At 71.6% G+C, this 57671-nt stretch carries 46 protein-coding genes (2 of these 46 cut by a window edge); 26 read left to right on the top strand and 20 right to left on the bottom strand.

Annotated elements, in window-relative coordinates; translation table 11 throughout:
* The 5 genes in view from J2S55_RS03520 to J2S55_RS03500 are tightly spaced (at most 3 nt apart) and all read left to right on the top strand, a layout consistent with a single transcriptional unit that may run on beyond the window.
* A protein-coding gene (locus J2S55_RS03520) for a hypothetical protein (protein WP_306857224.1) crosses the window boundary here: on the top strand, positions 1 to 919 show its 3' portion. Its footprint begins 107 nt before the window's first position; the window shows 919 of its 1026 coding nt (coding positions 108–1026); its start codon lies off the left edge, out of view; it ends in the stop codon at positions 917 to 919.
* On the top strand, positions 916 to 1992 hold the full coding sequence (locus J2S55_RS03515) for a class I SAM-dependent methyltransferase (protein ID WP_306857222.1): 1077 nt from the start codon (positions 916 to 918) through the stop codon (positions 1990 to 1992). The genes J2S55_RS03520 and J2S55_RS03515 overlap by 4 nt, the downstream gene beginning before the upstream one ends.
* Positions 1989 to 3320 (top strand): endonuclease/exonuclease/phosphatase family protein, encoded by a 1332-nt coding sequence (locus tag J2S55_RS03510; RefSeq protein ID WP_306857220.1) that lies wholly within the window; start codon positions 1989 to 1991, stop codon positions 3318 to 3320. Before J2S55_RS03515 ends, J2S55_RS03510 begins: the two co-directional genes overlap by 4 nt.
* A 3-nt stretch (positions 3321 to 3323) precedes the next feature.
* Complete coding sequence (locus J2S55_RS03505) at positions 3324 to 4355, top strand: glycosyltransferase family 2 protein (protein ID WP_306857218.1); 1032 nt, start codon at positions 3324 to 3326, stop codon at positions 4353 to 4355.
* Positions 4352 to 5488, top strand: coding sequence for an endonuclease/exonuclease/phosphatase family protein (locus tag J2S55_RS03500; protein ID WP_306857217.1), 1137 nt, complete (start codon positions 4352 to 4354; stop codon positions 5486 to 5488). The genes J2S55_RS03505 and J2S55_RS03500 overlap by 4 nt, the downstream gene beginning before the upstream one ends.
* A gap of 89 nt (positions 5489 to 5577) precedes the next feature.
* On the opposite strand, the gene efeB is transcribed toward J2S55_RS03500, so the two are convergent.
* The 3 genes from efeB to dnaG form a co-directional block, all read right to left on the bottom strand.
* Positions 5578 to 6786, bottom strand: coding sequence for an iron uptake transporter deferrochelatase/peroxidase subunit (gene efeB / locus J2S55_RS03495; protein WP_306857216.1), 1209 nt, complete (start codon positions 6784 to 6786; stop codon positions 5578 to 5580).
* Between the two features lie 318 nt (positions 6787 to 7104).
* On the bottom strand, positions 7105 to 8208 hold the full coding sequence (gene rpoD / locus J2S55_RS03490) for an RNA polymerase sigma factor RpoD (protein WP_306857215.1): 1104 nt from the start codon (positions 8206 to 8208) through the stop codon (positions 7105 to 7107).
* Between the two features lie 185 nt (positions 8209 to 8393).
* The gene (gene dnaG / locus J2S55_RS03485; protein ID WP_306857213.1) at positions 8394 to 10247 is read right to left on the bottom strand and encodes a DNA primase; all 1854 of its coding nucleotides are present in this window, start codon (positions 10245 to 10247) and stop codon (positions 8394 to 8396) included.
* Between the two features lie 160 nt (positions 10248 to 10407).
* On the opposite strand from dnaG, the gene J2S55_RS03480 reads away from it, so the two are divergent.
* Positions 10408 to 11256 carry a M23 family metallopeptidase gene (locus J2S55_RS03480; RefSeq protein ID WP_306857212.1) on the top strand — a complete coding sequence of 283 codons (849 nt, stop codon included), beginning with the start codon at positions 10408 to 10410 and terminating at the stop codon, positions 11254 to 11256.
* Here J2S55_RS03480 and J2S55_RS03475 read toward each other — a convergent pair.
* The 5 genes from J2S55_RS03475 to J2S55_RS03455 all read right to left on the bottom strand — a co-directional run bounded on the left by J2S55_RS03475 (position 11253) and on the right by J2S55_RS03455 (position 18133).
* Positions 11253 to 12485, bottom strand: a complete 1233-nt coding sequence (locus J2S55_RS03475; protein ID WP_306857211.1) for a deoxyguanosinetriphosphate triphosphohydrolase — start codon at positions 12483 to 12485, stop codon at positions 11253 to 11255. The two genes, J2S55_RS03480 and J2S55_RS03475, sit on opposite strands and share 4 nt — an antisense overlap.
* Positions 12486 to 12766: 281 nt before the next feature.
* On the bottom strand, positions 12767 to 15412 hold the full coding sequence (gene ppdK, locus J2S55_RS03470) for a pyruvate, phosphate dikinase (RefSeq protein WP_306857210.1): 2646 nt from the start codon (positions 15410 to 15412) through the stop codon (positions 12767 to 12769).
* 342 nt (positions 15413 to 15754) lie between these two features.
* Positions 15755 to 17140, bottom strand: coding sequence for a glycine--tRNA ligase (locus tag J2S55_RS03465; protein ID WP_306857209.1), 1386 nt, complete (start codon positions 17138 to 17140; stop codon positions 15755 to 15757).
* Between the two features lie 121 nt (positions 17141 to 17261).
* On the bottom strand, positions 17262 to 17540 hold the full coding sequence (locus tag J2S55_RS03460) for an antibiotic biosynthesis monooxygenase family protein (protein ID WP_306857208.1): 279 nt from the start codon (positions 17538 to 17540) through the stop codon (positions 17262 to 17264).
* 86 nt (positions 17541 to 17626) lie between these two features.
* Positions 17627 to 18133, bottom strand: coding sequence for a DinB family protein (locus J2S55_RS03455; protein WP_306857207.1), 507 nt, complete (start codon positions 18131 to 18133; stop codon positions 17627 to 17629).
* A 240-nt stretch (positions 18134 to 18373) separates the two neighbouring features.
* On the opposite strand from J2S55_RS03455, the gene J2S55_RS03450 reads away from it, so the two are divergent.
* The 6 genes from J2S55_RS03450 (at position 18374) to J2S55_RS03425 (ending at position 22774) form a co-directional block, all read left to right on the top strand.
* Complete coding sequence (locus J2S55_RS03450; RefSeq protein ID WP_306857205.1) at positions 18374 to 18766, top strand: DUF6703 family protein; 393 nt, start codon at positions 18374 to 18376, stop codon at positions 18764 to 18766.
* A gap of 94 nt (positions 18767 to 18860) precedes the next feature.
* Positions 18861 to 19838: a metal ABC transporter substrate-binding protein gene (locus J2S55_RS03445; protein ID WP_306857204.1), complete on the top strand. Its 978-nt coding sequence runs from the start codon at positions 18861 to 18863 to the stop codon at positions 19836 to 19838.
* Positions 19839 to 19874: 36 nt separating this feature from the next.
* Positions 19875 to 20627, top strand: coding sequence for a metal ABC transporter ATP-binding protein (locus J2S55_RS03440; protein ID WP_306857203.1), 753 nt, complete (start codon positions 19875 to 19877; stop codon positions 20625 to 20627).
* Entirely contained in the window at positions 20624 to 21457 is an 834-nt protein-coding gene (locus J2S55_RS03435; RefSeq protein WP_306857202.1) for a metal ABC transporter permease, read from the top strand. Before J2S55_RS03440 ends, J2S55_RS03435 begins: the two co-directional genes overlap by 4 nt.
* Positions 21454 to 21861 carry a Fur family transcriptional regulator gene (locus J2S55_RS03430; protein ID WP_306857200.1) on the top strand — a complete coding sequence of 136 codons (408 nt, stop codon included), beginning with the start codon at positions 21454 to 21456 and terminating at the stop codon, positions 21859 to 21861. The genes J2S55_RS03435 and J2S55_RS03430 overlap by 4 nt, the downstream gene beginning before the upstream one ends.
* Before the next feature lie 364 nt (positions 21862 to 22225).
* Entirely contained in the window at positions 22226 to 22774 is a 549-nt protein-coding gene (locus tag J2S55_RS03425; RefSeq protein WP_306857198.1) for a CGNR zinc finger domain-containing protein, read from the top strand.
* A 192-nt stretch (positions 22775 to 22966) separates the two neighbouring features.
* On the opposite strand, the gene J2S55_RS03420 is transcribed toward J2S55_RS03425, so the two are convergent.
* Genes J2S55_RS03420 through recO form a run of 3 tightly spaced genes read right to left on the bottom strand, consistent with a single transcriptional unit; the run spans position 22967 to position 25289 of the window.
* A complete protein-coding gene (locus J2S55_RS03420; RefSeq protein WP_306857197.1) occupies positions 22967 to 23731 on the bottom strand; it encodes a crotonase/enoyl-CoA hydratase family protein in 765 nt (254 codons plus the stop codon).
* 44 nt (positions 23732 to 23775) lie between these two features.
* Complete coding sequence (locus J2S55_RS03415) at positions 23776 to 24555, bottom strand: isoprenyl transferase (RefSeq protein WP_306857195.1); 780 nt, start codon at positions 24553 to 24555, stop codon at positions 23776 to 23778.
* A complete protein-coding gene (gene recO, locus J2S55_RS03410; protein WP_306857194.1) occupies positions 24552 to 25289 on the bottom strand; it encodes a DNA repair protein RecO in 738 nt (245 codons plus the stop codon). Before recO ends, J2S55_RS03415 begins: the two co-directional genes overlap by 4 nt.
* Positions 25290 to 25451: 162 nt before the next feature.
* Here recO and J2S55_RS03405 point away from each other — a divergent pair, with 162 nt between their 5' ends.
* The 5 genes from J2S55_RS03405 to rocD all read left to right on the top strand — a co-directional run bounded on the left by J2S55_RS03405 (position 25452) and on the right by rocD (position 30547).
* Complete coding sequence (locus tag J2S55_RS03405) at positions 25452 to 27029, top strand: CDP-alcohol phosphatidyltransferase family protein (protein ID WP_306857193.1); 1578 nt, start codon at positions 25452 to 25454, stop codon at positions 27027 to 27029.
* On the top strand, positions 27026 to 27733 hold the full coding sequence (locus tag J2S55_RS03400) for a DUF5941 domain-containing protein (RefSeq protein ID WP_306857192.1): 708 nt from the start codon (positions 27026 to 27028) through the stop codon (positions 27731 to 27733). The genes J2S55_RS03405 and J2S55_RS03400 overlap by 4 nt, the downstream gene beginning before the upstream one ends.
* A 181-nt stretch (positions 27734 to 27914) precedes the next feature.
* On the top strand, positions 27915 to 28388 hold the full coding sequence (locus tag J2S55_RS03395) for an Lrp/AsnC family transcriptional regulator (protein ID WP_306857191.1): 474 nt from the start codon (positions 27915 to 27917) through the stop codon (positions 28386 to 28388).
* A 109-nt stretch (positions 28389 to 28497) separates the two neighbouring features.
* The gene (gene ddaH, locus J2S55_RS03390) at positions 28498 to 29292 is read left to right on the top strand and encodes a dimethylargininase (protein WP_306857190.1); all 795 of its coding nucleotides are present in this window, start codon (positions 28498 to 28500) and stop codon (positions 29290 to 29292) included.
* 43 nt (positions 29293 to 29335) lie between these two features.
* Entirely contained in the window at positions 29336 to 30547 is a 1212-nt protein-coding gene (rocD, locus tag J2S55_RS03385) for an ornithine--oxo-acid transaminase (RefSeq protein ID WP_306857189.1), read from the top strand.
* A gap of 74 nt (positions 30548 to 30621) precedes the next feature.
* On the opposite strand, the gene J2S55_RS03380 is transcribed toward rocD, so the two are convergent.
* Positions 30622 to 32184 (bottom strand): alkaline phosphatase D family protein, encoded by a 1563-nt coding sequence (locus tag J2S55_RS03380; RefSeq protein ID WP_306857188.1) that lies wholly within the window; start codon positions 32182 to 32184, stop codon positions 30622 to 30624.
* Between the two features lie 256 nt (positions 32185 to 32440).
* Between J2S55_RS03380 and J2S55_RS03375 the strand changes: the two genes are divergently transcribed.
* Positions 32441 to 33727 (top strand): Glu/Leu/Phe/Val family dehydrogenase, encoded by a 1287-nt coding sequence (locus tag J2S55_RS03375; protein ID WP_306857187.1) that lies wholly within the window; start codon positions 32441 to 32443, stop codon positions 33725 to 33727.
* A 224-nt stretch (positions 33728 to 33951) separates the two neighbouring features.
* On the opposite strand, the gene J2S55_RS03370 is transcribed toward J2S55_RS03375, so the two are convergent.
* Positions 33952 to 34425: a MarR family winged helix-turn-helix transcriptional regulator gene (locus J2S55_RS03370; RefSeq protein ID WP_306857186.1), complete on the bottom strand. Its 474-nt coding sequence runs from the start codon at positions 34423 to 34425 to the stop codon at positions 33952 to 33954.
* 77 nt (positions 34426 to 34502) lie between these two features.
* On the opposite strand from J2S55_RS03370, the gene J2S55_RS03365 reads away from it, so the two are divergent.
* The 4 genes from J2S55_RS03365 to J2S55_RS03350 all read left to right on the top strand — a co-directional run bounded on the left by J2S55_RS03365 (position 34503) and on the right by J2S55_RS03350 (position 41207).
* Complete coding sequence (locus tag J2S55_RS03365; RefSeq protein WP_306857185.1) at positions 34503 to 35591, top strand: substrate-binding domain-containing protein; 1089 nt, start codon at positions 34503 to 34505, stop codon at positions 35589 to 35591.
* Between the two features lie 78 nt (positions 35592 to 35669).
* Positions 35670 to 37067 carry an APC family permease gene (locus J2S55_RS03360; RefSeq protein WP_306857184.1) on the top strand — a complete coding sequence of 466 codons (1398 nt, stop codon included), beginning with the start codon at positions 35670 to 35672 and terminating at the stop codon, positions 37065 to 37067.
* 158 nt (positions 37068 to 37225) lie between these two features.
* Complete coding sequence (locus J2S55_RS03355) at positions 37226 to 38236, top strand: acetamidase/formamidase family protein (RefSeq protein ID WP_306857183.1); 1011 nt, start codon at positions 37226 to 37228, stop codon at positions 38234 to 38236.
* Positions 38237 to 38498: 262 nt separating this feature from the next.
* Entirely contained in the window at positions 38499 to 41207 is a 2709-nt protein-coding gene (locus J2S55_RS03350; RefSeq protein WP_306857182.1) for an ATP-binding protein, read from the top strand.
* 19 nt (positions 41208 to 41226) lie between these two features.
* On the opposite strand, the gene J2S55_RS03345 is transcribed toward J2S55_RS03350, so the two are convergent.
* The 7 genes from J2S55_RS03345 to J2S55_RS03315 form a co-directional block, all read right to left on the bottom strand.
* Positions 41227 to 42162: an acyl-ACP desaturase gene (locus J2S55_RS03345; RefSeq protein WP_306857181.1), complete on the bottom strand. Its 936-nt coding sequence runs from the start codon at positions 42160 to 42162 to the stop codon at positions 41227 to 41229.
* Positions 42163 to 42239: 77 nt separating this feature from the next.
* Positions 42240 to 42494, bottom strand: coding sequence for an acyl carrier protein (locus tag J2S55_RS03340; RefSeq protein ID WP_306857180.1), 255 nt, complete (start codon positions 42492 to 42494; stop codon positions 42240 to 42242).
* A gap of 102 nt (positions 42495 to 42596) precedes the next feature.
* A complete protein-coding gene (fabF, locus tag J2S55_RS03335) occupies positions 42597 to 43847 on the bottom strand; it encodes a beta-ketoacyl-ACP synthase II (protein WP_306857179.1) in 1251 nt (416 codons plus the stop codon).
* The gene (locus tag J2S55_RS03330) at positions 43844 to 45538 is read right to left on the bottom strand and encodes a thiamine pyrophosphate-binding protein (protein ID WP_306857178.1); all 1695 of its coding nucleotides are present in this window, start codon (positions 45536 to 45538) and stop codon (positions 43844 to 43846) included. Before J2S55_RS03330 ends, fabF begins: the two co-directional genes overlap by 4 nt.
* A complete protein-coding gene (locus tag J2S55_RS03325) occupies positions 45535 to 48225 on the bottom strand; it encodes an aldehyde dehydrogenase family protein (protein ID WP_306857177.1) in 2691 nt (896 codons plus the stop codon). The genes J2S55_RS03330 and J2S55_RS03325 overlap by 4 nt, the downstream gene beginning before the upstream one ends.
* 78 nt (positions 48226 to 48303) lie before the next feature.
* Positions 48304 to 52815, bottom strand: a complete 4512-nt coding sequence (locus J2S55_RS03320) for an aminotransferase class I/II-fold pyridoxal phosphate-dependent enzyme (RefSeq protein ID WP_306857176.1) — start codon at positions 52813 to 52815, stop codon at positions 48304 to 48306.
* Between the two features lie 145 nt (positions 52816 to 52960).
* Positions 52961 to 54166 carry an MFS transporter gene (locus J2S55_RS03315; protein ID WP_306857175.1) on the bottom strand — a complete coding sequence of 402 codons (1206 nt, stop codon included), beginning with the start codon at positions 54164 to 54166 and terminating at the stop codon, positions 52961 to 52963.
* A 152-nt stretch (positions 54167 to 54318) separates the two neighbouring features.
* Between J2S55_RS03315 and J2S55_RS03310 the strand changes: the two genes are divergently transcribed.
* The 4 genes in view from J2S55_RS03310 to J2S55_RS03295 are tightly spaced (at most 14 nt apart) and all read left to right on the top strand, a layout consistent with a single transcriptional unit that may run on beyond the window.
* Positions 54319 to 56109, top strand: a complete 1791-nt coding sequence (locus J2S55_RS03310; protein ID WP_306857174.1) for an NAD(P)/FAD-dependent oxidoreductase — start codon at positions 54319 to 54321, stop codon at positions 56107 to 56109.
* Between the two features lie 14 nt (positions 56110 to 56123).
* Entirely contained in the window at positions 56124 to 56891 is a 768-nt protein-coding gene (gene fabI, locus J2S55_RS03305; RefSeq protein ID WP_306857173.1) for an enoyl-ACP reductase FabI, read from the top strand.
* A complete protein-coding gene (locus tag J2S55_RS03300; protein WP_306857172.1) occupies positions 56884 to 57633 on the top strand; it encodes a hypothetical protein in 750 nt (249 codons plus the stop codon). Before fabI ends, J2S55_RS03300 begins: the two co-directional genes overlap by 8 nt.
* Positions 57630 to 57671: the 5' end (the start) of an acyl-CoA carboxylase subunit beta gene (locus J2S55_RS03295; protein WP_306857171.1), read on the top strand. 1386 nt of this gene lie beyond the right edge of the window; 42 of the gene's 1428 nt are visible here — the first part of the coding sequence; it begins with the start codon at positions 57630 to 57632; its stop codon lies beyond the right edge, outside the window. Before J2S55_RS03300 ends, J2S55_RS03295 begins: the two co-directional genes overlap by 4 nt.

The following is a 57671-nucleotide window of genomic DNA, read 5'->3' as shown; positions in this document are numbered from 1 at the left end:
CTACCAGCTGTGGCGGGTCCGCCATGGCCTGGGCGCGAGCCTGCGGCTGGTGGGCTGGGGGAACGCCCTGCTCGCCGCGGCGCTGGCGGCCGTCGGCGGGGTGCCCGGCTTCATCGGCTGGCGCATGCTGCTGGCCGGGCTGGGCACCCGCCTGCCCTGGCCGGTGGCGGTCCGGGTGTTCTTCCTCGCCGGGCTCACCCGCTACCTGCCGGGCGGCGTCTGGCCCGCGGTGGCGCACGCCGCGCAGGCCAGGCCGCTCGGCGAGCCCCCGGCCAGGCTGGCCGGGGCATTCGTGGCCAGCCAGGGACTGGCGGTGGTCGCCGGGCTCGCGGTCGGGCTGGTCGCCCTGCCCTGGCTGGTGGCGGCCGACGCGCTGTGGTGGGCGCTGCTGCCGGCGCTGGCCGCCGCGCTCGTGCCGGCGGCCCTGCCCCGGCTGCTGGAGAGGCTGCTCGGCGTGGCCCAGCGCGTGCTGCGCCGCGGCGACGTCCCGCCGGTCCTGCCCGGACGGCGCGTCCTGCTCACGGTGACCGGGCTGATGGCGGCCGGCTGGCTGATCAGCGGCCTGCACGTCACGGTGCTCGCGGTGGCGCTCGGCGCGCCCCTGTCCGGGGCCCTGACCGTGGGGGTCGGCGGCTTCGCGCTGTCCACCGTGGCCGGGGTCCTCACCCTGGTGATGCCCTCCGGGCTGGGCCCGCGCGAGGCCGTCCTCGGGCTCACCGTCGCCACCCTGCTGACCGGCAGCGGCCTGGTCACGCTGGTGGCGCTGAGCCGGGTGCTGATCACCGTGGCCGACCTGGCGTCGACCGCCGCCGTCCTGGGCTGGCTCGCCCGGACCGGCCGGCGCGGTCACCGCCCCACCCCGCCCGCCGGGGACCAGCACACACGACTCACCCGACAGCAAGGAGCCTCCCCATCATGACATCGACCTCGCACAGCGGCCCGCCGCCGGCCTCCCCGGGCCGCGAGCAGCTCCGCCACCTCGTCCGCCAGCTCCCCGCCGGGCGGGTGAGCGGACCCCTGCTGCGGGCGCTGGCCGCGCTGCCCCTCGCCGACCGGCCCTTCGCGTGGCTGGAGCGGCACCCGGCGGTGCACGGCACGGTCCTGTCCGCCTTCGGCCTGCGCCGGCCGATCTTCATCGACCACCCCGCCCGGCCGGAGCCGCGCTTCGGGTACGGCAGGCCGGACCACCCGCAGATCGCGGCGCTGCTCGAACGGGGCCGGGCCCGCTACGCCGAGCGGCTCACCCGCTTCCTCGCCCTGGAACAGCGCCTGGCCGCCATCCCGGTGCGGGAGCACCCGGGCGGCACCACGCCGTACTGGGACAACGGCTGGCTGCCGCCGCTGGACGCGCTCGCGCTGTACGGCTTCCTCACCGAGGCCGCGCCGCGGCGGTACGTCGAGATCGGCTCGGGCAACTCCACGAAGTTCGTCCGCCGCGCGATCGACGACCACGGCCTGCGCACCCACGTCACCTCGATCGACCCGGCACCACGCGCCACCGTCGACGCGCTGTGCGACACGGTGGTCCGCAGCCCGCTGGAGCGCGTGGACCCGGGGCTGTTCGCCGACCTGGAGGCCGGTGACATCGTCTTCCTCGACGGGTCGCACCGGGTCTTCATGGGATCGGACGTGACCGTCTTCTTCTTCGAGATCCTGCCGCTGCTGCGGCCGGGCGTCCTGGTGCAGCTGCACGACATCCTGCTGCCCAGCGACTACCCGCCCGAGTGGCGCTGGCGGCACTACTCCGAGCAGTATCTGCTCGCGGCCTTCCTCCTGGCCGACCCGGCCCGGTTCGACACCGAGCTGCCGAACGCGTTCATCGACGGTGACGCGCGGCTGCGCGGGCTGGTGGAGCCGCTCTGGCACCGCCTGGGGCTCACCGAGTCCTACCGCCCGGCGTCGTTCTGGCTGCGCATCCGCGACCGGGCGCCCGGCACGGCGGAGGCGGCGGAAACAGCGGGGACGGCGGGGACGGCGGGGACGGCGGCATGACCGTGGCGGGGCGCTGGGCGGTGCGGGTGGCGCTTGGGGTGTCGGCGGTGTGGCTGCTGTCCGCCCTGGCCAACTGGCTGACCGGCAGGTTCTGGTGGTGGGGGGGCGCGCTGCCGCTCCTGATGTTCTGCCTCGGGCCGCTGCTGGTGCTCGGGGCGGTGGCGATGCTCCTGCTCGCCCGCACGCGGCTGTCCCGCCTCGAACGGGTGCTGGTCAGCCTGGCGGCGGCGCAGGTGGCGCTCATCGCGCTGCGCCGGCTGCTCACCGGCCGCACCTGGGTGTGGGTCGTCCCCGATCTCATTGTGCCGCCCCTGCTGTTCGCGCTGCTGCCGGCGGCGCTGCTCGCGGCCCTCGCGGTGCTCCGGCTGTGCCGCGTCCGGACCGCCCGGACCGTCCGCGCGTGGACGGCCCTGCTCGCCGCGGCCGCCCTCGTCCTCGGCCTGGACCAGGCGGGGCTGAACCCGCGCGCCCCCTGGGCGTGGGCCGGGGACGGGCCCGCCCCGCCCGGCGCGCTCCACGTCGTCTCCTGGGACACCTACTGCTGGAACACCACCGACGACCCCGGCCGCTTCTTCGCCTACCTGAAAGGGTTCGACGCCGACGTCTACCTGCTCCAGGAGCACTCGGGGTGCGGCCCCGGGGCCCCGCTGCCCCTGCGGGACGGGGAGCGGCTGCGGAGCGAGTTCCCCGGCCACCACATCGCGACCGCCGGCGGCCTGCTGACGATCTCACGCCTCCCCGTGGCGGGCCAGGCGGCGCTGGGGGCGGACCCGAACCCGCTCGCGCCCTCCTGGACGGACGCGGCCCTCCGCACCGACCTGCGGGTCGGCGGACGCCTGGTCTCGGTGTACAACGTGCACTTCTACGACATGCTCTACCTCAGCTCCAGCCCGCTGAGCCGGGAGTTCTACCGGTCCATAGCGGCGCTGGACACCGCGCGGACGGCCCAGTTCGACGCGCTGGCCGCCGATCTCGGCCGTAACCGCAACCCCGTGCTGGTCTCCGGCAACCTCAACACGCTGCCCGGCACGGGACACGCGCGGCGGCTGGCGGGCCTGGCCGACGCGGCGCGCGCCGGCCGGTCACCGTACCCGGCGACGCTCACCTTCGCGGGGCTGCGGCTGTGGCGGATGGACTGGACCCTCACCTCGCCCGGCCTGCGCGTGCACCGCTACGAGCTGCGCTCCCCCGAGGGGATGTCCACCCACCATCTGCAGGACGTGGTCGTCTCACCGGCCGCCGGGGAGAGCGCCCGCGGCGCCGGGCCGTCCGCGCGCCGCGCCCCGGACCGTCATCCGAACCCGGACCAGAATCCGAAAGCGGGGTAACCCATGGGACCGGACCGTCCACTGGTCACCGTCATCGTGCCCAACTACAACCACGCGCGGTTCCTGCCGCTGTGCCTGGCGGCCCTGCGGGAGCAGACCCACTCCCCCCTGGAGATCATGGTGGTGGACGACTGCAGCACCGACGGATCGGTGTCGATCGCGGAGTCCATGGGGGTGCCCGTCGTCCGGACCCCGGCCAACGGCGGCTCCGCGGTGGCCCGCAACACCGGGGCCGCCCGGGCGGCCGGCGAGATCCTGTTCTTCGTCGACTCCGACGTGGCGCTGGCCCCCGACGCGGTGGCCACCGCGGTGGCGCTCCTGGAGGCCGACCCCGGCCTCGGCGCCGTCTGCGGCATCGAGGACCCCGAACCGCTGATCCGCTCCACCCGGACCGAGGACTACCGCGCCCTGCAGCACCACTACTGGTCGATCGGCTCGGAGGGCGAGGTCTCCTTCCTGTGGTCGGCGATGTTCGCGATCCGCGCGGACGTCTTCGCCGAGACGGGGCCGTTCAACCCGCTGCTGCGCCACACCGAGGAGGTCGACTACGGCCGGCGGCTCAGCCTGCGCCGGACCGTCGTGATCACCTCGGCCGTGCGCGGCCGGATGGGCCACGACCGCGAGCTGGGGGCGCTGCTGCGCAAACTCTTCCACCGCGGCCGGTTGCGCGTGCCCCTGTACGCCCGGCGGCGCAGGTTCGCGCGGGGCTACGAGACCGCCTCCCGGGCCTGGGCCTCCCTGGCGGCGGCGTTCGCGGCCCTCACCCTGCCGCTGCCCCTGCTCCTGGGCCCCGCTGCCGCCGCCGTACCGGTGCTCTGGCTGGCCGTCTCACTGGCCTGTGACGCGGGCATGTACCGGTATGTGTTCGCCCGGCGCTGCCCGCTCTTCGGCCTGTTCTTCGTCGGCGTGCACTTCCTGGTGAACCTCGTCATCATCGGTGGCGTGGCCGCCGGGGCGGCGCAGTGGCTGGTGTCCCGGCGCTTCCGCGGGGTCTACGACGTCCCGGCCCCGGCCGTGCTGCGGAGCGGAGGATGAAGGGCGTGTACGGCGGAGCGGAGACGGCGGACATGACAGGCGCCGCGGCGCGGCGGCCGCCCGCGCCGGCCGGCCGTACGCCCCGGCGGCGGGCCCGGGCGCTCGCCTGGGCCGCCGCCGCGTGGCTGGCGTTCGTCGTCCTGCACCACCTGCTGTCGGGCCGGTTCTGGCTGTGGCTGGTACCGGACCTCGTGCCGCCGCTGGTCTATCTCGCCGCGCCGCTCCTGCTGCTGGCCGCCGTGCCGCTGACCGGCCGGGCCGGCCGGACCCGGCGGTGGTGCGCGGTCCTGGCGGCCGCCTCCCTCCTCCTCGGCGCGGGCCAGAGTGGGCTCAACCCCGGCGCGCTGACCGGCGGCACCGCGGCCGCCGCCCCGGCCGGCGCGCTCCGCGTACTGTCGTGGAACACCGAATACTGGGACCAGGACGACGACCCGGACCGCTTCTACGCCTTCCTCAGGACCCGCGACGCCGACGTCTACGCGCTCCAGGAGTATCTGCACTGGTCCGGCGGCGCCCCGCGCCAGGTCGACGACCTGGCACGGCTGCGCCGGGAGTTCCCCGGATACCACCTCGCGGTGAACGGCGAGCTGGTCACACTGTCCCGCCTGCCCATCGTCTCGGCCCGGGCGCTGGGGCCGGCCGGGGTCCTCGGCCCCGGCTCCCCGTGGCGGGCGGCGTTCGACCTGGCCAAGGTCCTACGGACCGACCTGCGGGTCGGCGCCTCCGTGCTGTCGGTCTACAACGTGCACGTCCCCACCCAGTACATGCTGGACGACAGCCCGCTGACCTCGCGGTTCTACACCGGGTTACGGGACCGCGACGCCGCCCGCCAGGCACAGTTCGACGGCCTGGAGGCCGACGTCGGCGCCAACCGCGGCGCGCTCGTCGTCACCGGCGACTTCAACACCACCTACGCCATGGGCGACCTGGGGTGGCTGTCCGGCCGGCTCTCCAACGCCAACCGCGCCTCCCCCGACCTGCTGCCCGCCTCCTGGCCGGCCGGCGGGCCGGCCCTGTGGCAGCTCGACTGGACCTTCACCTCGGCGGCCACCGTCCACGACTACGGCCTCCTGGATCCCCATGGCCTGTCCGACCACCGCGCGCAGGACGTGCTGGTGTCCGTCGGCGGCTGAGGGCCCATCCGGCCGGACCGGCTCCGGGACCTCAGGGGCCGTCCGGCCGCGGGCGGCCCCTGAGGACAGGCCGGCGGCCGGACCTCAGGTCAGGTGAGGAGTCCCGCGCCCCAGTAGGAGCCCGGCTGCACCCCGCCCGGGCAGGCGAACACGCCGGACCCGACGTGCTGGATGTATTCGTTGAGCGTGTCCTTGGCCGCCAGGGCGCGCTGGATCGGGATGAACCCCTTCTCGGGGTCACGCTGGTAGGCCAGGAAGAACAGGCCCGCGTCCAGCCGTCCCAGGCCGTCGCTGCCGTCGGTGAAGGAGTAGCCCCGGCGCAGGATCGTCACCCCGCCCAGGGAGTCCGGGTGGGCCAGCCGCACGTGGGAGTCGACCGGCATCTTGGCCAGGACCACGGGGTCGTGCTCGCGTGTGCCCCCGTACGGGGCGCCCTCCCGCTTGGTCCGGCCGAAGATGTCCTCCTGCTCCTTCAGCGAGGTCCGGTCCCAGGTCTCGATGTGCATCCGGATCCGCCGGGCCACGAGGTAGGAGCCGCCGCGCATCCACTCGGGCCCCTCCTCGCCCACCCAGACGTGCTCGTCCAGCCGCTTGCCGTCGGTCCCGGCGATGTTGGCGGTGCCGTCCTTGAAGCCCATCAGGTTGCGCGGGGTCTGCGCGTCCGGCGTGGTCGAGGACGTCTTGCCGAAGCCGAGCTGGGACCACCGGACCGACGCCGTGCCGAAGCCGATGCGCACCAGGTTCCGTACGGCGTGCACCGCGACCTGGGGGTCGTCGGCGCACGCCTGCACGCAGAGGTCGCCGCCGCTGCGGGCCGGGTCGAGCTTGTCCCCCGGGAAGTGCGGCAGCTCCTTGAGCCGGTCCGGCCTGGGCAGCTTCAGCTTGTCGAAGAATGTGGGGCCGAAACCCACCGTCAGCGTGAGCCGCGAGGCGGGCAGGCCGATGGCCTCGCCGGTGTCGTCCGGCGGGGCGAGCTCCGCGCCCGTCGCCCCGCCGCCGACCTCCTGCGCCGCGGTCATCCGGGCCGCCGCGGCGGTCCACGCCTTCAGCATCGCCACCACCGCCTCGCGGGAGTCGGTGCTCAGGTCGAAGGCGGCGAAGTGCAGCCGGTCCTGGACCGGGGTGGCGATCCCGGCCTGGTGCGGACCGTGGAACGGGATCGAGGCACCGGGCGAGTCGGCCCGGACCGGCTCCGGCTGCGCCTGTCGTACGAAGCCTGCGCCCGCGACGGCGGCGGCCCCGGCGCCCACGGCGAGGCCCGCGCCGGTCAGGAGCCTGCGTCGGCTGAGATCGGGCATCTCTTCCCCTTCTCGTGAAAGATCGACCGGCCGCGACCACGGCCGGACCGGACAGCGGTCCGACGGCGGTGCCGGCCGGGGCGAGGAGGCCATGGGCGGTGGCGGAACGGCGGACGGGAGGCATCGAGGCGCCTGATGGTCGGTCAGGCGTCCCTAACTTAGCTTCCCCTTACCTCAATCCGCCAACCGGGTGACCCTCAGGCGGATGTGACAAGCGCCACCGTCGGCCTGCGGGCGCGGGCGCGGGCACCGGCCCCGGCGCCGGGAACGGCGAAGGCCCCCGGGACGCGCACCAGGGGGCCTTCGCCGTACGGACTCTCAGTCGAGATAGTCGCGGAGCATCTGAGCTCTGGTCGGATGGCGGAGTTTGGCCAGGGTCTTGGACTCGATCTGCCGGATCCGCTCCCGCGTCACGCCGAACTCCCGGCCGACCTCCTCCAGCGTCCGGGGGTGTCCGTCGGCCAGGCCGAAGCGCAGCTGGATGATGCGCTGCTCACGGTCGGACAGCGTGGCGAGGATGTCGTCGAGCTGGTCCTGCAGCATGATGAAGGCCGCGGCCTCCATCGGCACGACCGCGTCGGCGTCTTCGATGAAGTCACCGAGGTCGGAGTCCTCCTCGCCGATCGGCGACTGCAGCGAGACGGGCTCCTGCGCGATGCGCTGGATCTCGATCACCCGGTCGATCGGGAGATCCATCTCCAGCGCGATCTCCTCGGGCGCCGGCTCGCGGCCCAGATCCTGGTGGAGCTGGCGCTGCACCCGGACCAACTTGTTGATCGTCTCGACCATGTGCACCGGAATGCGAATGGTGCGCGCCTGGTCGGCGATGGCCCGTGTGATCGCCTGGCGAATCCACCATGTGGCATACGTGGAGAACTTGTATCCCTTGGTGTAGTCGAATTTCTCGACCGCCCGGATGAGCCCGAGGTTGCCCTCCTGGATCAGATCCAGGAACAGCATCCCGCGGCCCACATATCTTTTGGCGATGGAGACGACGAGCCGCAGATTGGCCTCGATCAGCCGCTGCTTGGCCCGCGTGCCCTGCCAGACCAGCTCCTTGAACTCCGGGAAGGCCAGCCGCGAGACGATGTTCGCCAGCTTGTCCTCGGCGAACAGCCCCGCCTCGATGGACTTGGCGAGCTCCACCTCCTCCTCGGCCGTCAGCAGTGGCACCCGCCCGATCTCCCGCAGGTAGATGCGGACCAGATCGCTGGTCGGCGCCCGTTTACCGACGTCCTCCTCATCCGAGCGGGTGGTCTCCTCATCGCCCTGGGGCTCGAGAACCTCCACTCCGTGTTCGGCGAGCATGCGGACGACGCGTTCGAGCGCGTCGGACGGCAGCTCGGATTTGTCGAGAGCGGCGGCCACGTCGTCGACCGTGACGCTTCCGCGCTCCCTCCCTTTCGCAACGAGGTCGGCCACCTGGTCTACCGATGGCGGCCCACTTGGCAGCACCGATGCACCCACGGGACACAGTCTGCTGTATTGGGTCCCCAAAATGGCAGACCTATTTTTGGCACCGAAGGTAAGGCCCGGATCATTATCGAACCGAGACCTTATTAGGGTTTGGTCGAATCAGCGCATGGAAATTAAAGCCAATTACGCGATCAGCTTCCGGCGGCGCGTTCCTTCAGCACGCGCCGCTGCTGCTCCAGCGCGACCAGCTCGCCGTAGAGGCGGTTGTAGTCCTGCTGTTGCTCAACCGGGTTGGTCCGCTCCATCCGTGACTTGAGCTGGTCGAGCGCATGTGTGACGGTGATGAGCTCAAGTGCCACCAGCATCCCTGCGGCGTATCGTTCCTCGCTCGTCAGGTCCACCCGGACCTCCTCGACCGCGAACCGGGTCACCAGCCCCCGCAGCGCGTCGTCGGCGCTCTCCAGCAACCGGTCCACCCACTCCCGACCGCCAGCGCCGGCGGCCGCCACGCCTCCCACTCCGATGATGAGCCGGTGGAGGGCGAGATGCTCGGGAAGGCTGAACGCCTCCGCGCCGATCACGTCGAACCCGGGGCCGAGCAGCGCCGGGCGCTGCACTGCCAGTTTGAGGACCTCGGCCTCGGTCCGGACCCTGGGGTCGGTCAGGTCGGCGATCTTCCTCGGCGCCGCCTTCTGGCGCGGCCCTGGCTGGGCCGCTCTCGTGGAGACCTCCACGATCCGGTCGAGCACGAAGCCCTCGTTGTTGAAGCCGAGCCAGCGGTCCAGGCTCACCGCATAGAGCTTACGCAGCGCGTGGTCCTTGATCCGGGACACGATGGGCGCCGCTGCGTCGAGCGCGGCCAGCCGCCCCTCGTTGGTGGTGGCGTCGTAACGGGAGATCACGCTGCGGATGGCGAACGCGAACAGCGGCTCCCGGCTGGCGATCAGGTCGCGCACGGCGGCCTCGCCCTGCCGCACGCGCAGGTCGCACGGGTCGAGCCCGTCGGCCTGCACGGCCACGAAGGTCTGGGTGACGAACTTCTGCTCGTCGGCGAAGGCCCGCAGCGCCGCCTTCTGCCCGGCGGAGTCTCCGTCGAAGGTGAAGATCACCTCGCCCTGGGAACCGGTGTGGTCCAGCAGCAGCCGGCGCAGCACCTTGATGTGCTCCTCGCCGAACGCGGTGCCGCAGGTGGCCACCGCCGTCGGCACGCCCGACAGGTGACAGGCCATCACGTCGGTGTAGCCCTCGACGATCACCGCCTGGGACCGCTTGGAGATCTCCCGCTTGGCCAGGTCGACGCCGTAGAGGACCTCGCTCTTCTTGTAGAGCGGGCTTTCGGGGGTGTTGAGGTATTTCGGGCCGTCCTCGGCGTCGTTCAGCTTCCGCGCGCCGAAACCGATCACGTCGCCGGTGATGTCGCGGATGGGCCAGACCAGCCGCCCCCGGAAGCGGTCTATCGGACCCCGCCGCCCCTCCTTGGCGAGGCCTCCCTTGATCAGCTCCGCGCTGGTGAACCCCCGGGCCATCAGGTGGCGGGAGAGCGCCTCCCACTCGGCGGGGGCGTAGCCCACCCCGAAGTGCTCGGCGTCGACCCGCTCGAAGCCCCGCTCCGACAGGAATCTGCGCCCGACCGCGGCCTCCGGCGCGGTCAGCTTCGAGGCGTAGAACTCCGCCGCCGCCCGGTGCGCCTCGATCAGCCGGCTCCGCTCGCCCTGCTCGCGGCCGGGGACGTAGCCGCCCTGCTCATAGCGGAGCTGGATGCCGGCCCGGTTCGCCAGCCGCTCCACGGCCTCGCCGAACGACAGGTGCTCCAGCCGCCGGACGAAGGTGATGACGTCGCCGCCCTCGGCGCAGCCGAAGCAGTACCAGTATCCCCGGGTGGGGGTGACGTTGAAGGACGGACTCTTCTCGTCGTGGAAGGGGCACAGCCCCTTCAGGTTTCCGCCGCCCGCGTTGCGGAGCTGGATGTGCTCACCCACGATGTCGGCGATCGGTGAGCGCTCCCGCACGAGCGCGATGTCCTCGTCACTGATCCGGCCTGCCACGCCGTGAGTCTAGTGGGGCCCTCCGACAGGTCCGAGCCGGACGACGGGGACGACTTTCTCGAACGGGTCGTGACCAATCGGAAGGTCGGTTACAAAGGTAAAGGCTGATTCTCGATAAGTTACGCGGGTGGAGATCATGCGATCGGGGCATATAGCACGGTTGGCCGCGGTAACCAGCGCGGCGCTCGTCACCGGGGCCTGCGCCTCACCGGGCGGCGTGGCGGGCATCAGCACCCTTCCTCCGGCTCCCGTGGCCGAGGCGGTCGCCGCGGCGCCGGGCGCGGTGACCGCGACGATTCCGGCGCCCACGGCGACGCCCACCCCCAAGGTGCCGGTGAGGGTGACGGTCGACCGGCCCAAGGCCGACGACCCGGTGCAGGTGCCGCCGCCCAAGGTGTCCGACCACACCTACGTCTTCCCCGTCAGGGGCTGCCGGGTGACCTACGAGAGCAGGCTGCTGGTCCTGCCCAAGACCACGATCTGGGCGGCCAAGGGGTGCTCGTTCGTCTCGCCGGTGAACGGCGTGGTCCACGAGGTCAACATCAAGAACCGCTGGACGCCCTCCACCGACCGGGGGACCGACCGCGAGGGCCGGTTCGTCACCGTCATCGGGGACGACGGCGTGCGCTACCTCGGCGGGCACCTCGACAGGGTCACCCCGGGGATCCGGCCGGGGACGCGGGTCAGCGCGGGCCAGGTCCTGGGCCAGGTCGGTAACTCGGGCAACGCCCGCTCCACCGCCAGCAACCTCTACTTCGCCATCTCCTGGAAGACCGAGCCCGCGCTCTGGTGGGTACGGCGCGGCATGGTCAAGCCGTGGAACTACCTGGACGCCTGGCTGAACGGCAACCGCACGCTCTCACCCAAGGACGAGATGCAGGCCGTGATGGCCCAGACCGGGGCGGCGCCCAAGTGCGCCACCCTGTGCAAGTCCAAGCCGGCGGCCAAGCCCAAGGCCACCGAGAAGCCCCCGCAGCCGGACGACGAGAACATCACCATCGGGGGTTAGCGGCCGGACAGGCGCCGCTGCCAGGTGACCGCGGAGGTGTCGGTGAGCGAGGCGATCTGGTCGACGACCACGCGGAGCCGCCCGGCGTCGCCGCCGGCCCTGGTGAAGGAGGGCCGGAGCGCGGGCTCCAGCGTGCCGGGCGCGCCCAGCATGATCAGGTGGGCCAGGTCGTGGATGAGCTCGCGCTGCCTGGCCTGGTTGGCGTTGTGCGCGTCCCTGGTCATCACGTAGTGGGCGGTGAGCCCCTTCAGCAGGGCGCACTCCAGGCGGGTGGCCCTGGGCACGATCAGGTCGGCGCCGTGGCGGCCGGCGGCCGGGCCGTACGCCTCCCGGGTGGCGATCTGCGCCGAGCGGCACAGGCGGCCGATGAGCGAGCTGGTGAGGCCCTTGATCGCGGCGAGGGCGGCGAGTGAGCCGTCGAAGTGGCGGGGCCAGAGCGGCTGGGCGACCAGCCGGCTGAAGATGTCCTCCAGCTCACCGGTGTCGGCGTCCGGGGCGTACCAGTCGCGGGTGGTCGCGCAGACCTCGCGGCGCTCGCCGGCCTCGCGCAGCGCCTCCGGCGCGACGGCGCCCGAGTGGAGGGCGTCCTCCAGGTCGTGCACCGAGTAGGCGACGTCGTCGGCCCAGTCCATGATCTGGGCCTCGAAGCTGACCCGCCCTTCGGGCGCGCCCTCCCTGATCCACTCGAAGACGGCCAGGTCGTCGCCGTAGGCGCAGTATTTCGGGCTCGTCTCGCGGGTCCAGGGATATTTGACGGCGGCGTCCAGGGAGGCGCGGGTGAGGTTGAGCCCGGCGCTGCGGCCGTCCTCGGTGACGACCTTGGCCTCCAGCCGGGTCAGCAGGCGCAGGCTCTGGGCGTTGCCCTCGAACCCGCCGCATCCGGCGGCCAGCTCGTTGAGCGCGGTCTCCCCGTTGTGCCCGAACGGCGGGTGCCCGAGGTCGTGGGCCAGGCAGGCGGTCTCCATCAGGTCGGGGTCGCGGCCGAGCGACTGGCCCATCTCCCGGCCGATCTGCGCGCACTCCAGCGAGTGGGTCAGCCGGGTGCGCGGGATGTGCTGCCCGCTGCCGAGGGTCTCCCCAGGCCCGACCACCTGGGTCTTGGCGGCCAGCCGCCGCAGCCCCGCGCTGTGCAGCACCCGCGCCCGGTCTCGCTCGAACGGGCCTCTCTCCGGGTTGCCGGGAGGTTCCGGCACCCATCTTGCCTGGTCGTGCTCGTCGTAACCGTGCATAAGTGCAGTGATTTTATCCAGGAAAGGAGCGGTCCATGCCGAACGGCAAGAAAACACCTGATGACCCTGACCTGCGGGCATCGGACCGTGCCAGGCGGGCCCGCCGGACCGCGGACGGCCTTCATCGGCGTCCGGCCCCCTGCGGAACCGGCCGCGCGGGCCGGCGGGGTGGACACCGGCCCACCCCGCCGCCCTGAACGGTCCCGGCCGCCGCCCCGCGCTCCGGGCGCCCCGCCCGGCGGCACCGGAGCGCGGGGCGCCCGATGACCGGGCGGGCGCTCCTAGCGGGTGCCGGAGTCCGTGGGGGCGGCCAGGGCCGCGCGTCCGGCCTCCAGCCGGGCGACCGGGATGCGGAACGGCGAGCAGGAGACGTAGTCCAGGCCCACCTCGTGGCAGAAGTGGACCGACTCTGGGTCGCCCCCGTGCTCACCGCAGATGCCCAGCTTGAGGTCGGGACGGGTGGCCCGGCCCTCCTCTGCGGCGATCCGCACGAGCCGGCCGACGCCGTCGCGGTCCAGGGACTCGAACGGGGAGACGCCGAAGACGCCCAGCTCCAGATACTTGGAGAAGAACGCGGCCTCGACGTCGTCCCGGGAGAAGCCCCAGGTCATCTGGGTCAGGTCGTTGGTGCCGAAGGAGAAGAACTCCGCGGCCTCGGCGATCTGCCCGGCGGTCAGCGCCGCGCGGGGCACCTCGATCATCGTGCCGACCAGCGCCTCGACGCCGACCTCGGCGAGGATCGCCCGCGCCTCGTCCTTGACGGTCTCCAGCTCCTGGACGGCGGCGACGAGCGGGATCATGATCTCCGCGCGGGCTCCCGGGACGGCCTTGGCCGCCTCGGCGATCGCCCGGACCTGCATCGCGAACAGGCCGGGGATGACCAGGCCGAGCCGTACGCCGCGCAGGCCGAGCATCGGGTTCTGCTCGTGCAGGCGCTTGACCGCGGCGAGCAGGCGGCGGTCCTTGTCGTCGGCCCCCTCGCCGGCGAGGGCGACCTTGACCGCCAGTTCGGTGTAGTCGGGCAGGAACTCGTGCAGCGGCGGGTCGATCAGGCGGATCGTGACGGGCAGGCCCTCCATCGCCTGGAAGATCTCGGTGAAGTCCGCCTTCTGCAGCGGCTCCAGCGCGGCCAGCGCCCGCTCCCGCTCCTCGCCGGAGGTGGCCAGGACCAGGTCCTCGACGAGCTGGCGGCGGTCGCCGAGGAACATGTGCTCGGTACGGCACAGTCCGATCCCCTGGGCGCCGAACCGGCGGGCGCGGGCGGCGTCCTCGGCGTTGTCGGCGTTGGCCCGCACCTCCAGCCGCCGGGCACCGTCGGCGTGGCTCATGATGCGGTGCACGGCCTGGACGAGCTCGTCGCCGGTGTCGCCGGTGCCCTCGAAGTACTCCACGACCGAGGAGGCGACCACGGGCACCTCGCCGAGGTAGACGGCGCCGCTGGAGCCGTCGATGGAGATCACGTCCCCCTCGGAGACCACGACGCCGCCGGGGGCGGTGAACCTGCGCTCCTTGGTGGAGACCTCCAGCTCCTCCGCGCCGCAGACGCAGGTCTTGCCCATGCCGCGGGCGACCACGGCCGCGTGCGAGGTCTTGCCGCCGCGGCTCGTCAGGACGCCCTGGGCGGCGATCATCCCGGACAGGTCGTCGGGGTTGGTCTCGTGGCGGACGAGGATGACGGCCTCGCCCTGGGCGGCGAGCTCGACGGCCCGCTCGGAGGAGAAGACCGCCTTGCCGACGGCCGCGCCCGGGGAGGCGTTCATGCCCGTTGTGATCTTCGTGGTCTCCGCGTCCTTGGCGAAGCGCGGGAACATCAGCTGGGCGAGCTGGGCCCCGGTGACCCGGGTCACGGCCTCGTCGAGGTCGATCAGCCCCTGGTCGGCGAGCTGTACGGCGATGCGGAAGGCGGCACCGGCGGTCCGCTTGCCCACCCGGGTCTGGAGCATCCAGAGCTTGCCGCGCTCGACCGTGAACTCGATGTCGCACAGGTCGCGGTAGTGGTTCTCCAGCTTCTCCATGATCTGCATGAGCTCGTCGTAGACGGACTTGTCGATGCCCTCCAGCTCCTGCAGCGACATGGTGTTGCGGATGCCGGCCACCACGTCCTCCCCCTGGGCGTTCTGCAGGTAGTCGCCGTAGACGCCCTGGTGCCCGCTGCCGGGGTCGCGGGTGAAGGCCACTCCGGTGCCGGAGTCCATGCCGCAGTTGCCGAAGACCATCGAGCAGACGTTGACCGCCGTGCCGAGATCGGCCGGGATGCGCTCCTGGCGGCGGTAGAGGACGGCGCGCGGGGCGTTCCAGGAGTCGAAGACCGCCTTGACGGCCATGCGCATCTGCTGGTGCGGGTCGGCGGGGAAGTCCCGTCCGGTCTGGGTGCGGATGATGTCCTTGTAGGTCTCGACGAGCCGCTGGAAGTCGGCCGCCTCCAGGTCCAGGTCGTCGCGGCCGTCCTTGATCTCCTCAAGGGCGTCGTCGAACAGCGCGGCGTCGATGTTCTGGACGGTCTTGCCGAACATCTGGATGAGACGCCGGTAGGAGTCCCAGGCGAAGCGCTCGTTGCCGCCGGACTGCTTGGCCAGGCCGTGCACGGACTGGTCGTTGAGCCCGATGTTGAGGACGGTCTCCATCATGCCGGGCATGGAGAACTTCGCCCCGGAGCGTACGCTCACCAGCAGGGGGTCGTCGGCCTGGCCCAGGCGGCGGCCCATCCGCTCCTCCAGCGCGGCCAGGTGCCGGGAGACCTCCTCCTCCAGGCCCGCGGGGAGCTCGCCGTCCGCCAGGAACCGGCGGCACGCGTCGGTGGTGATGGTGAAGCCGGGGGGCACCGGCAGCCCGAGATTGGTCATCTCAGCCAGGTTGGCACCCTTACCGCCGAGCAGATCCTTGAGATCTTTGTTGCCCTCGGTGAAGTCGTAAACGTACTTGGGCACGGTTGCTCCTTCTGCGACTTCAAATGACGTGTGGTTCCGCCTCACTTCGGACTCTACCGACGAATAAGATGATGAAACGTCACCCAAGGTGTTGAGGTGTATTCACGCACGTCAGACCCCATCAAGCGGTCTAATCCAATTCAAATCGGAGTCAAATCAACATCGATATCGGCCGCCCGGAGAATTGGTATAAACCAATTGGTGTAAACCAATTGTCTCAACATTCAAACACGTTCACCGCCGGTTCAGGCCCTGGGGTACGGGGCCGGGCCCGCCCGGGAAAAGCGACGGCCGGCGGCCCCGTCGGGGCCGCCGGCCGTCACCGGTCGGAAGGAGCGGTCCTCAGTCGTTGAGGTGCTGGCGGAGGTAGGACTCGACCTTGTCGAGGGCCACGCGCTCCTGGGCCATCGAGTCGCGCTCGCGGATGGTCACCGCATGGTCGTCGAGGGTGTCGAAGTCGACGGTGATGCAGAACGGCGTTCCGATCTCGTCCTGGCGGCGGTAGCGGCGGCCGATCGCGCCCGCGTCGTCGAACTCGACGTTCCACCGGCGGCGGAGCTGGGCGGCCAGGTCCTTGGCCTTCGGCGACAGGTCGGCGTTGCGCGACAGCGGGAGCACCGCGACCTTGACCGGCGCGAGCCGGTGGTCGAGGCGCATGACCGTGCGCTTCTCCATGACGCCCTTGGCGTTGGGCGCCTCGTCCTCGGTGTAGGCGTCGATCAGGAAGGTGAGCGTGGCGCGGTCGACACCGGCCGCCGGCTCGATCACGTACGGGACGTAGCGCTCGCCGGTGTCCTGCTCGAAGAAGCTGAGGTCGGTGCCGGAGGCCTTGCCGTGCGCGGTCAGGTCGAAGTCGGTCCGGTTGGCGATGCCCTCAAGCTCGCCCCACTCGCTGCCGGTGAAGTTGAAGCGGTATTCGATGTCGACGGTCCGCTTGGAGTAGTGGGACAGCTTCTCCTGCGGGTGCTCGTAGATGCGGAGGTTGTCCGGGTTGATGCCCAGATCGGTGTACCAGCCGAAGCGCTCGTCGATCCAGTATTGGTGCCACTCCTCGTCGGTGCCCGGCTTGACGAAGAACTCCATCTCCATCTGCTCGAACTCGCGGGTGCGGAAGATGAAGTTGCCCGGGGTGATCTCGTTGCGGAACGACTTGCCGATCTGGCCGATGCCGAACGGGATCTTCTTGCGGGCGGACTGCTGCACGTTGAGGTAGTTGATGAAGATGCCCTGCGCGGTCTCCGGCCGCAGGTAGGCCAGGCCGGACTCGTCCTCGACCGCGCCGAGGTAGGTCTTCAGCAGGCCGCTGAACTGCTTGGGCGCGGTGAAGGCGCCCTTGTTGCCGCAGTTGGGGCAGGTGATGTCGGCCAGGCCGTGCTCCGGGGCCTTGCCGTGCTTCTCCTCGTAGGCCTCTTCGAGGTGGTCGGCCCGGTAGCGTTTGTGGCACGCCTGGCACTCGGTCAGCGGGTCGGTGAAGGTCTCCACATGGCCACTGGCCTGCCAGACCTCACGGGCCAGGATCACCGAGGAGTCGAGGCCGACGACGTCGTCACGGCCCTGCACCACGCTCTTCCACCACTGCCGCTTCACGTTGCTCTTGAGCTCCACGCCCAGCGGCCCGTAGTCCCAGGAGGCGCGCAGGCCGCCGTAGATCTCGCTGGAGGGGTAGACAAGGCCACGTCGCTTGGCGAGGCTGACGATGGTGTCCATGATGTCCGTACGGCGTGCCATAAGGGAAAGTCTCCATCCGGCTGGAGGTCGGCGAGGAATGATTGAGTTCCCAGCTTAGGGGAGTCGGACGAGCGGGACGCGCGCATGGAGCATGACGCCTGCCTTGCGATGGAAAGGCTGGTTAAAGACGGTTCACGTCTTCGAAGGCGCTCGGCTCGTTGATCATCAGGGTCATCAGCGGATACATCGCCATCCGCGCGGCCCCCAGGGCGCGCCGGTAGAACCCGGCCCCCTCCCACTCGCTGACCAGCGCCCACAGCTCCGGTTCGTCCACCGACCGGGCGACCCGGCCGCGCACGTATCCGGGCTGTCCGGCCAGGGTGTCGACGATGTCGTGCGCCCGGGCCAGGAACTCCTCGGTCTGGCCGGGCGGCACCGAGTAACGGATGAGAGCCAGCATCCGCACAGCATGCCAGAGGACGGTCCCGCCCCCGCTCCCGGCACGTCGCCGGAGACGGGCGGCGGGGACGCGGGGACCGTGTCCGGCTACTCCCCGGTCACGCCGTCGATGCGCTCTCGCAGCAGGTCGGCGTGGCCGTTGTGGCGGGCGTACTCCTCGATCATGTGGACGAGGATCCACCGATGGGAGCAGTCCTGCCCGCGGCGCTTCCGCCTGCCCACGGCGTCCAGCGGCACCTCGGCCGACACCTCGCGGGCGTGCTCGACCTCGGCCCGCCAGACGGCGAACGCCTCCTCGGCCGAGGCGGTGTCCGCGCCGTCGAAGTCCGCGTCGGGGTTGACGTCCTTGCCGTACAGCGAGGGGACGTCCTCGTCGTTGAGGATGTGCCGGAACCAGGCCCGCTCCACGTGGGCCATGTGGCGGACCAGGCCGAGCAGGGACATGGCCGACGGCGGCACGGAGCGCTCGCGGAGCTGGTCCTCCGACAGGCCGGCGCACTTGGCGGCGAGGGTCCCGCGGTGCCACTCAAGCCAGTTGTTCAACATGGCGCGCTCGTCGCCGACGAAAGGGGGAGGAATGCGATTGTCGGTCATGTTCGGCAACGTACCGCCCGGCCACGGCCGGCGAGGAACCGGACACAACCGCTGTCGGCCCCCGCCCGGCGGCTCCGGAGACGGACGGCGAGGGACCCACCCGCCGCCGCCCTCACCCGCGGCTCCGGCCACGGCCGACAGGTGACCCGGCGCACCTGGCACCGGGTCCGCCCGGCCCCGGAGGCGGGCGGGCGGGCGTGGGGCATGTCGCGCCGGGCGTCGCGGCGTTAGGCTCGGGCCGTGGCCGACAAACACAGCGAGCGACCCGCACACCCGCTGGCCCAGCACCGCCCTCAGCAGCGGAGACAGCGCCCGCTCCCACCCGGTGAGCAGTTCTTCACCCCGGGCGCGACCGGCCTGCGGCAGAAGGTCGAGCGGCGCAGCGCGGCCCCGCTCGTCTTCCTGTTCCAGCTCCCCCGCTGGATCGCCCCGGTGGCGCTCGTGGTCCTGCTCCTGACCGGTTTCGCCGTGGCGTCCTTCTGGGGCGGCCTCGCGGTGCTGCCGGTGATCGGGTTCGTCGGCTGGCTCGCCTACATGTCGTGGCCGTCGCTCGGCGCCAAGGGCCGCATCCTGCGTGTCGCCCTGCTCACCTTCCTGATCCTGCTCGCCGCCGACCGCTTCGGAGCCTTCTAGCCGCCGGAGCCGCCGGGGCGTCCCCCCTCTCCGACCGGTCGGCCTCCAGCCGCGATTTTGACAACCGTTTTCATTTGCGGCCATACTGGCGGACATGATGTCCGACTTCTCCCGACGTATGCGCATGCGCGGCGCGGCCCTGCTCGCTCTCGCGACCGTTCTCACCGCCACCGCCGCCTGTGGTTCCGGCTCAGCCGACTCCGCCCGGCCGGGCGGCGCGCAGGGAGGCAAGCCCGACGTCACCGCCGCCATGTATCCGCTGCAGTGGCTGGCCGAGCGGGTGGGCGGCCCCGACGTCACCGTCACGGGCCTGACCAAGCCCGGCGTCGAGCCGCACGACCTGGAGCTGTCCCCGCTCCAGGTGGCCGGGCTGGAGGAGACCTCCCTGGTCGCCTACATCAAGGGCGTGCAGCCCGCCGTGGACGAGGCGGTCGAGCAGCACGCCGCCGGCCGGGGCTTCGACGCGGCGGCGGCGGTGAAGACCCTCCCGGCGGTCGCCGGCGACGAGCACGCGGAGGAGGAGGCCCACCCGGGTGAGGAGGAGCACGGGCACGACCTCGCCTACGACCCGCACCTATGGCTTGACCCGTCCCGTTTCGCGACCGTCGCCACCCAGCTCGGCGAGAAGCTCGCCGCCGTCGACCCGGCGCACGCGCAGGGCTACAAGGACCGCGCCGCCAAGACCGCGGCCGACCTCACGGCCCTCGACGGCGAGCTGGCCCGGGGCCTGAGCGCGTGCGGGTCGAAGGCGATCGTCACCAGCCACACCGCGTTCGGCTATCTCGCCGACCGCTACGGACTGCACCAGATCGGGGTCAGCGGCCTCGACCCGGACGCCGAGCCCTCTCCCGCCCGCCTCGCCGAAGTGGCGAAAGTGTCCAAGCAGGAGAAAGTGACTACGATTTTCACCGAGACCCTCGTCAGCCCCAAGGTCGCCGAGGTTCTCGCCCAGGAGGTCGGGGCCAAGACCGCGGTCCTGGACCCGGTCGAAAGCCAGCCGGCGGGCGGCGACTACCTGTCCGCCATGCGCCAGAACCTCACCGCACTTCAGGCAGCGCTCAACTGCCCGTAAAGGCAACACGTGACATCCAACCAAGCAGTTTTCACCATGAACGGCGGCCAGGTCAGCCTGGACCGCCGTCCGGTGCTCCGCGGCATCGACCTGACCGTCAAGCCCGGCGAGGTCGTGGCCGTGCTCGGCGCCAACGGATCGGGCAAGTCCACCCTCATCCGCGCTCTGCTCGGCCTGACACCGCTGTCCGGCGGCTCGACCCTCCTGTACGGCGCGCCGCCCGCGCGGTTCCGCGAATGGTGGCGGATCGGCTACGTGCCCCAGCGGCTCTCGGTGGGCGGCGGCGTGCCGACGACCATCCGCGAGGTCGTCGCCTCGGGCCGGATCGCCAGGCAGCGGCGGCTCCGCCCGACCAGCGCGGCCGACCGGGAGGCGACCGCCAGGGCGCTGGAGGCCGTCGGCATGGCCCACCGCGCCGGGGACCCGGTCCAGGCCCTGTCCGGCGGGCAGCAGCAGCGGGTGCTGATCGCCCGCGCCCTCGCCGGAGAGCCCGACACCTTCGTCATGGACGAGCCCACGGCCGGCGTGGACTCCCAGAGCCAGCAGCTCCTGGCCGACACCCTGTCCACGCTCGTCGACCAGGGCAAGACGGTCCTGCTGGTCGCCCACGAGCTCGGTCCCATGGAGTCGCTCATCACCCGCGCGGTGGTCCTCAGGGACGGATGCGTCTGCCACGACGGGCCGCCGCCCCACGCGGTCGGCGCGCACGCGCTGCCCGGTCACGACCACGTGCACCCGCACGCCGAGGAGAAGCCCTCGAGCCCGCTCGACTGGAGACCCGCACCGTGATCGACCTTCTGCAGTTCGACTTCATGCAGCGGGCGCTGATCGCCGCCCTCCTGGTCGGCCTGGCCGCCCCCGCCATCGGCACGTTCATCGTGCAGCGCCGCCTGGCGCTGCTGGGCGACGGAATCGGGCACGTCGCGCTGACCGGTGTGGCGCTCGGCTTCCTGACCGGCACCGCCCCCGTGCTGACCGCCGTGGCGGTCTCGGTGCTCGGCGCCGTGGCGATCGAGCTGGTCCGCGCGCGCGGCAGGACCAGCGGCGACGTGGCGCTCGCGCTGCTGTTCTACGGCGGCATCGCCGGCGGCGTGCTGCTCATCTCGCTGGCCCCGGGCGGCAGCAACGCCACCTTGATGTCCTACCTGTTCGGCTCGATCAGCAGCGTCAGCACCGAGGACGTGTGGGTGATCGGCCTGCTGGCGGTCGCCGTGCTCGGCGTGGTGGCCCTCTTCGGACGCGAGCTGTACGTGCTCTGCCAGGACGAGGAGGTCGCCAGGGCCAGCGGGCTGCCGGTGCGCCTGCTGAGCCTGCTGATCGCCGTCACCGCCGCGCTGACCGTGGTCATCGCCATGCGCGTGGTGGGACTGCTGCTGGTCAGCGCGTTGATGGTGGTCCCGGTGGCGACCAGCCAGCAGATCACCAGGGGTTTCCGGAGCACCATGGCACTTTCCATGCTTTTCGGGATGGTCGCCACGGTCGGCGGCCTGACCTCCTCGTTCTACGTCGAGGTCCCCCCGGGCGCCATCATCGTCATCGTGGCCCTCGGAGGGTTCGTCCTGGCCCTCGGGCTCGGTAGATTCGTACGCCGGAGCCGACCACAGGAGTCCAGCCCATGAGCAACAGACGGGATGCCGTCCATGAGATCCTCCGCCAGAGCGAGGGTTTCCGCAGCGCGCAGGACGTCTACGCCGAGATGCGCGCGGAAGGCGCCAAGATCGGATTGACCACGGTCTACCGGGCGCTGCAGGCACTGGCCGACAGCGGCCATGTCGACACGCTCAGGACCGACGACGGCGAGTCGGTCTACCGCGCGTGCGCCAGCGGTGACCACCACCACCACCTGGTCTGCCGCCGTTGCGGGCGGACCGTGGAGGTGGCCGGACCCGCGGTGGAGCGCTGGGCCGAGGCCGTCGGCTCCGAGCACGGCTTCACCGAGATCACTCACACCGTCGAGGTCTTCGGCACCTGCGCCTCCTGCTCGGACGCCGTCAAGCCCGCGGGCGCGTCGAGCCGGGCCTGAGCGGCCGGCCGGTCGGCGGGGTCCGCCGGACCGGCCACGGGCGACGGCCCGGGCAGGGGCGGGCAGGGGCGGGCACCGCCGGGAACGGCGCCGAACGGACACGGCGGGACAGCGTGGGGGGGACAGCGCGGAGGTCGCGGCGGACCCGGCGGCGGGCCCGCCGGACAGGTGTACGGGCGCGGCCGGCGTCACGATGACCACCGTCCCGGGCACGGCCGGCGTCACGATGGCCACCGCCCGGTCACGGCGCGGCGGCGCGCGGTCACGACAGGCACCCCGAACACGCCCCGGAGAGATACGCTTCCGGGACGGCGAGCCGCCGTACGCGCCCCCCACGTTAGAACCGCATTCAACTGGAGGCAACATGCCATTTGGACATGACATGGTGTACTCGCTCGCCACCGTGGTCGATCTTGTCAACACCTCCTCCGCCACGGGAGGCCAGGACGGACTGGTCACCCTGGAGCAGCTGACGGAGTTCGTGGAACGCCGGGAGGTGAGCGGCATCGGCGAGCTCGGCGCCGAGGACCTGGTCCAGGTGCGCGCCCTGCGCGAGGCCCTCCACAAAGTCTTCACCGCCCCCGACCAGCCCACCGCGGTCATCCGGCTGAACACGCTGCTGAGCGGCACCCGCATCACCCCGCGCCTGACCGAGCACGACGGTCACGCCCTGCACGTCCACTACTTCGCCCCCGGCGCCTCGCTCAGCGAACACCTGTCGGCCGACCTGGGCGTCGCGCTGGCCCACCTGCTCGTCGAGGGCGAGTGGGAGCGCCTGCGCACCTGCTCGGCCCCCGACTGCGGGCACGTCTTCGTGGACGAGTCGCGTAACCGCTCCCGGGTCTACTGCGACAGCCGCACCTGCGGGAACCGCATGCACGTCGCCGCCTACCGGGCCCGGCGCCGCGCCTGAGGCCACCTTCCGTGGTCACTTGCGGGACGGCCCCTCCGTCCCGCACGCCGACTCCGTGCGGCTCCGGCCACGAGGTCGAGACCGGCCGCCTGCGCGAGGTCAGGGGCTGACGGCCCCGATCGCGCCCTGACCGCTGCGGGCCTCCACCACGGCGGGGACCCGGGCCCCGCCCGCGCGGCGGCGGCCGGCGCCTCAGAGCGCGCCGAAGTCGCCGTGGCGCCCGGCGCCCGCGGCGAACCGGGCGGCGCCGGCCACCGCGCCCGGCAGGGCGTCCATGCCGTGGCGCAGCTCGCCCGCCATGGCCTCCTCCTCGGCCAGCCCCTCCTGCTCCAGCACCGACAGCCGGTCTCCGCGCATGCAGTCCTGCGGGAAACGCGCGATGGCGGCGGCCAGGCCCTCGGCGGCCTCACGCGCCCCGCCGACCGGCACCACCCGGTTGACCAGGCCCATGTCGAGGGCCTCCTGGGCGGGGACGGGGCGGCCGGTGAGGATCATGTCCAGCGCGCGGCCGGTCCCGATCAGCCGTGGCAGCCGGACGGTACCGCCGTCGATCAGCGGGACGCCCCAGCGGCGGCAGAAGACCCCGAACACCGCGTCCGCCTCGGCCACCCGCAGGTCGCACCAGAGCGCCAGCTCCAGCCCGCCCGCGACGGCGTGCCCGGCGACCGCCGCGATCACCGGCTTGGTCAGCCGCATCCGAGTGGGCCCCATCGGCCCGTCACCGCCGGGGGCCACCCGGTTGCCCCGGTCCGTGCCGATGGCCTTGAGGTCGGCCCCCGCGCAGAACGTGCCGCCTTCGCCCCACAGCACGGCCACCGCCGCGCCGGGATCGGCCTCGAAATCACGGAAGGCACCGGCCAGGGCCGCGGCCGTGGGCCCGTCCACGGCGTTGCGGACCTCCGGCCGGGACAGGACGACGGTGGTGACGGAGCCGTCGCGTTCGATCCTGACAGTCATCCGGGCGCACCTCTCAGCGGTTCGGCGTCACCCGGAACATAACATTATTCTGTAACCGCGTTCGGTACGGCTCCGCCGTACCGCCTGTCGCGCTTGGCGTAGGTCTCGCACGCCTCCCACAGGTCGCGGCGGTCGAAGTCGGGCCACAGCCGGTTGAGGAAGACCATCTCGGCGTAGGCCGTCTGCCAGATCAGGAAGTTGGAGGTGCGCTGCTCGCCCGAGGAGCGCAGGAACAGGTCGACGTCCGGGATCTGCGGCTCGTCCAGGTAGCGGGCGAAGGTCTCCTCCTTCACCCGGCCGGGCTTGACCCGCCCGGCGGCGATGTCCTCGGCCAGGCGCAGCGCCGCGTCCACGATCTCGGCGCGGCCGCCGTAGTTGACGCAGAACTGCAGGGTCAGCCGGGAGTTGCGCTCGGTCATCCGCTCGGCGTCCTGCAGCTCCTGGATGACGCTCTTCCACAGCCGGCCGGGACGGCCCGCCCAGCGGACCCGTACGCCCATCGCGTGGAGATCGTCCCTGCGGCGGCGGATGACGTCGCGGTTGAAGCCCATCAGGAAGCGCACCTCGTCGGGGGAGCGCTTCCAGTTCTCGGTGGAGAAGGCGTATGCCGACAGGTAGGGGATGCCGAGCTCGATCGCGCCCTCGATCACGTCGAACAGCGACGCCTCACCGGCCTTGTGGCCCTCGGTCCGCGGCAGGCCGCGCTGCTTGGCCCACCGGCCGTTGCCGTCCATCACGATCGCCACGTGCCGGGGTACGAGGTCACGCGGGATGGGGGGCGGGGTGGCGCCGGACGGGTGCGGGGCCGGGGGACGGACGTTCACTGGGCAAGCTCCCTTTCTACGTGTCGGAGAGAGCGTATGCCGTGCTCCAGGTGCCACTGGAGATATGCCGCGACCAGGCCGCTGCATTCGGTGCGGTGCCGGCTCTCGGAGGCGTCGGCGGTGAGCCAGTCGCCTTTCAGCAGCGCGACCATCAGGGCGAGGGTCTCCCCGGCGGGCACGGCGGCGCCGGCGGGACGGCAGGCGCCGCAGACCACGCCCCCCGCCACGATGGCGAACGCCCGGATCGCGGGCGTCCTGCAGCGGGCACACGACTCCAGGGCAGGAGCGTAACCGGCGACGGCCAGCGAGCGCAGGAAATAGGCGTCAAGGACCAGCCGGGGATCGTGCTCCCCCGAACCGAGCGTGCGCAGACCGCCGACGAGCAGCAGGAACTGGCGGAGCGCGGGCTCCTTCTCCCCCAGGGCCAGCCGGTCGGCGGTCTCCAGCATCGCGCTGCCCGCGGTGTAGCGCGGGTAGTCGGTGACGAGCGCCTCGCCGTACGGACGGACCGTCTCGGCCTGGGTGATCACGTCGAGCGTGCGGCCGGTGTGGAGCTGGAGGTCCACGTGGGTGAACGGCTCCAGCCGGGCGCCGAAGCGCGAGGTGGTCCGCCGGACCCCCTTGGCGACCCCCCTGATCTTCCCGGTGCGCCGAGTCAGGACCGTGACGATGCGGTCGGCCTCGCCCAGCTTGTGGGTGCGCAGCACGATGCCGTCGTCACGGTACAGACTCACCAGGTCAGTCTAGTGGGATGCCCCGTGTCGCACGGCGTCAACCATGATCAAGTGGCACAGATGGATCACGGATGCGTGTTGTTCATCCAAAACTCACTAAACTTTGGCCCCTGGCGAACTCCCCGCGCCTTGTTTCACCCCGCCCCCGCACGAAAGGGTGCCATGCCCCGCGTGGTCCTGCTGGGTTCATCGCCCGGCCCCGATGCCGCCCCCGGCCAGTCGACGCCGCCCGCCGCGCTGACTCTGCCCGCGCTCCCCGGCTGCCCCACTGTGATCGGCAAGCTGCACGGCCAGCTCGCCTCGATCGATCCCGCACCGGTGACGATCGCCCGCACCGGCGACGCTCCGGTTTACCAGGGCTTCCCGGGGCGGCTCGTCGAGACCTCCGATCTGGCCGGCGACCTGCGCGCCGTGGCCGACGCGGTCGAGCACGCCACGGAGAACCTGCTCATCCTCCCGGCCAACTCGCTGATCCACGACGAGCTGATCTACCAGATCACCAAGTCGAAGCGCGGCGCGCTCGCGCTGATCGCCAAGGAGCCCCGCGAGGAGGACGAGAACGGCGACGCCATCGTCGCCAACGTCCCCATCGACGAGGCGGAGCCGGAGATCGGCGACCGGACGTTCGAGGACCTCCCGGTCCGGGTCCGCGCCGCCAAGTCCCGGGTGATCTCGGTCGGCTCGGCCTACCACGCGGTGACCCGGCCCAACGCCGTCCTGCTCGGCCCGCTGCACCTGCACCACAAGCACGCGCCCACGCTGGCCGAGGCGGCCCGCGAGCTCGCCGACATGGCCCACCTGCTCGGCCCCGGAGACGACCTGCTCCAGCTCCTGGTCCTGGGCCTGGTGCGGAAGGGCGTCTCGGTCGGCATCCGGGGCCGCCGCGACCTGTTCTTCCGCCGGCTGAACACCCGCGGGCAGGCCGACGAGGCAGTGGCCGAGATGTCCACCTACAACGAGGACAAGGCCCGGCTGAACAACGCGGTCAAGGGCGCCGACGGCTTCTTCACCACCTACTTCGTCAGCACCTACTCGCGCTTCATCGCCCGCTGGGCGGCCCGGCGCGGGCTCACGCCCAACCAGGTCACGCTGATCTCGATCGCCCTGGGCGTGGCGGCGGCGGCCTGCTTCGCCACCGGCGCGCGGGCCGGGATGGTCGCCGGCGGCATCCTGATCTACTTCGCGTTCGTGTTCGACTGCGTGGACGGGCAGGTCGCGCGCTACGCCCGCAAGTTCGGCGTGCTCGGGGCCTGGCTGGACGCCACCTTCGACCGCTTCAAGGAATACGTGGTCTTCGCCGGCCTGGCGGTCGGCGCGGCCGTCTCCGGCGTGGGCGACGTGTGGACGCTGGCGCTGGCCGCGCTCGGCATGCAGTCCATCAAGCACCTGCTGGACTTCTCCTTCGGCGCGGCCAACCGGCGCAAGCCCCCGTCCCCGCTCCCCTCGATATCTCTGGCGATCAGCGCCGACACCGACCTCCGGGCGGCGCTGGAGCAGCGCAAGGTCGCGCGCAGCGGCGGGATCCGCGGGCTGCTGAAGATGTGGAGCAAGGCGGGCCGGAACCGGGCCGTGCACTGGGCCCGCAAGATGATCGTTTTCCCGATCGGTGAGCGCTTCGCCGCCATCGCCATCGTCAGCGCCTTCTTCGACGCCCGGGTCACCTTCATCACGCTGATCATCTGGGGCGGCATCGCCACCGCCTACTCGCTCACCGGACGTCTGATGAGGTCGCTCGCATGATCACCCAGCCGCAGACCACCCCCGCTCCGGACCCCTACGAGGAGCGGCTGCGCGTGCAGACCGCACGCCTGCTCGCCTACCGCGACGACGGTCCGCTGGTGACGGCGCTGCGCGACAAGGTCGGACCTGGGCTGCCCCCGGTGCCGGCCGCGCTCGTCGCGCTGCTGGCGATCGTCGCGATGGCGGCGACCGGGCTGCTGGGCAACGGACCGGTCCTGCTGGTCCCGGTCGTGGTCATGGTGCTCCTGGTGCTGCCCACCGCGGCCCGCGACCACCTGGGCAAGCTCGACTGGCTGGCGCCGCCGCTGATCCGGGGCACCGAGTTCCTCACGATCATCCTGGTCGGCCTGGCCGCCGAGGCGCCCAAATGGCTGCTGTTCGTGCTGCTCTACGTGATCGGCTACCACACCTACGACACGGTCTACCGGACCCGGCAGAGCATCTGGCCGCCCGCCTGGGTGTTCCAGGCCGGGCTGGGCTGGGAGCTCCGGCTGCTGCTGATCGGCGCCGGCGCCGCGCTCGGCGTGCTCACCTGGGTGCTGGCCGCCCTCACGCTCTACCTCGGCGTGCTGTTCGCCGTCGAGAGCGTGACGAGCTGGGTCCGCCTGGACAAGGCGTCGGCGCTCGCCCAGGCCGGCGACGACCTGGAGGCCTCTCCCGAGGAGGCCATGGAGCAGGCCACCGGCGAGGCCGAGCCCGCCTGAGGCACGCCCCGACATCCCCGCAGAGGGCCGCGACACGTCCGTCGCGGCCCTCTCGCCGTCTGTGCGGGGCGCACGGCGGGGCGGCCCCTCACCCCGGCGCCGGGCTCCGCGGCGGAGCGGGCCGGACCGCTGTGGCCTGGCGCGTTGCGGGACCGCGAGGGTCGCTGTGTTACAAAGCAGCGTGGAATTGGACCGGCTGGATCGTGACATCATCGGGGCGCTCGTCGAGGACGCCCGCAGCACCTACGCGGAGATCGGGCACCGGGTGGGCCTGTCGGCGTCGGCGGTGAAACGGCGGGTGGACCGGCTGCGCGAGGCGGGGGCGATCACCGGGTTCACCGCGCGGGTGGAGCCGGCCGCGCTCGGCTGGACCACCGAGGCCTACGTGGAGCTGTTCTGCGCGGGCAAGACCTCGCCGTCGGAGATCGGGGTGGCCGTGGCCCGCCTCCCTGAGGTGGTCTCGGCGTGCACCATCACCGGGGAGGCCGACGCGCTGCTGCACATCAGGGCCACCGATGTGCGCCATGTGGAGCAGGTGATCGAGCGCATCGCCTCGGAGCCTTTCGTGGTGCGGACCAAGAGCTCCATCGTGCTCTCCCGGCTCATCGACACCCCCCTGGTCACCTCACGCAACGGATCGACGTTCGTGGCCTGAAGCACGCAAGAGACCCGCGCGGACACGCAAGATCGGGCCCTTGGCCAGCGTGAACGCCGTTCCTAGGCTGTTGCCGTTCTCACTACGACGTCCCTTTGCGGAGTTCTCCATGACGAGGCACTACCTCATGTGTCGGCCTGACCACTTCGCGGTTGAGTACGCGATCAACCCGTGGATGGATCCGGAGGCCGGCGCCGACCGCGAGGTGGCGATCCGGCAGTGGGAGGGGCTCAAGAGCGCCTACGAGGAGCTGGGGCACCGGGTCAGCCTGATCGACCCGGTGGAGGGGCTGCCCGACATGGTCTTCGCGGCCAACGGGGCGCTGGTCGTCGGCGGCCGGGTGTACGGCGCGCGGTTCGCGCACCGGGAGCGCGCCGCCGAGGGGCCCGCCTACCTGAAGTGGTTCGTCGACAACGGCTACGAGCGGGTGCACGAGGCGGCCTTCACCAACGAGGGCGAGGGCGACTTCCTCACCCTCGACCACATGGTGCTGGCCGGCACGGGGTTCCGCACCGACATCACCGCCCACAAGGAGGCTCAGGAGTTCCTGGGTCTCCCGGTGGTGACGCTGCAGCTGGTGGACCCGCGCTTCTATCACCTGGACACCGCACTGTTCCCACTAAACGGACATAACGTGGCATACTTCCCGGGGGCCTTCTCGGCGGGGAGCCAAGAAGTACTGAAGAACCTGTTCCCCGACGCCGTCGTCGCGGACGAGGAGGACGCGACCGTGCTGGGCCTCAACGCGGTCAGCGACGGCACCCGGGTGATGATCAACGCCGAGGCGGCGAACCTTCAGCTGGAGCTCAAGCGCCACGGCTTCGAGGTCATCCCGGTCGAACTGTCGGAGCTGCGCAAAGCGGGCGGCGGCCCCAAGTGCTGCACGCTCGAGATCCGGGGATGAACGCAGGTAGAACGGCCAAGAACCAAGGAACGGCGAATATCGGATGACCAGCACAGCAGACTTCATCGAGCTCAGCGAGCGCCGCAGCGCGCACAACTACCACCCGCTCCCCATCGTGATCCACGAGGCGCAGGGTGCCTGGGTCACCGACGTGGAGGGCAAGCGGTTCCTGGACTGCCTGTCCGGCTACTCCTCGCTGAACTTCGGCCACGGTAACCCGAAGATCGTCGCAGCGGCGCAGGAACAGCTCGCCAAGCTCACGCTGACCAGCCGCGCCTTCTTCCACGACCAGTTCGCCGCCTTCGCCGCCGGGCTGGGCGACCTCACCGGCAAGGACATGGTCCTGCCGATGAACACCGGCGCCGAGGCCGTGGAGACCGCGATCAAGGTCGCCCGCAAGTGGGGCTACGAGGTCAAGGGCGTGGCCGCGGAGCAGGCCAACATCATCGTGATGGAGGACAACTTCCACGGCCGCACCACCACGATCATCAGCTTCTCCACCGACCCCGACGCCCACGACGGCTTCGGCCCCTACACCCCGGGCTTCAAGGTCGTGAAGTACGGTTCGGTCGAGGCGATCCGCGAGGCCGTCGACGCCAACACCGTCGCGGTGCTGCTGGAGCCCATCCAGGGCGAGGCCGGCGTGCTGGTCCCGCCGGACGGCTACCTCACCCAGGTCCGCGAGCTCTGCAGCGCGGAGAACATCCTGATGATCGCCGACGAGATCCAGTCCGGCCTCGGCCGCACCGGCGACACCTTCGCCTGCGACCACGAAGGGGTCGTCCCCGACATCTACGTGCTGGGCAAGGCCCTGGGCGGCGGTGTGGTCCCGGTCTCGGCGATCACCGCCGACGAGGACGTGCTCGGCGTGATCAAGCCGGGCCAGCACGGCTCCACCTTCGGCGGCAACCCGCTCGCCTGCGCGGTGGCCAACGCGGTCATCGAGATCCTCAACACCGGCGAGTACCAGACGCGGGCCAAGGAGCTCGGAGCGGTGCTGCACGAGAGGCTGCGCGGCCTGATCGGCCGGGGCGTGGTGACCGTGCGCGGCCGCGGCCTGTGGGCGGGCGTCGACATCGACCCCTCCCTGGCGACCGGCCGCGAGATCTCCAAGGCCCTGATGCGCCGCGGCGTCCTCGCCAAGGACACCCACGGCTCGACCATCCGCCTCGCCCCGCCGATCGTCGTCTCCGAAGAGGACCTCATCTGGGCCGTCGACCAGCTCGCCGACGCCCTCGGGGAGTTCGCCGGATGACCCCGCCGGTGCGGCCCGTCCCTCACGGATGAGCCGCACCTCTCCGGAGGCGGGCTCCGCCACGGCGCCCGGCGTCACCCGCCCCCGGTCAGCTTCACCGTGGTGATCTCCGAGATCTCGGTGGCGGCGGCGGTGTCCCAGCGGACGGACAAGGGGTCGGCCCCCAGGGACAGCGTGGCCACCGCGTTGGAGAACCACGGCCCGTGGACGATGCGCCACCTGAACGGCGGCTTGGGGATCCTGGCCAGCCGGGACAGCCATCCGCCGACCAGGGTGGCGAGACCGAACTGCGCGACGATGTTGGCCAGGCGGAGCGTACGGCTCAGCGGGTTGCGGATCGGGGAGCAGACGAGCTGGTAGATGGGCAGCCCCTCGGCCTTGGCGACGTAGGAGTAGTGCACGTCGCCGGAGAGTACGACCACGGGCTTGCCGGTCCGGGCCAGCAGGTCCGACAGATCCTCGAACGACCGGCGGAAGGCCGCCCAGTGCTCCAGGTCGACGGCCTGGCGGAGCGCCTCGGACCAGCGGGCCATCCGCTTGCCCCAGGCCCCCTGGGCCAGGGCCTCGTTCCAGTTCTGGATGTGGTGGATGCCGGCCGGGAGCAGGAAAGGCACCGACGTGCCGATCACGAAGCGCTCGACGCCGCCCCTGCGGAGCTCCTCGGTGAGCCACTCCCACTCCACCGGGTCGATCATGCGCCGGTCCCCCGGGGCGAGCTGCCGGGCGCAGCGGGAGTCGAGCATGATCAGGCGGGTGCCGCCGAGGTCGCGGGAGTAGCTCCACCGGTTGTCGGCGGGAACGTCGTAGGCGTGCTCGGCGAACGTGTCGAGCATCTCGGACCCGTCGCCCTCGGCCGCGCACAACTTGCTGAGCAGCTCGTCCGACGCGCGCTCCTGCGGCGACATGTTGCCCAGGTGCTGGTAGATCCAGTAGGCCCCGAGCCCGGAGACCACCCGGCGCGGCCACCACGGGACCTTGGCCATCTGCTCGCGCCACGTGGCGGAGGTGTTGAAGTCGTCGCGCAGGTCGTGGTCGTCGAAGATCATCGCACTGGGCACCGTCGAGAGGATCCAGCGGATCTCCGGGTCGGTCCACGCCTGGCGGTACAGCTCGGCGTACTCCTCGAAGTCGGCGATCTCGCCCGCCGGCTCGCCGTCCCTGCGGTTCCTGATGAACTCCAGCATCTCGACGGACGGCTCGTCGGCGTAGACCTGGTCGCCGAGCAGGAGCAGCAGGTCGGGCCACTCCTCCTCGGGGGCGCCCATCATGGTGCAGCCGTAGGCGCGCAGGACGTCGACCCCGTGCGAGACGATGTGCAGCGTGTCATGGGGCACGCTGGTCCGGCAGGAGCCGAACATCACCCGCCGGGGCCCGCCGGGGCCGAAGAAACGGATGCGGCTGGGCGGCCGGTCCGGCAGCGGCCACACGGTCTCCCCCGCGAGGCGGACCTCGTAGGCGCCCTCGGCGCCGACGTCGACGATCGCGTAGTGGTGACCGTGCACGGTGAACGTCAGCGCCTGTGACCGCACCCCGCCGACCTCGACCGTCACCTCGCACGGCTCGCTGGTCTCCACCCACACCGACGCGCTGGTCTCGTCCACGTAACGCAGCAGTGGCCCGACCACAAGTTCCGGCACGTTGATCCTCTCAAGCACTACAGAACGGCAGGCGTCAGAACAGGAGCCTGCCATATTGGCGCGTTGCCCTCACCGTGCCCAACCGGTCTGATCGATAACAACAGATCGCCTCATAAGTGAGGAAACCCACAAGAATCGACCATAAGAACTCAACGTTCCCCGATTGGCGGGTCGGAACCCCGCAACTAGTGTGATCATCACAAACCGCTCTGAGCGGGGCAACGGCGCCCCGCTCACCGTATGGAGGCTCTCCTTCATGTCCCTCATGGTGCCGTCAACGACGCCGGCAGCCGCCACCCTCATCAGCCCCGGCCGGCAGGCCCTCGACTCCGCGCTGTTCCACCTCGACCAGGCGGCCGACCGGCTCCACCTGGACGACGGCCTGCGCACGATGCTGGCCACCCCCCGCCGCTCCCTCACCGTCTCGGTGCCCGTCCGCCGCGAGGACGGCCGGATGGACGTCGTGCAGGGCTTCCGGGTCCAGCACAACACCACCCGTGGCCCGGCCAAGGGCGGGATCCGCTTCCACCCCTCCACCGACCTCCACGAGGTCACCGCGCTGGCCATGTGGATGACCTGGAAGTGCGCGCTGGTCGGCATCCCGTACGGCGGCGCCAAGGGCGGCGTCTCGGTGGACCCCGCCTCGCTGTCCACACGGGAGCTCGAACGGGTCACCCGCCGCTACGTCAACGAGATCCTGCCGATCATCGGCCCGGACCGGGACATCCCGGCCCCCGACGTCGGCACCGACGAGCAGACCATGGCCTGGATCATGGACACCTACTCGGTGAACGCGGGCTATCCGGTGCCCGGTGTGGTGACCGGCAAGCCCACGACTCTCGGCGGCTCCCTGGGGCGGGCCGGAGCCACCTCCCGCGGCGTGCAGATCGCCACGCTCAAGGCCCTGACGGGCTCCCCCGAGGGCCGCACCGTCGCGGTCCAGGGCTTCGGCAAGGTCGGCGCGCCGGCCGCGCGCCTCCTCGCCGACGCCGGCTGCCGCGTGGTCGCGGTCTCCGACGCCACCGGCGCGGTGGTCGACCGCTCGGGCCTGAACGTCGAGGACCTGCAGGCCTGGGTGCGGGAGACAGGTGGCGTGTACGGCTACCGCCACGCCGACGCCCTGTCCCACGAGGAGCTGCTGGAGCTCGACGTGGACGTGCTCGTCCCGGCCGCGCTGGAGGGCGCGATCACCGCGGAGAACGCGCCCAGGGTCAGGGCCCGCCTGATCGTGGAGGGCGCCAACGGCCCCACCACCCCGGAGGCGGACCGGATCCTGGCCGACGCGGGGACCACGGTGGTCCCCGACATCCTGGCCAACGCGGGCGGTGTGATCGTCTCCTACCTGGAGTGGGTGCAGAACCTGCAGGCCTGCTCCTGGAGCGCGGGTGAGGTCGACGCCAAGCTCCGCGAGCTGATGGAGAGCTCCTTCGACGCGGTCGCGGCGATGTCCGCCGAGCGCGGGATCAGCCTGCGCCAGGCCGCCCACGCCATCGGTGTGGGCAGGGTCGCCGAGGCCCACCGGATGCGGGGTCTCTACCCCTGACGGGACGGCCCGGTCCCCGCCGGGGGATCGGGCCTCGCCCGCCGCGGGTGCCGCCCGCCGCACGCGCTCCGGCCGCGGCGGGAACGGAGGACCCCGTCACGGACGGACGGTATTGACGTACGACCGGGTCACCGACGGGCGGTATGAACGCGGAACGCCGTCACCGGCGGGCGGGACGGACAGACGGCCACGTCACCGGCGGGCGGGAAGGGCGTACGGCGCCGTCACGAACGGGCGGGACCGCTCAGGTTCCGCTCGACCGGCCGGGAGGGCTCGTCCAGGGCCCTGACGAGCCCTTCCAGGTCACGCATGAGCTGCTCGGTCCGCTCGGTGCCGTAGGCGGCCTCGATCACCCGGTGGTGACCGGCCACCCCGCCCTCCACCCGGGCGAGCAGCTCGGCCCCCCGGTCGGCGAGGAAGACCGCGACCCTGCGCCGGTCGGCCGGGTCGTGCCCCCGGTAGACGAGCGAGCGGTCGATGAGCCGGTCGATCGCCTTGGTCAGCGTCGGATGCGGCATCAGCACGGCCTCGGCCAGGTCGCCCATCGAGTGCCCGCGGCCGTCGGCCAGGGCGCGCAGGATGCGCCACTGCTCGACCGTGACGTCCTCGGCGGTCACCGCGGCGGCCAGGCCGCGGTTGACGCTGCGCTCGGCCCGGCTGAGCAGGTAGGCGAGCGAGGATCCCAGTCCGGTCGTCACCACGTGAAGCTCCCGTCTGCATCCCGGCTAAGTAACGGGCCTGCCAAGACCCTCCTTTTAGGAGGATACTCGGCTACGTGGCAGAAGCCATCACACCCGTCATCCAACCTCTGGAAGCCGAGCTCATCCGGAGCCGCGCCCTGCGCGTCGGCCTCGTGGTGCCCGTCTCCGGCGTCCTCGGCCTGGTGGGACCATGCGCGATCAACTGCGCGATCCTCGCCGCCGACGAGGTCAACCTCACGGGTGGGATGCTGGGCAGGCCCGTCGAGCTGGTCCTGATCGACGGCGGCGGACCCGCCGCGCAGGTGGCCGCCGAGGTCGGGAGGCTGGCGGCCACCGGGGCGATCGAGGCGGTGGTCGGCACCTGCGGCAGCGACGTGCGGATCGCCGTGGTCCGGGCGCTGGCCGGGCGGGTGCCGTTCGTCTACGCCCCGCCGTACGAGGGGGGCGGCCACTCGCCCGGGGTCTACTTCCTGGGCGAGACCCCCGGCCGCCAGCTCAGGCCGGGTCTCGACTGGCTGATCGACCGGCGCCGGGCCCGCAGGTGGTTCCTGCTCGGCAACGACTACGTCTGGCCGCGCCTGGTCCACGAGACGGCCCGCCTCCATCTCGCCGCCCGCAACGTCGTGGTCGCCGGCGAGCGGTACGTGCCGTACGGCATGCGGGATTTCGCGCCGGTCCTGGAGGAGCTGACCGCCAGCCGGGCCGACGCCGTGCTGCTCAGCCTGATCGGCAGCGATCTCGTCGCCTTCAACCGGGCCTTCACCTCGGCCGGGCTGCCGCACCCGCGGCTGTGCGGAGCGCTGGAGGAGCACGGCCTGCTGGGCATCGGCGGTGACGCCACCGGCGAGCTCTACGGGGCGATGGGCTACTTCGCGAGCCTGGTCACCGACGACAGCCTGAGTCTCGGCGAGCGCTACGTCCGCCGCTTCGGCCCCGACGCCCCGCTGCTCAACGGGCACGGCCAGGGATGCTACGAGGCGGTGCTGATGCTCGCCGCGCTCGGCTCGCGGGCCGGGACGCTCGCGGTGCCCGCGGTGGACACGATCGCCGACGGCACCTCGATCGTCACCGCGCGGGGACGGCTGACGCTCCAGGGCGGGGGCGTGCGACGGCGCGCGCACATCGGCCGGGCCGACGGCCTGGACTTCGACATCGTGCGCTAAAAGCTTCCGCCTGAAACCTTTTCCTTTTCAAGGAAAAGTCCTATCGTTACGGCTGCACCCACGTATAGGAGCCGTCCCATGACCACTGAGCCGTCCCTGGAGCAGTTCGGCTACCAGCAGGAACTCCGCAGGTCCCTGAGCTTCACCGACCTGCTCGTCTACGGCCTGATCTTCATGGTCCCGATCGCGCCGTTCGGCATCTTCGGCGGGGTCTTCCAGGCCTCCGGCGGCATGGTCGCGCTCGCTTATGTCATCGGCATGGTCGCGATGGCCTTCACCGCGCTGTCCTACGCGCAGATGGCCAAGGCCTTCCCGATGGCCGGCTCGGTCTACACCTACGCGGGCCGGGGCATCACTCCCCCCATCGGCTTCCTGGCCGGATGGGTGATCCTGCTCGACTACGTGCTGGTGCCCGCGCTGCTCTACCTCATCGCGAGCGCGGCGATGGCCTCGTTCGTGCCCGCCGTCCCGATCTGGGGGTGGCTGATCGTGTTCGTGGTCCTCAACACGGCCGTCAACTACGCGGGCATCCAGATGACCGCGCGGATCACCAAGATCATGCTGATCGGCGAGCTCATCGTGCTGGCGATCTTCCTGGTCATCGGCCTGGGCGCGCTGGCCATGGGCAAGGCCCAGGCGGGGGCGCTGACCCCGCTGTTCGACTCCGAGACCTTCTCCTGGCCGCTGGTCTTCGGCGCGGTCTCCGTCGCGGTGCTGTCCTTCCTCGGCTTCGACGGCATCTCCATGCTGGCCGAGGAGAGCAAGGTCGACAGCCGGAAGATCGGCAGGTCGATGGTCGCGGCGCTGGGCCTGGCCGGCGCGCTGTTCATCGTGCAGACCTGGGTGGGCGCGCTGCTCACCCCCAACCGGACCGAGCTGCTGACCAAGGGCGACCCGGCGGGCACCGCGTTCTACGACATGGCCGAGTTCGCCGGAGGCCACTGGCTCAGTGTCCTGACCGCCGTCGCCACCGCCATCGCCTGGGGCTTCGCCAACTCCCTGGTCGCCCAGGCCGCCACCTCGCGCCTGCTGTACGCCATGGCCCGCGACCGCCAGCTGCCCCCCTTCCTGGCCAAGGTCCACCCCAAGCACAAGGTGCCGGTCAACGCCACCCTGCTGGTGGCCGTCATCTCCCTGGCCGTCGGGCTCTACCTGACCACCCGTGAGGACGGCATCCCGCTGATCAGCAGCCTGGTCAACTTCGGCGCGATGACCGCCTTCCTCGCGCTGCACATCTCGGTGGTCGTCCACTACGTCATCCGGCGCGGCAGCCGCGACTGGTGGCGGCACCTGATCGCCCCCGTGATCGGCTTCGCGATCCTGGTCTACGTGGTGATCAACGCCAACATCGCGGCCCAGGTCCTGGGGCTCATCTGGCTCGGCATCGGTGTGCTCGTGCTCGCCACCTTCTACGCCTACGGCCGCCGTCCCCTGCTGGCCGCTCTGGGCGAGACACACGAGAAGTCCCACCGATAGCCACCGCGCCCGGCTCCGCCGGGGACGTGCCGGCCCCCGCCCCACCGATCCGACCACGCAAGGACAGATCACATGTTCGAAATTTTTCTCGAGGTCGAGGAGGGTTTCACCTCTTCCCTGCTCAACTCGGTGACGAACCTCAGTCGGGCGGGTGCGCGATGAACATCGTCTCCTACCGGCCCGCCCCCGAGGAGCTGAGCTACACCTTCGGCGGACGTCCGGCCATCGGCCGGATCAAGCCCGGCACGATCGTCGAGATGTACACCGAGGACTGCTTCGGCGGCCGGGTCCGCTCGGTCGACGACCTGCCGTCGAGCGTCTGCGACTTCCCCTACCTGAACCCGGTCACCGGGCCCTTCCACGTCGAGGGGGCCGAGCCCGGCGACACGCTCGCGCTGCACTTCGTCTCCATCGAGCCCGCCAGGGACTGGGCGGTGTCGGCCACCTTCCCGCACTTCGGCGCGCTGACCGGCACGCACGCCACGGCCATGCTCACCCCTCCCCTGGAGGAGGTCGTGTGGCGCTACGACATCGACGTGAAGGCGGGCGTGGCCCGCTATCACGCCCGCAAGGGCGATTTCACGGTGGAGCTCCCGCTGGACCCGATGCACGGCACGGTCGGCGTCGCCCCCGCGGCGTCCGAGGCCCGGATGACGATCACCCCGGACGCCCACGGCGGCAACATGGACACCCCCGAACTGCGCGCCGGGGTGACCGTCTACCTCGGGGTCAACGTCGAGGGCGGGCTGTTCGCGGTGGGCGACGGGCACGCCCGCCAGGGACACGGCGAGGTCTGCGGCACGGCCGTCGAGGCGGCGATGAACACCGTGGTCGCGGTGGAGCTGATCAAGGGTGTGAGCACCCCCTGGCCGCGCCTGGAGGACGACGCCCACCTGATGTCGACCGGCTCGGCCCGCCCGCTGGAGGACGCCTTCCGGATCAGCCAGCACGACCTCGTCACCTGGGCCGCCGACCTCACCGGCCTGGACACCCTGGACGCCTACCAGCTGGTCAGCCAGATCGGCGAGGCGCCGGTCGGCAACGTCTGCGACACCAACTACACGATGCTCGCCAAGATTCCCAAGGCGTATCTCGGCGGGTCCGCCGTCTACGAGTCGGCCCACGAGCGGCTGCGCGCCCTGGGCCGGCGGTATCTGGCCGAACGCTGACACACGGCGTCCGCCGCGGAGAGCCGTTCCGTGTCGCGCACCGCCGGGGCGCGCGACACGGAACTTCCGCGGCCACGCCCCGCGCGGCCGCCGGAACCCCGTCACCACCGCCGCCGGAACCCCGTCACCGCCGCCGTGATCCGGTCACCGCCGCCGGAACCGAGCCGTCACATCTCGCTGAACCTGCTTCGAGTGATTCTCTATCGACAATCACGATACTTACGGCATGTGCAGCTACTTCACCCGATGAGATGGGGATGATGTGCACGGAAACGATCCATACCCGTTAGTCGGCCGCAGGCATGAGACCACACTCATCGACGGGCTCATCGGTGACCTCGCGGAGAACCGCTCCGCCCTCGTGATCGTGGAAGGCGGTGCCGGGGCGGGGAAGACCGCCCTGCTCAACTACGTGGTGGAGGCCACCCGGCGGCACGGGGTCCGCGTCCTCTTCACCTCCGGCGGCCATCAGCACCCCCAGCAGCCACTCGGCGCCGTCCGGGAGCTCCTCGAACCCGGACGCGTCAGCGTGCCGCCCGCCGTCCCCGGCTCCGGACCGGAGGAGCTGTTCGCCGGGCTCCACGAGCATGTCCGCCACCTCACCGACGAGGGCCCGCTGGCGCTCGTCGTCGACGACGTGCACCGCATCGACCACCTGTCGCTCGGCTGGCTGGCGCACCTGGCACGCAGGCTGTCGGGGATCCCACTCCTGCTGGTGGCGTCGGTGTCCACCGGCGAGCGCCCGGCGTCGCGGGAGTCCTACGACGATCTCCGCAACACGCTCAACCGCACCGAGATCCACCTGAGCCCGCTCGGGCAGGAGGACGTCGAACGGCTCCTGGGGAGCTACCGGCAGACGCCGCCCAGCCCGCAGTTCGCGGCCCTGTGCCGGCAGCTCACCGGTGGCAACCCGCGTTTCACCCATGACCTGGCCCGGCTGCTCGACGCCGAGGGCGTCACGATGGACGAGGAGTCGGCGGGCCTGCTGCCCGGCCTGGCCCCGCCGCGGACCGCCCAGTACATCTCGGACAGGCTCGCCCGCCATTCGACCCACTCGCTGGATGTCGCCAAGGTCCTCGCCGTCCTCGGCGGCGGCGCCCGCCCGACCCTCGTCAGGGAGCTGTGCGGCTTCGAGGGCTCGGTGTGCGCCGACACGATCCAGTCCCTCACCGAGCTGGGCCTGCTGCGCGCGGGGGGCACCGTCGCCTTCGTCCACCCGATCGTGCGGACCGCGCTCTACCGCTGCATGCGCACCGGTGAGCGGAGCCGGCACCATCTGACCGCCGCCAAGGTCCTGGCCGCGCGCAACGGCGACGCCTCGCTGATAGGGCGCCACCTGCTCGCCGCGGCCCCCACCACCGACCCGGAGATCACCGACCTGCTCTGCGACGTCGCCGTGCGGCTGGCCTCGACGGGTGACCTCGAACAGTCCACGGCGTGCCTGCAGCGGGCGATCCAGAGCTCGCTGTCACCGGTCCACCGGGCGAAGCTGACGCTGCAGCTGGGCGTCGCCCTCGGCGGTTACGACGCCCGCGCCTCGATCCGGCATCTGCGGCACGCCAGCACCGGCGTCAGGACCTCGGCCGAGCACGCCCTCATCGGGCAGCACCTCGCCCTCGCCACGGCCGCCCTGGGGGATCTCGACGGCGCGATCTCCGTGCTCGACGAGCATGTCGGCCTGCTCGACGGCCAGGATCCGACCCTCAGCCGGCGGCTGCGGGGATACCGGATGATCCTGGAGACGCTGCACGCCGGCCCGGCGGGGCGGGAGTGGGGCCCCGCCGCGAGCGCCACCGACAGCGGGGCCCGGGCGGCGCTGGCCACCCGGCTGGCCTGGCGCGGCGAGGACCTCGAACGTTCGATCAGGGAGGCCGAGACGGCGCCGGCGACCGGCCGGTCGGTCGGCGCCGGCTCCCTGGTGACCAGCTTCTCCCTGCTGCCGCTGGTGTACGCCGACCGTCTCGACACCGTGGAGCGGCAGCTCCTCGACGCCGAACAGCACCTGCCCGCCGTACAGGTCCCCGAACTCGCGGTGCTGAGATCGCACGTCGCGCTGCGCCGGGGGGACGTCGCGCAGGCGGAGGTGGCCGCGCGGGCCGCCGTCGCCGCCGTCGCCGACGGCCTGCCGGAGCCCGTGCTGTTCCACCATCTCGCCACGCTGGTCGACGTGCTCCTGGAACGGGGAGAGCACGAGGAGGCGGCCGACCTGCTGCGCCAGGCCGGCCTCCCCCACGAGCCGCCCGGCACCTGGCGCCACAACCACCTGCTGGACAGCCGCGGACGCCTCCGGATCGCCTGCGGCGACCTCCGGGCGGGCGTCGAGGACCTCCTCGCCTGCGGCGAGCGCCTGGCCCGGTGGGGGGTGGCCAACCCGGCGGTGAGCATGTGGCGTTCGGCTGCGGCGCTCGCCCTCGACCGGCTCGGCGACGGGTCCCGGGCACGGACGATCGCACGGGAGCAGGTCGTCGCCGCGCGGGCCTGGCCGGCCGGACGGTCCCTGGGCGGCAGCCTCAGGACCCTGGCCCTGCTCACCCCCGATCCCCGCAAGCGGGTGACCATCCTGCGCGAGGCCGTCCAGATCCTGGAGAAGTCCCCCGCGGCGCTGGAGCTCGGCCGCGCGGTGGTCGAGCTGGGGACCGCGCTCGCGGAGGCCGACCAGGAGGGCGAGGCCCGCGACATGCTGCGCCGCGGCCTGGACCTCGCCCAGCGCTGCGGCGGCACCGCGCTCGCCGACCACGCCCACGCCGAGCTGGTCCGGTACGGCGCGCGCCCTCGCAGGCGCGCGCAGACCGGGTGGGCGGCCCTGACCCCCGCCGAGAAGCGGGTCGCCCAGCTCGTGGTGGACGGCAGGAAGAACCGGGAGATCGCGCAGCTGCTGTTCGTCTCGCAACGGACCGTGGAGCTGCACCTGACCAACATCTACCGGAAGCTGAACGTCTCCAGCCGCGTCGCGCTCGTCAAGGCGGGATGAGCCGGGCGGAGCGCCGCCGCTATCTCCTCGCCGCGGCGCTCCGCTCCGCGCGGCGCTCGGTGAACCGGCCGGCCTGGGCGTCGAGCTTGCGCAGGAACGCCGCCAGGTCCTCCCGGGCGGCCTCTCCCCGGGCGGTGAAGTCCGCGCGCTCGAAGATCTGCCAGTGCCGCAGGATGGGCATGATGACCTTGTCGTGGTGGAGCCGCAGGTCGTAGATCCCGGCATTGGCGATCATCGTGGCGAAGCGCCGGAAGCCGGGCTGGCCGGCGCCGGGCATCTCGAAGTCCCTCACCACGTCCCGGATCGCCTCCATCGTCTCGTCGGGCGCCAGCTCCAGCGCCGAGCCGACCAGATTCCGGTAGAAGAGCATGTGCAGGTTCTCGTCGGCGGCGATGCGGGCCAGGAGCTGCTCGCCGATCGGGCAGCCCGTGGCCGAGCCGGTGTTGCGGTGCGACAGGCGCGTGGCGAGCTCCTGGAAGGCGGTGTAGACCACGTTCGGCAGCAGTTCCACCGGCTCGCCGGCGCCGCCCGAGGACGTGAACTGCATGCGGCGCTTCTCCAGGTCCACCGGGTCGACCGCCCGGGTCACCACCAGATAGTCGCGCAGGGTGATGGCGTGCCGGGCCTCCTCGGCCGTCCAGCGGTAGACCCACTCACCCCACGCGCCACCCGACCCGAGAGCGGTCATGAGGTTGTGGTGGTAGGCGGGCAGGTTGTCCTCGGTCAGCAGATTCACGATCAGCGAGGCCCGGGCCGCCGGGTCGATCCGGGTGTCCTCCGGCCGCCAGTCCTCGCCGCCGAGCAGGGCGAAGTCGCGCCCCTGGCTCCAGGGCACGTAGTCGTGTGGATTCCAGTCCCGCACCACCGCCAGGTGGCGTTCCATGTTCTCGGCCACGACCGGCTCCAGCTCCCAGAACAGGGTCGCCGACCGCTCGTGGTCAACCGTGCTGCTCACGTGCGCAACCTCCTTGAAGTGATCGGGGGGACCGCGGGGCGGGGACGGCCGGAGCGGCCGTCCCCGCCACGACCGGCTCAGGCCACGCCCACCGAGCTGTTGCGCTCGATGTGGTCGATGACGGCTGCGACGGTCTCCAGCTCGCCGGCGATCTCGTCGGGGGTCGCCACGCCGAACTTCTCCTCGACGGCGACCATGATCTCCACCATCGACAGCGAGTCGATGTCCAGGTCGTCGCGGAGGTGCCGGTCGAGCTGCACCTCGTTGACCGGCAGGCCGACGACCTCGTTGACGATCTCGGCCAGCTCTGCCAGAAGTCGTTCCTTGCTCATCTCGTTCTCCTCGGTTGTCGCCGCCGTCCGGGCGGCATGGTTGCCGTTACGTTGTGATCTGGTGGGTGATGTTGTGGTTGCGGTGCGGGCGGATGGTCTGGGTCAGTGCTCGAAACGCCGCACGACGAGGGTCGCGTTGTGCCCGGCGAAGCCGAACGAGTTGCTCATCGCCACCCTGATGTCGTGCTCCTGCGGCCGGTGCGGCACGAAGTTCAGCCCGGCGTCCTCGGGGTCGTCGCAGTTGATGGTCGGCGGCACGATGCCGGTGAGCAGGGCCTGCACCGTCGCGATGAGCTCGACGGCGCCGGCCGCACCGATCATGTGCCCTGTCATGGACTTCACCCCGGTGATGGGGATGTTGGGGGCGTGGTCGCCGAACACCCTGCGGATGGCGGCGGCCTCGGTCCGGTCGTTGAGCACGGTGCTGGTGCCGTGCGCGTTGATGTGGTCGATCTCGGAGGCGGCCACGCTGGCGTCGTCCAGCGCGAGCTGCATGGCCCGGCGGGCGCCGAGCCCCTCCGGGTGCGGCGCGGTCGGGTGGTAGGCGTCGCTGGTCGCCCCGTACCCCACGACCTCGGCGAGGATCGGGGCGCCGCGGCGCTCGGCGGAGCGGGCGTCCTCCAGCACCAGGACCCCGGCGCCGGCGGCCATGACGAACCCGTCCCGGTCCTTGTCGAAGGGACGGCTGGCCCGCTGCGGGTCGTCGTTGCGGCGCGACAGCGCCCGGGACATCGCGGTCGAGCCGATGTCGAAGGAGGTGATGGAGTTGTCGGCGCCGCCGGCGATGACCGCGTCCACGTCACCGCGCTGGATCATCCGCATCGCCTCCCCCACCGCCGAGGTCCCCGACGCGCAGGCCGTGCTCACCGCGCCGGAGGGTCCGGTGGCGCCCACCTTGAGGGCGATCTCACCGGCGGCGCAGTCGATCGAGGTGGCCGCCGACAGCCACGGCGCCAGGGCGCGGTGGCCGCGCTCGTCGAGCGTCAGCGTGCCGGACTGCACCAGCGCGGTGGGACCGTACCCGGAGCCGATGAGCACCCCGACCCGGTGGGTGTTGGCGTCGTCGATGACCAGCTTGGAGTCCTCGATCGCCTGCATCGCCGCGGCGACGGCGAACTGGGCGTACTTGTCGATCCTGCGGCTGACCGTGCGGGGCATGTACTCCAGGGGGTCGAACCCGGTCACCTCTCCGGCGATCTTCACCGGGAGGTCGGTCGTGTCGAAGGAGGTGATCGGCCCCACGCCGCTCCGGCCCGCCAGCAGCGCGTCCCAGAAGTTCTGGACGCTCAGCCCGACCGGCGAGATGACGCCCTGTCCCGTGATGACGACACGCCGCTGTCCGTACGTTCTCATGAGTGCTGTCCCTCCATTTCCGTGAGGTCGGCCGGCACGTCCTCCAGCCGCACCGGTATCCAGACGACGGCCACGCGGCCGGCGGCGCTCTCCTGCGCCGCCTGCCACAGCTCCTTCTTCAGCCCCACCCGGTCGTCCACGACCGCGTGGTACGGCCCGGGCCGGCCGTCACCGGCCGCGGCGGGCTCCCGCACGAACCGGAAGCGCGAGCTCCCGGCTCCCCCCTTGTCGAGCTGGGCCTGCAGCCAGCCGTAGCCGCCGTTGTCCAGCACGATGTACAGCACCCCGATCCCCTCGTCGACCAGGACGTCGAGGTCGGCGCCGAGCTTGCCGAAGGCGCCGTCCCCGACGAAGGCGGCCACCGCGTGGTCCGGGGCGGCGAGCTTCACCCCCGCCGCGGCGACGGCGCCGAAGCCGAGACTGGTCTGCTCCGACGGCACGATGGAGTCGGCCGAGGCGCCACAGCTCCAGAAGGGGTAGAAGTAGGACCACATGTCCTGCAGGCCGTTCTCCTGCACCAGGATCCGCTTGGCCGGCAGCACCTCGTCGAGGACGTACAGGACCTCGGCGATGTGGATCCCGGGCAGCTCGGCCACCCGCCGCCGCTCGGCGGCCACCCGTCCGGCCGACCGGCTGTGGCAGCTCCGCACGGAGTCGGCCCACTCCGGATCGGCCCCGTTCCCCTCCTCGGCGAGACCCGCCAGCCACGCCCGTACGGCCGCGCCGCCGTCGCCGATGACCACCGGTCCGCCCCATTCGGCCGACACCTCGGCCGGTTCGAGGTTGACCTGCAGCACGTCGGTGCCGGGGCCGGCGAAGCCGGGCCGGTAGGTGGCCGTCTCCTCCAGCCTGCTGCCGAGGGCCACCACCAGGTCGGTCCCGGCCCACAGCGGATGCGACTCCTCGGGGGCGTAGAGACCCGCCAGGCCGCAGAAGAGCGGGTGGTCCTCGTCGACGCTCCCCCGGCCGGTCGCGGTGACGAAGATCGCCGCGCCGAGCCGTTCGGCGAGCCGCTCCACCTGGCCGTCGGCGTTGCGGTGCCGCATCCCGCCGCCGACCAGCAGGACGGGGCGGCGGCTGGCGCGCAGCGCCGCCAGCGAGGTCTCCAGCGCCGGCCCGTCCGGCGTGGGGCGGTGCGTCCGCGGCAGCCGCCACGGACGGCCGCGGACCACCTCGGCCTCCAGCAGGTCGGCGGAGAACTCAAGGTAGACGGGGCCCGGCGCGCCGTTGGCGGCGACCAGGAAGGCGCGCTCGATGGCGGGCACGACCCGGTCGGGGTGGTCGACCCGGTGCGCCCACTTGACCACGGGCGACAGCATCGCCATCTGGTCCAGCTCCTGGAAGGCCCCCGAGCCCCGCGCGCTGGCGGAGGTGCCGGAGGCCAGCACGACCATCGGCGCCCCGGAGCAGCGGGCCTCGACCAGGCCGCCCACGACGTTGGCGGCCGCGGGACCCTTGCCGATGACGCACACCGCGGTCTGCCCCGACCTGAGCGCGTGACCGGCCGCCATGAAGGCCGCGGCCCGCTGGTCGCGGCAGAGCACCATCCTGACGTCGGTGGGTTCGAGCGCCTTCAGCGGGACGAGGTCGTCGTCGGGCAGTCCGAAGACCGTCTCGACTCCGCTCGCCTGGAGGAAGTCGACGGCCGCGTGCCACGCGCTCGCGTAGCCGGCACTGTCGGTGGGGGTCATCGGCTGCCCACCGCCTCGGCCTTGTCCGAGGCGAACTCGGCGACGACCTGGGAGATGAGCAGTGGCTTGGCCGTCCGCTCCTTGCGGTGGCTGACGTAGTTGGCCATGATCCCGAAGCCGCCGAAGGGCTGGTTGCCGTCGTCGATGTCCAGCAGGGTCTCGTCGACGGCCACCATGTGCCGCTTGCGCAGGTGCTCGACGAGCTCGGCGGCGTCGCCGTACACCATCGCCCCCATGGCCCGGTCCTGGTAGTAGCCCGTCGACAGGCGCTCGTAGACCTGCTTGAGGTCGGTGTAGGTGACGATGTTGAAGATGGGGGAGAAGATCTCGCTGAGCGCCATCTTCTCCTTCACCGAGCGCAGCAGCACCGTCGGCTGGATCTGGCGGGTGCGGAAGTCGATCTGGCCGCCGTAGATGATGTGGCTGTCGTTGTCCCGGAGGAACTCGGCCGCCTCGACGATCGCGCTCGGGTAGCACATCGGCCCGTAGTCCGCCTCCGGGTCGTCATACTCGCCGAAGGTCATCGCCGACAGCCGCTTGACGAGCGCCTCGACGAACCTGGGGGCGTCGGACTCGGGGACGAAGAAGACGTCGGGCCCGAAGCAGTCCTGCCCGGAGTTGAGCATCCGGATGCGGATGGCGTCCTCGGAGGCCAGGTCGACGTCGGCCCCGGGGGTCAGGATGAACGGGTTGGCGCCCTGCCCGAACAGGATGAAGATCTGCTCCGGCGACAGGTCCGCGCGGATGGTCTCGGCGTTCTGGTAGGTGCCGGTGAAGACCACGACGTCGGCCTCGCTCACCGGGCCCTCCCGGAACTTCCGCTGGCTCAGCGAGGTCATCTCGACCGGGATCCCGTGCACCGGCGCCAGCAGCTCGTGCAGCCGCCAGGTCTGGTCGGCGACCTGGGTGGACGGCCGCACCACGATGCTCTCGGTGAACAGCGCGGGCACCATCAGATACAGCACGTAGGACGACAGCAGCACGTTGGAGGACATGAAGACCGCCATCTTGTCCACCTTGGACGGCCCGTTGCGGACGACCTCCTCGACCGCGCCGGCGAGCGTGTGCAGCGCCGCGTCGATCTCCATCTCCACCGACTTGTAGTCGGAGATCTCGGTGAGGATCTCGATGACGGCGTCGGCGTCGGTGTGCAGGAAGTCGGCCAGCGCCCGCAGGCCGGCCACCCGCTCGGCGAACGGCACCTTCGCCAGGTCGCCGGGGAGCTCGGCGTCCGCGGGCTCCGGCACGGCCCGGTGCGGCCGTAATCGGGCGGGCCGGTAGACGGCGTTCTCGGCGAGCTTGCGCAGCAGCCTGATGTCGGGCTTGCCGGCGCCGTTGACCGGCAGGGCGGGCAGCACGACGACCTTGTTGGGGTGCTCGTAGGACGGCAGCAGCGAGCAGATGGCGGTGCGCCAGTGCGCCGCCGACGCCTCGTTCGGGTCCTCCACGAAGAAGACCAGCTGGCTGCCCTGCCGCTCGTCCTCGACCCCCACGACCTTCACCGGGCGCCCGCAGAACTCCGCCTTGCGCTGGATGGCCTCGGGGTAGAGGTTGTGTCCCATCCGGTGGACGGCGTATTTGCGGCCCATCACCACGAGGTTGCCGCCCGGCATCCAGTAGCCGAGGTCGTCGGTCGGGTACAGCTCCGTCTCGACCGGCACGATCGTGCCGTCGGCCGCGAGATATCCCTCCATCATGCTCGGCGACGACACGAAGATCTCACCGACCTTGCCGGTCTCCACCGGCTCCCCGTCGGCGCCCAGGACGCGCACATCCACGTCGGTGAGCGGCCGCCCGCACGCCACCGGGTTGGCGAGGTTGGCCAGGGCGATGTTGCCGGCCTCGTTGCTGCCGTAGCCGTCGAGCAGCGGGCGGCTGAAGGTGCGCTCGAACCGTTCGGCCAGCGACGCGGGCAGCGGCGCCCCGCCGGTGCAGAACATGCGCACGGTGCTCAGCTCGCGCAGGGTCCCCGGCCTCCGCTGGGCCAGGGCGTGCAGGCCGTGGTAGGTCGACGGCGTCGCGTCGATCACCGTGACGCCGGCGATGGCGGCCAGCCGCACGGCCAGGTCGAGCCGGTCCCGCGGCGCGATCACCAGGGAGCAGCCGACCGTCCACTGCAGGATCGCGAGCGTCAGCCCGTAGAAGTGGGAGAAGGGCAGCAGCGGCAGCAGCACGTCCTCCGGGCGGTAGCCCATGCGCTCCCGGGTGCGCTGCAGGTCGTTGAGGAAGGCCCGGCCCGAGCGCACGACGCCCTTGGCGGAGCCGGTCGACCCCGAGGACCAGGTGATCAGCGCGTCGGTGCGGGCGTGCCAGGCCGACAGGGAGAGGAACTCCGCCCCCACCTCGCGGCGGCGCGCCTCCTCGGCCAGCGAGTGGATCGCCAGCGTGTCGGTGCCAGCGACGAGGTCGCTGAGGTCGGTGAGGTCGGCGCTGTCGGTGATGAGCAGGCGGGCCCCGGAGACCGAGCTCGTCCTGCGCCGTTCAGCCGCCGTCTCGCGGTGGTCGACCAGCACGATCGACGTGTCCAGGTGCATCAGGGCCAGCAGCACCGCGACGTACTCGGCGGAGTTGTCAGCACTGATCATTACGCGGTCGCCGGCGGTCACCGAGTGTTCGCTCAGGACCGCGGCCATTCCGAGGGCCAGCTCCTCGATCTCGATCGAGGTGTAGGTAGCGGTGGAAGTCACGATTTTTCCGGTCGCCCAGTCCAATGTCTCATCCATTCGTTGCGAGCAGGCGGGGTTCTTCTCAGCTCGACAGGCTTCTCAGCTCGACAGGCTTCTCAGCTCCTCGGCGAGGACGCCGATGGTGTGTTCGATCTGCTGCGGGGTGTGCTCGGAGGTGACGAAGAACCGGAGACGGACCAGCTCCTCGGGCACCGCGGGATAGAGGATGGGGTTGGCGCTGATGCCCCGGTCGAAGAGCCTGTTGGCCAGCGCCAGGCACTGCTGGGAGTCGCCGACGATGCAGGGGACGACCGGCGAGTCGGCGCTCACGCCGGTGTCGACGCCGGCCTCCTTGGCCAGCCGCAGGAACAGCTCGGAGTTGCTCCGCAGCCGTTCCAGGCGCTCCGGCTCCTCGCGCATCACCCGCAGGGCGGCGAGGGCGGCGGCCGCGTTGGGCGGGGTCATCCCCACGCTGTAGACGAAGCCGGGGACGGTGTACTTCAGGTAGTCGACGAGGTCGCGGGAGCCGGCGACGTAGCCGCCGCAGCTCGCCCCGGCCTTGGACAGGGTGCCCGACCACAGCTCCACCTGGGAGCGGTCGACGTCGAAGTAGTCGCCGACGCCGCCGCCGGACTTGCCGACCGTCCCGAGGCTGTGGGCCTCGTCGATGAGGAGGACGGCGCCGTGGCGGTTCTTGATCTCGATGATGGCCGGCAGGTCGGCGATGTCGCCGTCCATGCTGTAGACCCCTTCGATGATGACCAGCGCCCTGCGGTGCAGATGGCGGTGGCGTCTGAGCACCTCCTCCAGCGCGGCCGGGTCGTTGTGCGCGAAGGGCCGGCGGGTGGCGCCGGACAGGTGGCACCCCTGCAGGATGCTGTCGTGGGCCAGCTCGTCGTGGACGATGAGGTCGCCCGCCCCGACGAGGTGCCCGATGACGGAGACGTTGGTGGCGTGCCCACTGACCATGACCACCGCGTCCTCGGTGCCCAGCAGGGCGGCCAGCTCGGCTTCGAGCTCGTGGTGGATCGGCCGGTTGCCGGACAGGAAGCGGCTGGCCGAGACCGAGGTGCCGTAGCGCTCGACGGCCTCGCGGACTGCGGCGTTGACCTTCGGGTGCCCGGAGAGGCCGAGGTAGTTGTAGCTGGAGAAGCTGATCAGCTCCTTGCCCTCCACCACGGTCGTCGAGCTGATGTTGGCCTGGTGGTCGATGAAGTAGGGGTTACGGCCGATCCCCTTCATGAACTCCCGGTGCTCGACGAGGTCGGCCCAGCTCTCGATGCCCGTCTCCATCGCGACCCGCTGCCGCGGCACCGCCGCGTCGGGGACCGCGACGGGGGCGGGGGCGACGTCCGGGACGGGCGCGGCGGGGACCTCGGGGGCCACACCGATCCGCGCGGCCACGGCGGCGACCACCTCGTCGATGGCCGGCCGCTTGGCCAGGCCGGTCAGGCCGCCGGCCAGCGCGGGCCAGACGCCCTGGAGCGAGGTCCGCAGCTCCGTGATCATCAGCGAGTCGAACCCGAGCTCCTCGACCAGGAGGGTCCGGCCGGTCAGCTGCTCGATCGGGAACGCGCCGATCCTGGCGATCTGCTCGCAGACCCGGTCCCGGACGGCGGCGGACCCGCCGGGCGGCGCCGCGGCCGGGACGGCCTGCGGGGCCTGGGCCGGGACGGCCCGCGGGGCCTGCTGGGCGAGGAGCGCCTCGCCGGCGGCCGGCGGCAGGCCGGCTCCGGCCCCGGCGGCGCGCAGCAGGGCGATCTGCTCACGGAAAAGACTGACGATCTCGCTCACATGACTCTCCTCCGCTGTGGACGGTTGTGCGGGACCCGGCTGCGCGGCGGGCGCGGCCGGTCCCGGCTGGGCCGCGGATGCGGGCACCGCGGGCCCGGGCCGTACGGCCTGCGCCGCGGCCGCCGGCCGCGCGGCCGGCATCGGGAAGGGGGGCAGCGCGTGGACCTTGCGCAGCAGCGGCGAGGGCGGCAGGTCCACGACCGGCCGGTGGCCGTCGTCGGGCAGCGTCACCGGCACCCCGAGCACCGCGAGCTGGCCCAGCCCGCTCAGGAAGCTGCGGCCGCCGTCGGGGGTGTCGCCGGACAGCGCGACGTAGTGGCAGCCGTTCTGGTCGCCCAGGGTCCGCCGGGTCATCGCCAGGAGCGAGCGGCCCCCGCTGACCTGGACGAAGATCCGGGCGCCCAGCTCGTGGGCGGCGAGCGTGGCGTCGGCGAAGCGCACCGGCGACGAGGCGTGTCCCTCCCACAGGTCGCGCAGGGTCGCGGGGTCCTCGGCGCGCGCGCCGCTGACGCACGAGACGAAGGCCGCGTCCGCGGGGCGGCCGATCTCGCGCGGCTCCAGGTCCTTGCGGACGTCGGCGCGGACGCCTTCGAGCAGGGGGGTGTGGAAGGCGTTGGAGACCGCCAGCGGCTGGGCGCTGACGCGGGCCGCCGCGCACCGCTCGGCGAGCGCGGCCAGGCCCTCCGGCATCCCGGCGACGACCGTCTGCCGCGGGTGGTTGAAGCACGCGGGCCACACGCCGTCGATCCCCTCCGACAGCTCGGCGGTCGCGGCGGCGTCGGCCTGGACGACGAGCATCCCGCCGCCCTCGCCGGTCTCCGCCCGCCGCATGACGGCGCCGCGGCCGCCCATGATGCGGACCGCCTCGGCCTCGTCCATCGCCCCGGCGGCCGCGGCGGCGGGGAACTCCCCGACGCTGTGCCCGAGCGTCACCGACGGCGTGACCCCGCAGGAGCGCGCCAGGTGGGCGGCCGCGAGGCCGAGCACCCCCAGCAGGGGCTGGCACACGTCGGTGCCCTTCATCCGCTCCCGGCCCGCCTCGCTGTCGGCGCCCTCCCCGTAGACGCTGTCCAGGACGTCGACGCCGAAGTTCTCCCTGGCCACCGCGTCGAGCGCGCCGGCCACCTCGCGGAAGCTGCCGAAGCGCTCGTACAGGTCCGCCAGGAGGTGGGGCCGCTGGCTGCCCTGGCCGGGGAACAGGAACGCCACCGAGCGCTGCTTGGCGTCTACGGGCGCGTCGGCGGCGTACACGCCGTCGCCCAGCGAGCCGGTCCTCCCCTCCCGCAGCGCCGTACCCGCCGAGCGCAGCAGCCGGACGAGCTCGTCCCGGTCGGCCGCCACGACCGCCAGCCGCGCCTTGAGCAGCTCGCGCCCGGCGAGCGTGGCGGCGATCGACGCCTGCGACAGCCCGGGGTCGGCGGCGAGGTGGTCGAGGAAGCGGTCGAGATAGTCGGCCAGCAGCTCCGCCGAGCCGGCGGAGAACAGGAACAGCTCGGCGCGGGGCGGCTCCGGCTGCTCGGCCGGCTCGGGGCCGGCCGGCGCCTCCTCCAGCACGACGTGCACGTTGGTCCCGCCGAAGGCGAAGGAGTTGATGCCCGCGCGGCGGACGGCGGAGCCGGTCCGCGGCCAGGGGACGTTGGCGTCCGGGATCCGCAGGGCGGCGGCCGCCGGGTCCGCCTCCGGGCCCGGCAGGGTCTCCGGCTGGCGGGGGATCACCGAGTGGTGCAGGGCGAGCGCCGTCTTGATCAGGGAGGCCATGCCGGAGGCGGTGAGGGAGTGGCCGATCAGTGCCTTGACCGATCCCAGGTAGGCGGGGTCGGGCTCCGCGCCGGACTCGTTCCGGACCCGTTGCAGCGACTCCAGCTCCACCCGGTCGCCGACCGTGGTGGCGGTGCCGTGGGCTTCGATGAAGCCCACGGAGCCGGGGTCGACGCCGGCGTCGGCGTAGGCCCGGCGCAGTGACAGGCGCTGGCCCTTCGACCGCGGCGTCATCGGCCCGTCGGTGGTGCCGTCGTTGGAGCAGCCGATGCCGCGGATCACCGCGTAGACGCGGTCGCCGGCGGCCAGCGCCGCCTCCAGCGGGCGCAGGACCACCACGCCGACCCCTTCGCCGAGCACGAAGCCGTCGGCGCGGTGGTCGAAGGGCCTGCACACGCCGCTGGGCGAGACCGCGCCCACCTTGGAGAAGCCGATCAGGCTGTGCGGGATGAGGTTGACGTAGGCCCCTCCGACGAGCGCCTCGGCGCACACCCCGGTGCGGAGCGCGACGACGGCCTCGTGCAGCGCGACCAGTCCCGACGAGCAGGAGGAGTCCACCGTGAAGCTGGGCCCGCCGAGGTCGTAGAACTGGCTGACGTTGGTGGCCGCCATGTTGAGCTGCTCGCCCGGGATCGACCAGGGCTCCATGTCCATGGGGTCGGGCGTGAGATACATGAAGTCGGCGGTGCTCATCGCGAAGTAGACGCCCGTGTTCTCCCGGTCGAACGGGCGCCGCTCCCAGCCCGCGTCCTGGACGGCCTCACGGGCGACGTCGAGCAGGAGCCGCTGCTGCGGGTCCATCGTCCGCACCCGCCGCGGCGGCATCCGGAAGTAGGCGGCGTCGAAGCGGTCGATGCCCTCCAGGTAGGACACCTGGTCGGTGTAGGCCTTCCGCGCCGCCCTGCGGTCGGCGGGGTCGTGGAAAACCCCGTGATCCCAGCGCTCCGCCGGCACCGAATGAAATCGGTGCTCGCCGCCGAGCAGGATTCCCAGATATTCGTTCAGATTTCCTGCGCCGGGGAAACGGCATCCCATGCCGACTATCGCGATATCACGCATCGTGTCCCTACTTCGCGTTGGCGCTTCGCCGCATTTACAAGTCATCGCTTCCGAATTAAGCATCGCACCGGCCGGGCCTTTTTCCACCGAGGGAATTACCGAAGTCCTTGGGACCGCGGTCCCCTCCGGACGGCCGGCGCGGTCGTCATTTCACGAGCACGGCCTCGGCGCGCCGCACGCCCTGCCCGAGCCGCACGTACAGCGCCGCCATCACGAGCGCCACGGCCCCCGCCGCGGCGGTGACCCGGAAGGCGTGGTGCCCGTCGAGGGCGTCCGTCACCTGGCCGGAGAGCGACACACCCGCCGCCAGGCCGATCACCAGGGCGCTCTGCACCCAGGCGAACCCCTCGCTGCTGCGGGCCGCGGGCACCAACGTCTCCACGATCTCGTACATGACGATCAGCGTCGGGGCGATGGCCGCGCCGGCGACGAACGCGCTGAGGGCCATCAGCGGCAGGCCGGTGGTGACGACGAGCGGCAGCAGGCCGACGGCCAGGCACGCCGAACAGGCCAGGAACCGCTGGGCCAGCGGTGCCGTCCACTGCCGCGAGCCGTACAGCAGGCCGGTGACGAGGCTGCCGACCGACAGCGCGGCGACGAACGGGCCGGCGAGCGCGGGCCGGCCCAGATCCTCGGTGAAGGCGACCATGGAGATCTCCACCGAGCCGAGGATGACGCCCAGCGCGAGCCCGAACACCAGCACCAGGCGCAGCCCGGAGACCCTCAGGAGGGACGGCTCGCGGCGGTGCTCGGTGGCGAGCGGCGGCTCGGTGCGCCGCATGGCGGCGTAGGCCAGCCCGCCGGCCACCGTCAGGACCAGGCCCGCGACGAAGCCCGCCGCCGGGTGGAGCGCCGCGGCGAGCATGGTGGCGAGCACCGGGCCGACGATGTAGATCACCTCGTCGATGGCCCCCTCGACGGAGAAGGCCGTCTTCAGCTGCGGGGTCCCGCCCACCAGCGCCGTCCACCGGGCGCGGACCATCGGGCCCAGCGGGGGGAAGGCCAGGCCCGCGCAGACCGCCGACAGGAACAGCAGCCAGACCGCGCCCGTCGCGACGCCGGCCATGATGCCGGCCAGCCCGAGCGCGTGCAGCAGCACGACCGGCCGCAGGACCCGCCCCTGCCCGTAGCGGTCGCCCAGCCGGCCGATCCGTGGAGCGGCGAACGCCTGGGAGACCAGGATGGTGGCACCCACCGCGCCGGCGAGTGCGTAGGAGCCGGTGGCCGAGGTCACCAGCAGGATCGTCGCGATGCCCAGCATGGACATCTGCATCCGGCCCACGAAGCCCGCGAGTACGAACCGGCGTACGTCAGGCGAGGCGAGCAGTGCCTTGAAATCGTTGTCAGCCACTCGACAACAGTGCATCGCCGTACTTGCCGCGTTAAGACCGTAGCGAATGTCTTCGGTAATCTCCTCGGTCCCGCAACGGCTGGTCGATGACACTCTGGCTTCCGGCGGACATCGTCTCGCCGCTCCCAAACAAACGCGGAAAAGGGGATGCAATGACCGACGCGATAGGCACCTATTACGACGTCATCATCATGGGCGGCGGGCCGGCCGGATCGACGCTGGGTGCACAATTGGCGCGCACCACGAATTTGAGCACGGCGATTTTCGACAAGGCGCAGTTCCCGCGCGAGCACATCGGCGAGTCGCTCGCGCACCCCACCACGCCCGCGCTGGAGGAGATCGGCGCGCTGGACAAGCTGATGTCCAGCGACTTCAAGGTCAAGAAGTTCGGCGGCCTCTTCCGGTGGAACAAGACGCCCAACGTGGGCTTCTTCGACCACGATTCGTACCTGGAGGACGGGGTGCACCGCTGGGCGGCCCACGTCAACCGCTCCGAGTTCGACCACATGCTGCTGCAGCACGCCGCCGAGTGCGGCGTGTCCGTGTTCGAGGAGACGACGGTCTCGGCCTTCGAGCGGCTGGAGGACGGCTGCGAGGTCACGCTCAACGACGGTCGCAAGGTCCGCTGCGGCTACTTCGTCGACGCCTCCGGGCGCCGCAACAGCATCGCCTCCAAGAAGAAGCGCAACTACCTGTCGGGCTACAAGAACATCGCGATCTGGCAGCACTACACCGGTGCCCAGCACGCCTACGACATCCCCGAGGACTGGAACATCTTCCGGGAGAAGAGCCTGTCCCCCATCGCCTGCTCGGCCTTCTCCGACGGCTGGTGCTGGTACATCCCCGTCCCGAAGATCATCGACGGTGAGCGCGTGATGACGCACTCCGTCGGGATCGTGACCATCCCCGCGATCCTCAAGGAGCCGGGCAAGGACTTCACCGACCTCGAGCAGTTCACCAAGGCGATCAAGGAGATCCCGCTCGTCGGCGAGCTGATCAAGAACGGCACGCCGATCTCCGACAAGATGCAGACCGCCACCAACTACTCCATGATCAACGACCAGTTCGCCAACTTCGACGAGCGCTGGATCCTGGTCGGCGACGCCGCCTACTTCGTCGACCCCCTGTTCTCCTCCGGGGTGGCCTTCGCCATGCACCACGGCCTGTCGGCCGCCACCGTGCTCAAGGCGACCTTCGACGACAGCGTCGACGAGCAGCACAAGCGGGACCTGTGGCACGACTACGACATGGAGTGGCACGGCATCGCCGAGTCCTTCTCGCTCTCGATCGACCAGTGGTACCACGCGATCGGCAAGAGCAACCCGGACAGCATCTACTGGCGCACCCGGGGACAGGACGTCACCACCGAGGTCCGCGAGCAGACCTTCCAGATCCTGCTCAGCACGACGATGGAGCCCGACCTGCTGCGGGTGCTGACCAACCCCGACGGCACCCAGGCCGACCTCGACGCCGAGGGCCCGTACATGAAGGCCTACGGCATGGCCGACCCCGGGCTGATCGGTGACGACGACCTCGTCGCCCTGGCGCCCGGCGCGACGATCCGCAAGAGCCTCGGCCTCGACATCCCGGGCTTCAAGGGCTTCGCTCCGCCGCCGCCCTTCGAGCTGTCACCGGAGGAGCGGGCCGCCCTCACCAAGTACTGGGAGGACCCGGTCAAGAACGGCGACGCGGTGATCTCCCCCCTGTCGCAGCCCCTCCCCTGCCACCGCTACTCGGTCGAGGGCGCCGCCGGCGGCGTCGAGGTGCGCAGCTTCGACGAGGTCGACGGCGGCAAGGTCGTGTGGGACTGCCTGCAGGACGGCGGCATGCGCTACCGCGACCTTCAGGAGAACCTCAACGAGCTCCAGCTCCACCTGGTCAAGCTTCTGTGGCGGACCGGTGTGGTCACCGTGACGCCCGCCTCGTCCACCTCGACCGGCTGAAGGGAAGTGCCGAGATGGGGATACTCACCGGGAAGAACCTGCTCGTCACCGGCGTGCTGACCGAGGCGTCCATCGCGTTCAACGTGGCCAAGGTCGCCCAGGAGCAGGGCGCGAAGGTCGTGCTGACGGGATTCGGCAGGATGAGCCTCGTCCAGCGCACGGCCCGGCGGCTGCCCGACCCCGACACACCCGTCATCGAGCTCGACGTGACCGACGACAGCCATCTCGCCAGCCTCGCCGGGCGGGTCGGCGAGCACGTCGACCGCCTCGACGGGGTGCTGCACGCGGTGGCCTTCGCCCCGGAGGCCGCGCTGGGCGGCGGCTTCCTGGAGACGTCGTGGCCGGACGTCGCGACGACGTTCCAGGTGTCGACCTACTCCCTCAAATCGCTCAGCGTCGCGTGCGCGCCGCTGATGCCCGCCGGGGGCTCCATCGTGGGCCTGGACTTCGACGCCACCGTCAGCTGGTCCTCCTACGACTGGATGGGCGTGGCGAAGGCGGGGCTGGAGTCCTGCTCCCGCTACCTGGCCCGCTACCTCGGGCCGCAGGGCATCCGGGTCAACCTCGTGGCCGCCGGCCCGCTCCGGACGCTCGCCGCCCGCGGCATCCCCGGCTTCGCCGGCGTCGAGGCGACCTGGGACGACAGGTCGGCGCTGGGCTGGAAGGCCGACGACTGCGAGCCGGTGGCGCGCGCCTGCGTCGCCCTGCTCTCTGACTGGTTCCCGGCGACGACCGGAGAAGTGATTCACGTGGACGGAGGCTTCCATGCAATGGGTGACTGAGAAACGCGCCGCCTACCGGATCGGCGCGGCGGCCGGGCTCGGCGGCGTGACGCTGGCCGTGATCGCCGCGCTGTCGGTGCCGATGACCATGCAGGACCCGTTCGCCGACATCTCCGCGGCCGACTACATGAACGGCATCGTGTCGGCGCCCGCGCTCTGGGTGCTGCTCCACCTCGCCGTCACCGTGGGGACCGCGCTCAAGCTGGTCGGCCTGATCACGATCGGCGAGACCTTCGAGAAGTCATCGGCCAGGCCGCTGGCGCTGATCGGCAACGGGCTCGCCATCGCCGGCGTGTCACTGCTGATCACCACCTACGCCCGCGACGGATACGTCCACACCTTCATGGCGGAGACCTGGCAGAAGGCCGGCGCCGGCGGCGACGCCTACGAGGCCATCTTCGCCTCCAGCACCCGGACCGCCTACTCCACGGAGATAACCGGGGTGCTGCTGGTGCTGGGCCTGGCGCCCCTGGCGTACGGCGGCGCCATGCTCCTCAGCTCGCTGTACGCCCGCTGGGTCGGCTGGCTCGGCGTCGTCGGCGGCGTGGGCGGCGTGGTGACCGCCGGCTACCTCTACTCCACCGGACTGACCGACCTCGGCTACGGCGTGCTCTACCCGCTGTTCGGCATGGCGATCCCCACGGTCTGGCTGGTCGCCGCGGCCCTGCGGGTCTGGCGCGCCACCGCCACCGTCCAGAGCCCGGCTCCGCAGCCGGTCGCGGCCCAGGGAGCCGTCGGATGACCCTGCTCGACGAGACCCGCGTCCCCAGTACCGCGCCC

This window comes from Streptosporangium brasiliense, assembly GCF_030811595.1.
GTDB classification, from domain to species: Bacteria; Actinomycetota; Actinomycetes; order Streptosporangiales; family Streptosporangiaceae; genus Streptosporangium; species Streptosporangium brasiliense.
The sequence above is the reverse complement of the archived record's forward strand: the minus strand, read 5'-3'. Positions and strand labels throughout refer to the sequence as shown.

Bases quoted from the DNA above. Each gene is read 5' to 3' on its own strand.
- J2S55_RS03505 (WP_306857218.1), top strand. From the start codon at position 3,324: ATGGGACCGGACCGTCCACTGGTCACCGTCATCGTGCCCAACTACAAC.
- J2S55_RS03460 (WP_306857208.1), bottom strand. From the start codon at position 17,540: ATGCTGGCTCTCATCCGTTACTCGGTGCCGCCCGGCCAGACCGAGGAG.
- J2S55_RS03455 (WP_306857207.1), bottom strand. From the start codon at position 18,133: ATGACCGACAATCGCATTCCTCCCCCTTTCGTCGGCGACGAGCGCGCC.
- J2S55_RS03310 (WP_306857174.1), top strand. From the start codon at position 54,319: ATGACCGACGCGATAGGCACCTATTACGACGTCATCATCATGGGCGGC.
- fabF (WP_306857179.1), bottom strand. From the start codon at position 43,847: ATGAGAACGTACGGACAGCGGCGTGTCGTCATCACGGGACAGGGCGTC.
- fabI (WP_306857173.1), top strand. From the start codon at position 56,124: ATGGGGATACTCACCGGGAAGAACCTGCTCGTCACCGGCGTGCTGACC.
- J2S55_RS03515 (WP_306857222.1), top strand. From the start codon at position 916: ATGACATCGACCTCGCACAGCGGCCCGCCGCCGGCCTCCCCGGGCCGC.
- J2S55_RS03465 (WP_306857209.1), bottom strand. From the start codon at position 17,140: ATGGCACGCCGTACGGACATCATGGACACCATCGTCAGCCTCGCCAAG.
- J2S55_RS03355 (WP_306857183.1), top strand. From the start codon at position 37,226: ATGAACATCGTCTCCTACCGGCCCGCCCCCGAGGAGCTGAGCTACACC.
- ddaH (WP_306857190.1), top strand. From the start codon at position 28,498: ATGACGAGGCACTACCTCATGTGTCGGCCTGACCACTTCGCGGTTGAG.
- J2S55_RS03430 (WP_306857200.1), top strand. From the start codon at position 21,454: ATGAGCAACAGACGGGATGCCGTCCATGAGATCCTCCGCCAGAGCGAG.
- J2S55_RS03330 (WP_306857178.1), bottom strand. From the start codon at position 45,538: ATGACCCCCACCGACAGTGCCGGCTACGCGAGCGCGTGGCACGCGGCC.
- J2S55_RS03360 (WP_306857184.1), top strand. From the start codon at position 35,670: ATGACCACTGAGCCGTCCCTGGAGCAGTTCGGCTACCAGCAGGAACTC.
- J2S55_RS03510 (WP_306857220.1), top strand. From the start codon at position 1,989: ATGACCGTGGCGGGGCGCTGGGCGGTGCGGGTGGCGCTTGGGGTGTCG.
- J2S55_RS03400 (WP_306857192.1), top strand. From the start codon at position 27,026: ATGATCACCCAGCCGCAGACCACCCCCGCTCCGGACCCCTACGAGGAG.
- J2S55_RS03475 (WP_306857211.1), bottom strand. From the start codon at position 12,485: ATGCACGGTTACGACGAGCACGACCAGGCAAGATGGGTGCCGGAACCT.
- J2S55_RS03500 (WP_306857217.1), top strand. From the start codon at position 4,352: ATGAAGGGCGTGTACGGCGGAGCGGAGACGGCGGACATGACAGGCGCC.
- rocD (WP_306857189.1), top strand. From the start codon at position 29,336: ATGACCAGCACAGCAGACTTCATCGAGCTCAGCGAGCGCCGCAGCGCG.
- J2S55_RS03440 (WP_306857203.1), top strand. From the start codon at position 19,875: ATGAACGGCGGCCAGGTCAGCCTGGACCGCCGTCCGGTGCTCCGCGGC.
- J2S55_RS03420 (WP_306857197.1), bottom strand. From the start codon at position 23,731: ATGACTGTCAGGATCGAACGCGACGGCTCCGTCACCACCGTCGTCCTG.
- J2S55_RS03340 (WP_306857180.1), bottom strand. From the start codon at position 42,494: ATGAGCAAGGAACGACTTCTGGCAGAGCTGGCCGAGATCGTCAACGAG.
- efeB (WP_306857216.1), bottom strand. From the start codon at position 6,786: ATGCCCGATCTCAGCCGACGCAGGCTCCTGACCGGCGCGGGCCTCGCC.
- J2S55_RS03405 (WP_306857193.1), top strand. From the start codon at position 25,452: ATGCCCCGCGTGGTCCTGCTGGGTTCATCGCCCGGCCCCGATGCCGCC.
- J2S55_RS03425 (WP_306857198.1), top strand. From the start codon at position 22,226: ATGCCATTTGGACATGACATGGTGTACTCGCTCGCCACCGTGGTCGAT.
- J2S55_RS03375 (WP_306857187.1), top strand. From the start codon at position 32,441: ATGTCCCTCATGGTGCCGTCAACGACGCCGGCAGCCGCCACCCTCATC.
- J2S55_RS03445 (WP_306857204.1), top strand. From the start codon at position 18,861: ATGATGTCCGACTTCTCCCGACGTATGCGCATGCGCGGCGCGGCCCTG.
- J2S55_RS03320 (WP_306857176.1), bottom strand. From the start codon at position 52,815: ATGCGTGATATCGCGATAGTCGGCATGGGATGCCGTTTCCCCGGCGCA.